Source organism: Candidatus Neomarinimicrobiota bacterium (assembly GCA_022567655.1).
Classification (GTDB): Bacteria; Fidelibacterota; SORT01; order SORT01; family SORT01; genus JADFGO01.
In genome coordinates, this window is sequence record JADFGO010000007.1 from 1 (window position 1) to 44489 (window position 44489).

Below are 44489 nucleotides of genomic sequence, written 5' to 3' on the forward strand. Positions count from 1 at the left end.
GCCTTAGGATAGGGTGGAGGTTCGGTCCACCCCTGAGACATAGCAAGGTAGAGCAGGGCCTGAGAAAAAGTTGAGTCAATTTCGACAGCGCGGGTTAAAAATAGTTCCGATTCTCCGAAATTGTTTTCACGGTAAGCAGCCAGACCTTCAACATAGAGCTTATACGCTTCGGGCGACGTCGTCGTCATTTCTCCCACATCTTCATTTACTTCTTCCTTAGCCGCAAATACGCCGAGATCGCTGCGGATTTCATGACTCAATTTATCAATGACGTCGAAAATTTCAGTTCCGTCAGCCCTTTGAGCGTCGAGGACCTTGCCGTCTTTGACGTTTTCGATCTGTGTGGTCAGAATTATCTTATCGCCGAGTAGTGTCAGCCTGCCTGTAAGCATCCATTGAGCGCGCGCTTCTTTTGCGATCCGGCTGGCGTTATCCCGGTTTATCAGTGTTTTCCCCGTGCTGCCGATTTTCTTCGCAATATCGTAAAGCCTCTGGCTTCCCACCACACGCAGTGTCTTTGATTGAGAAAGGTCGGTGATCAGAAGCTCTTTAACCATCTCGGCAAGTTTCTGAGAATCGTCCGGGTCTGTCAGGTTTTCTATTACGAGTACGGCGAGGGAATTTTCATCTGCCGTTAACTCTTTCACTCCGGAATCGTCAAATACTTGAAAGATAAACCAGATGAGCGCGACGGCAGCAACAGCTCCGACAGCTGAAAAGAGACTCCTTTTTGATTTAGGAACTTCCTGTCCGGTAGTTCCCGCGGTCGGGGAGGGGGCGGAGGATGATTGGATATCTTTAGTTTCGGGTACCACAAGACCCTTGCCTGTGAGCGCAAATACCTCTAACGGATGGTCAACGTTTTTAAGATACTGTTCTCCGATTGATTCAAACGTGATTCCCGCCTGATTACGAACGCTCGATGCTACTTCTCCCGTGATGCAGACTCCTCCGGGAGGAGCAAGCGGTTCTAACCGGGATGCGACGTTTACGCCGTCTCCGTAAATCTCGTCCCCATCCTTAACTACGTCGCCTATATGAATCCCGATGCGAAGGTTAATGTCCTTATCCGATGTGAGTGACCGCTGAATTTCAGTCGCCGCATTGACTGCTTCTATGGCGCTGTTGAACATACAAAATGTGCCGTCGCCAACGTATTGCAGGATAGTTCCGTCGTGCTTTTCGACGATGGGTGTCAGGAGGTTTCGTTGTCTTTGAACAAGTGTGCGAGCCTGTTCTTCATCTTCCTGCATGAGAGATGTATAACCGACCATGTCGGTGAACATGATGGCAACGAGTTTACGTTTTGGTGTTTTTTCGGTCACTCTGAATTTATCTTAATTTTAATTCCGTATTATATCGAGGAAATATATAGGTATAACGGAGAAAGTGCAAATAATATTCGTAGACGGTAACAGGAGAACTACTGATATAACTTAAAAGTCTCTTCAGCTGTTTTCGCGTCAATACCAAATCCGGTCTGAAGTTGGTCTATCACTTTTCTTTCCTTCTCATTTAAACCGTCTAAATACGCAATCTTGACTGCCAAATTAAATAAGTCAGAATATAGATCCGGACTGATCACGTTCTTTGCAGATTGCACGAAATCATCTATTCCTTCGTGTGTAAAGGAAGTCCCGTCGTTTTGGAGGCAATCGAAAATTTTGGTATTCACAGCTCCCATTCGTTGAGAAAATTGTATCGGATCGTATTCCCGGAAAATATCCATTTCGTGCAGCTTGTTGTAAAGAAAATCCCTTTCTTCGGGCGTACCTTTTCCATCAGCGCACATAATTATCCAGGAGAGTGCCGCAAATACTTCTTCATCGCTGTCAAACGTTATTGACATCAATACTCGTTATAGGTCAGCCGCTCGAAACACTTTCTGTTATTTCCATCATTTTGCGTATAGAAATGTTTGCCCGTTTTGCGACATCTTCATCGAGAAGAACCTCGTATTCCGACATATCTTCATCTCTGTCGAGCGCTAAAAGGACGTCATAGATGCCCTTTAGAGTTACTTTCGCCATGTGCTGACACCGGACGTAACAGGCAGTCCAGAAGTTAACTGTGGGAAACTCCTGCATGAGATTGGAAGTCAGTTCGCACTCCGAAGCGATGAACGCTTTTTTCAGCGTTCCTGCTTCAACTCTCGCGGCTATGTCCTTTCTGATCTGTGTCGTACTCCCGAAAAAGTCCGCCTCTGCGAGGACTTCCGGTTTGCACTCCCAGTGTACGTAGATCATGCTGCTTTCGTCATCATTTTGTATATCGAAAGATTTTCTGACAGTGTTGATATCATCGAGCGTGAACATCTCATGCACTTCGCAAATTGAACCCCTAACGCCGTTTCCGTTGGGGTATATGACGTTCTTTTTGTCGCCGATCTCCTTTGCGAGGTTTTGAGCAAAGTATATGTCAGGGACGAAGATAATGCTGTCTCCCGGCATGTTCATGGCGATAGTTTCGGCATTGGCTGAAGTACAGCAGACATCGCACTCGGCTTTGACGTCGGCATAAGTATTGATGTACGTCATCACCGGAATTCCCGGATATTTCTCCCTGAGCAATTTGACGTCTTCAGCAGAAAAGTTATCGGCGAGGGAGCATCCCGCACTTTTGTCAGCGACAAATACTCTTTTCTCCATGCTGAGCATTTTCGCTGTCTCCGCCATAAACGGCACTCCGTTAAAAATGATGTAGGGGGAGTCCGTTTTCGCGGCTGTCTGACTCAATCCGAGCGAATCGCCCTGCTCCTCTTCATCGGATAATCCGAACACCAACGGCTCCATATAGTTATGACCGAGCATTAGCACGTTATGCTTTTTTTTGAGCGCAAGGATATCCCGTATCAGCTCGGCGTTTACGTCAATGTCGATTTCAGTGAGTACGGGGGATTTCCTTTTGTACAGCTCGGTTTTTATCGCAGCTACGTCGGGAGAATCTATTTCCATGTCATATTTCTTTCTTGTTCATTGTTCAGGCTCTTATAATATACTGTTTCAAACGTTATTTTCAAGAATGTTCTTATTGAAAAACCACCCCCTGCCCCCTCCTTGCTGCCTGGCAAGAAGTCGGACAGGAGAAAGGAGGGGGTCTATCCCATCAAAGATGGGATTAAAATCCCCTCTCAAGAGGGGAATTTTTCTCCCCTCCTTACCAAGGAGGGGAACACAAGGGGTGGTTTTCTTTTAATTAGCCCAGCCATTTATGGCTGGGTAATATGATCAATAATTATTATTCCCAGGGCGTTCACGCCCTTCGGTGAGTCCTTGGTGACCGTCGGAATAAGCCCTGACCGCTGCGTAATCATAACGACACAATTATCTCACAGACAAATTTTTGTAATAACGGCAAAACCTTTTCAAGTTGCACCGGTCGCATAACGGCTTCCTCGCTTTGCACGTCTGCCTGCCGTGAGTGATAATGTTTATGTGGAACGAAAAACCTTTTCCCTTCGGGAAGATTTCCGACATCAGTTTATATGTTTTTTCCGGGGGAGTCCCTTCGGGAACGAATCCGAGCCGTGCGCAAATTCTGTTGATGTGCGTATCGACCGGGAACCTGTCCGCCTCGCAGGCAAAGGAGAGAACGACGTTTATAGTCTTGATCCCGATTCCCCTGACCTGAGTGAACGTACTTTCAACCCAATCGGGGTCCTTGTCGCATATCCAATCGATATCGAGGCTTCCCCAGTTTTCGGTGATGAAGTTCAGCGTTTCCTTGATATATCCTGACTTGGCGGGAGCGAGTCCCGCGACTCGAATTGCGTTTTCTATTTTTTCTCTTGGTGTCGATTGTACTTTTTCCCATGTCGGATACCGCCTTCTCAGCTCCGCGTATCCCTTGTCTCTGTTCACGTCGTTGGTGTTATGGGAGAGGAGCGTGAGTATGAGCTCATCAAGAACGTTGACCTTTCGATCGACTTTCGGAACTCCGTAAGTCTCTTCTAATAGCAGTGCGATCTTCTCCGCTCTCTGGCGTTGCTGCCTGCTCATTTTTGTATTTTCGTAATACCGGACTCTGTTACTACTATGTCGATCTTAAAGTCGTGTTCCACTGAAGGAAGCTCGTCTATGAATTGAAAATCGAAGGTGAGCGCTACTTTGACGGCATCGACTGTCGATAGGAATTTATCATAGAACCCGCTGCCCATTCCAAGTCTGTTTCCGTTCCTGTCAACGGCAAGACAGGGGACTACGATAAGCTCTGCGTCACCTGCTTTTGCATCCGTTATTTTATTCTCAGCCGGTTCTAAAAGTCCGAATGCCGTTTGTTCGAGATCATCAAGATCATGCAATTCGGTGTGGGAGGGAGCCGCATCATTTCCCTTATAAATAGGCACTATGATCCTCTTCCCCTCTGAAAGCGACCGGTTTATCAGCTCATGAGTAAGAACTTCTCCCGGTAAATTGCCGATGAAACTGTGAATAGAATTGGAGTTTTTGTATTGCTCGAGTGCGAAGAAATGTTCCAATATTTCGCTGCTTTTCAGCTCGAGAGTTTGCCGGTCCATCCTTGTGCGATTTTCGGCGAACAGCTTCCTTAGATCATTCTTTTCTGCGTGTAAATCATTCATAGTTCATAATTAAAACAGTTAAGGCCCACCAAACGGTGAGCCTTAAAAGGTAAGAAACTTCTAACTAATAATCAGTTATAAAACCGAATTCAGTCTTTCCTTCATGTAGTCCTTGGGTCTTGCGCCTATGACCGTTTCCTGTACTTCGCCGTCCTTGAAGAGCAGAAAACTCGGAATACTTCTTATAGAGTAGCGCGATGAGACGTTCGGATTTGCATAAACGTCAACCTTTCCGATTTTAATCGTATCTTTATATTCATTGGCAAGCTCTTCGAGTACGGGAGCCATAGCGACACAAGGTCCGCATCCCTCTCCCCAGAAATCAACGAGTACGGGAATTTCGGAGCTTAGAACTTCCTCCTGGAAGTTTTCGTCTGTAAAATGGATTGCCATAAACACTGCCTCCTTAAAACAAATTTATCTACTATCTCTTATTTTCATCTATATGTTGTATATACTAATTAACAAATACTATATATGCAACATCCTTCAATCGTCCTTACTTCTTATTATCGCCGGTTCTCACTGAATCCTTAAAGCCGTCTTACCGGCGTGTTTAGATCGGTAAAGGTAATAAAATTACCCTCCGTTTTCAACCGTTATTTGCTCTATTTTTTTCGTTTAATTCACTCTCTATCTTTTCAATCACGCCCTGAATATGCCTGTTTCTCTATAGAAATGCAGTAATCCGGCTTACCATATAGTTTTGTCAGTGTGATAATGAGAATTGAAGCGGATTTTAGAAATTATTCCCGGCTTTCAATAAGGCTTATAAAAATCCTGCCGATTTCATCAATGTTGAGTATTCCGCCGAACCGGTCTGATCCGGGACCGACAGCCAGAATGGGAACTAAATCACCGGTGTGCCCGTGAGTTGACCATTCGGGTTTAAATCCGGAGTTTCGCCTTTCGCCTTCGAGGAGTGTGAGACCTCCGGTTTCGTGATCGGCGGTGACAACGATCAAAAGATCGTCGATTATACTCGCATAATCGAGAGCAACTCCGAGTGCGTCGTTGAAATCACTCAGCTGGAAGAGCATTTTATCATACTCGTTGTCATGCGCTTCCCAGTCGATTTGAGAACCCTCCACCATCAGAAAGAAACCGTTATCGTTCTTTTTCAGCAGTTTGATCGCCGCTTCTGTCATATCCGCTAAGTTCTGTTCCGGGTGTTTTTCTTTGTCTATCTCCTCGAACATCAAGAGAGCGATAAGCTTGTCGACCTTCTCGATGTCGAGTGAGACCAGATCATTCATATCGGTAATAACTCTGAAACCGCGATCCTTCATCTCCATTAGAAGGTTCCTGTCGTCCTTTCGTTCGCCGTCTTCAGATTCGGGGAGGAAATATTTCATTCCGCCTCCGATTATAACGTCCACCTGAGATTCCGATAGTTGTCTGGCGATTTCAAGTTCTTTATATCTTGAATCGACGTGAGTCGCAAACGAAGCCGGCGTTGCGTGTGTAACGCTCGATGTGGCGACGAGTCCTGTGGACATACCCTTTTCTTCGGCATATTCGAACACGCTTTTTAACGGCGTTTTGTTATCATCCACACCGATAGCCCTGTTATATGTTCTCTTCCCCGCAGCCATTGCCGTAGCGCTCGAAGCGGAGTCGGTTATCCATGAATCGGATGAACGTGTCAGCACGAGCCCGCCGCGAGGGAAGCGCAGAAAATTGTCTCCGACGCCGTTCATGACGGCAGCCGTAACCTGAGCGACTCCCATCCCGTCACCGATAAAAAGGATAATTGATTTCGGTTTTACAGACGATCGAGAATTTATACTTGCCGCCGATAGAAGAGGAAGGCTCAGGATTAAGAATAAAAGAGATTTTGATTTCATTGAGTTATTATTACTCCGTTATATGCGGTTAAACAGGTTAGGGGGTCAATCGACTATGATCTTCAGGAATCTTCTTTTACCGGCTTTGAGTATCAGCTCCTTACCTCTGTTCACGGCATAATCTATGTCTGTCAGCTTTTCGTTGTTTATACGTACCGCTCCCTGAGAGATAAGCCGACGGGCTTCACTCTTTGACGTGGTAATATTATTATCGGACATGATATCGACGACTGATACTCCCGAACTTACTCTGACTTCGGGAATATCGTCGGGAATATTCCTCTTACTGAAGATATCACTGAACTCCGCTTCGGCGGATTTGCCCGCTTCACTTCCGTGATAAAGGGTGACGATTTCCCTCGCAAGTCTCTTTTTAAGATCCATAGGGTTTGTATCTGAGGAATTTAACTGCTCTTTTATTAGCGAAAGGTCTTCGAGGCTGGCGTCTGTAACGAGTTCAAAATAGGAGTAGATCAGATCGTCCGGGATTGACATCGTCTTTCCGTAAATCTCCTTTGGCGGTTCATCGATCCCGATGTAATTACCCGCGGATTTGCTCATTCTGATAGTGCCGTCCGTGCCGGGCAGTACCGGCATCGTCAGGATACACTGAGGCTTTACGCCGTATTCTTCCTGTATCTTCCTTGCTATCAGAAGATTGAATTTTTGTTCCGTTGCGCCTATTTCAACGTCGGCTTTTATTACTACGGAATCGTATCCCTGCATCAACGGATAGAAGAACTCGTGTATGCTGATCGCCTTTTCATTCTTGTAGCGCTTACTGAAGTCATCCCGCTCGAGCATACGCGCCACAGTAAATTTTGATGCGAGATTCATCATTTCAGAAAATTCAAACTCCTTAAACCATTTACCGTTATAGTGCACCTCGGTTTTCTCGCGGTCCAACACTTTGAAAAACTGTTCTTCGTAGGTTTTCGCGTTAGCCATAACTTCCTCGTGAGTCAGCCTCGGTCTCGTTTCGCTTTTATCCGATGGGTCTCCTACCATTCCGGTATAATCACCTATAATAAGGACAACCTGATGTCCCAATTCCTGAAACTGTTTCAACTTCCTGAGGCAAACCGTATGACCGAGGTGAATGTCCGGCGCTGTAGGGTCGAATCCCTGTTTGACCCTGAGCGGTTTATTTTCCTTGAGGCTCATTTTTAAGAGTGAGTCAAAATCCTTGATAGGAAGTATTTCTTCGGCGCCCCTCTCGATTATTTCTTTTTGATGTTGAAAATCTTTTTCCATTAATTCAATATCTTCTAATCAGATCCTGTTTTTTGAGGAACGGGCGATCTCTCTTTTGGCTTCCCGATCGGCGATAGCTCTTCTTTTGTCATACTTGGCTTTACCTTTTGCAGATCCTATGAGCACCTTCGCTTTGCCGTTCTTGAAATAAATTTTTAGCGGAATGATTGTAATTCCCTTCTGATCCACTTTTCTTTTTAGTTTCCTTATTTCACTTTTGTGGAGCAGAAGCTTCCGTTTTCTTTCCGGATCGTGAGGTTTAGTAGTACCGTGAGAGTACGGACTTATATGGACGCCTATCAAAAAAATTTCTTCAGCTTCAATCGTGGCATAAGAATCTTTAAGGTTCACTCTACCGTCGCGAAGCGATTTGACCTCAGTGCCCATAAGGGCAATCCCAGCTTCAATAGTATCGGATATATGATAATCAAAACGCGCCTTCTTGTTGGTAGCGACGACTTTTTCTCCCATAACGCTAAATAATAAAGCCGCAAAGACCGAAATGCAAGAGGTGAAGATAATACTTTCCCTAATTGATTTTATCTTGTAAGTTTTCTCGACGAGCCGTAATATGAATTCCCTGTTATATCAGATAATTAACGTCAACTTGGAGGACTTTGATGCACATTAAGGAGAAGATCGAAGGAGATGTCGCGATTCTATCCCTTTCGGGTAAAATGATGGGCGGCCCTGAAACACAGGAGCTTCAAACACACGTAAAGGGACTTCTAAACGATAAATTAACGAAGGTTGTAGTCGATTTAGCAAAGGTTAAATGGATGAACAGTTCAGGTCTCGGAGCCCTGATGGGTTCTCTGACTTCGATGCGGAACGCTGATGGGGATTTGAGAATTGCGAATGTCACTGAGAAAGTCAAAAGTCTTTTAATGATCACCCAATTGATAACGATATTCAAGACGTATGAATCTGTTGATAGGGCAGTAGCAAGTTACATAAAGGAATAGACGGGGGATGGAGATAGATAAAGTCTCCAATCGTGCCGAGTCGTTTTTCAACGAAATAGCTGAGGAGTACTACCTCTCTTCGTCAGGACTCAAGGAAGAAAGCAATCTTTCGGATATCTATGAAAAGTACAAAGATCTCTCTTCGAAGGAGCTCATAGATAATCTGCTCAGCCTGAAATCAGGCGAAACCTTCGACAGGAGGCAAGCACAGCTCTTGGAATTTCTCTTTTCCCTTTATCAGGGGTACATAACGCGCAAAATAAGTGATAAGCTCCTTTCCTTGGAAGCCTCATCCACCATAACTATAGCAAGCGAAAAAGTCCCTTACAGGCGAGCTACGGTCTTGATAAAGAACAGCCCTGACCGCGAAAAGCGCAAGATAATTCAGGAGGAGGTCGATAAGATAGTTGAGAGAGATAATCCTCTCAGGGTCGAGTCTATTGAATCCGTGCATAATGTTGCCGCTGAATTCGGTTACGAAAACTATTCAAGCATGATAAGCGACACGTCCGGAATTGATCTTGATGCCTTTCATGTTTCCTGCGAAAAGCTCTTGAGCACAACGGAAGAAATGTTCGTGGACGTTTCTTCATGGGCTTTTAAGAAATATTTGAACCTCGATCTCGAAAAGGCTCAGACTTATGACTCTTTATATCTTTTCCGGATGAACGAATATGACGAATTCTTTCCGGCGAACGAACTGCTTGAGAAGGTTCGGAAATGCATCTCGTCGATGAACCTCGACATGGAAGCGGGCGGCAATATTAAAATAGACACAGAAAACCGGCCCGCCAAATCTCCGAGAGCGTTTTGCGCCCCGATATCGGTTCCCGATAAAATAATGCTCGTAATAATGCCGCAGGGCGGACTTTTGGATTATCAGTCGTTTCTCCATGAACTGGGACATGCAATGCACTACGCACATGTGGACCCTTCAATGCCGATGGAACACAGGTATCTCGGCGATAACTCGGTAACGGAAGGTTTTGCGATGCTATTTGATCATTTGACTCTGAACACTAAATGGCTCAAGAAAGTGGCGGGTATGGAAGATCAGCATAACTACCTGATCATGTCCAATTTATTGGATTTATATATGCTCAGACGCTATTCCGCAAAATTTATCTATGAGAGGGAACTCCACGGAGGCTCATTGTTATCGGATATGCCGGACGCCTATGCCTCCATGCTCACGGAGGCAACCAAGATCGCCTATCAACCACTGAATTATCTGAACGATGTTGACGGAGAGTTCTATTGTGCACGATACCTGCGGGCGTGGATGCTCCAATCTCTCATAAACATGTATCTGACAGAAGAGTGCGGCGACGACTGGTTCCTGAATCCGGAAAGCGGGGATAAGCTTCGCGAACTCTGGAAATACGGACAGAAACTGAATGCCGAAGAAATTTGTAAGCTCATCTCGGTAGCAGATATGAATTTTGATAATCTCACAAAATCAATCGAAGATGTCTTCAATGGATAATAAAAGTGAGCCGGAACGCAAGACGTTTGACGTAACGTTTTCCGATACAGGATTCATATATTCTGATAAATATCTTGAACATCTGACAGGTGATTCCCATCCTGAGAGACCTGACAGGCTTGTTACAATGATATCGCATCTGAAACATGAAGGTCTCTGGGATAAACTGACTCATTTCGAACCTGAGATAGTCTCTCAGGAACTTTTGGGTTCGGTACATACCGATGAATATATCGCACGGGTCAAAAAAGCATGTGAGACAGGAAAAACTTATGTGGATTCTCTTGATTGTGCTATTAACGAAAAAACTTATGACGTTGCATTGCTGGCTGCCGGAGGCGTTGCCACCGCCGTTGACATGATAACGGAAGAAAAGATATCTAACGCCTTTTGTGCGGTACGTCCTCCGGGGCATCATGCCGAACGAGACCGCTCGATGGGATTCTGTTTTTTTAATAACGTGGCGATAGGCGTCATGCACGCCCGGAAATATGAGCTTGTGAGAGCTGCAATAATCGATTGGGACGTTCATCACGGCAACGGTTCCCAGCATATTTTTCAGAGCGATCCGAACGTACTGTACGCAAGTCTGCATCAGTTCCCCCACTATCCGGGTACCGGAGCGATGAACGAAAAGGGGGAGGGAGAAGGTTACGGCTCAACACTCAATTTCCCCATGGAAAAAGGCGCCGGCAACAAGGAATATCTGGATATATTCAAAAACAGAATTGAGCCCGAGATAAGAAAATTCGAGCCGGACATAATATTCATATCGGCGGGGTTTGACGCTCATAGAGATGATCCGCTGTCGAATATCGATCTTACTCATGACGCATTCAGGGAGATGACGCTCATCGTTCGGGGATGGGCGGAGGAGTATTCAGCGGGAAGGATCGTCTCCGTATTGGAAGGGGGGTATAATCTCGGGTCACTCAGGAGAAGCGTAAAGGAACACCTGCTTGCGCTGATGGAATAAATGAATCGCTGCGGTCCTTCAAGACAAGAAGACAATCACTCGGTTGAAGAGTGCTACCGCTCTCTCAGAAAAGAGATGATAGCAAAACAGATTATTGCGCGCGGAATAAACAATCGGAGACTTAATTCAGCTTTACTGAACGTCCCCCGGCATCTATTTGTAGATGAACGATACAGATCCCGCGCATATTTTGATGAACCGGTTCCGATAGAATCGCGGCAGACCATGAGCCAGCCATATGTAACCTCACTGATGATCGATCTCGCTGAATTGAACAGGGATTCAAAGCTGCTTGAAATCGGTACAGGCTCAGGTTACTGCACGGCGCTGCTCGCAAATATTGTTTCGGAAGTATATACGATCGAGATAAGAGAGGATCTCTATCGGTCGGCAAAGTTGATTTTGAAGCAGATGGGCTTTGAGAATATAAATTTAAAGGTTGGAGATGGAAGATACGGATGGAAGGAGAATGCCCCGTATGATGCCATAATAGTGACGGCTGCGCCGAAGGTCATCCCTTCCGAACTGAAGGAACAGCTGAAGGTTGGCGGCAGGCTGATCATACCTGTCGGCGGCGGCGACCAGAAATTGTGCCGGTTTACCAAACATGAGAACGGAGTCGAAGAAGAGCTGCACGGAGCGGTCCGGTTCGTTCCCCTGGTCGGGGGAGAATCTGTCTGAAACAATTTCATTACCTTCACGTAGTTTAAGCAGGTTAATGAGTAAGCATTATTTCATCTTAAGGAATTGAATATGGCTGGGAAGAAAAAGAACAAAAAGAAAGACGAGACTGTGAGCGATCAGTCGGGGATCGTTAAAAAGCTGTATAAATCGCAGCGTGACAGGATGATCGGGGGCGTCTGCGGGGGAATCTCGGAGTATCTGAAGGTGGATTCTACTTTTATCAGACTCATATTTGTTCTGATGGGTTTGTTCGGGGGGAGCGGGATAATAATATATATCGCGGGGCTTATAATAATTCCCGAGGGAACAGCTGCAGAACTATCAGACATAAAAATAAAGAGCAAAAGCAATACAGCTTTTTGGGGAGTTTTGTTGATCATACTCGGAATCTTCTTTTTGGTACCCGATTTCGGCGTCTTTGGAATGCATAATATGTGGATGTGGCACGGGCTCTGGCGTATGATTTTACCTCTTATGATAATCGCATTGGGGGCATGGTTATTACTCAGACCATCTGACAGTCGCCTCACATCTTCAAAATCTGTCAGTGAAAAGAGCGGGAAGGAGGAAGAGGGCATAGACAGGATCAGGTTGACGCGCTCTATCTCGGACAGAAAGATAAGCGGTGTATGCGGTGGATTAGGAAACTACTTTAATATAGATTCTACCATAATTAGGATAATATGGGTCGTAGCGACTATAGGATCATTCGGGTTTGGCATTCTTGCTTATATAATAATGTTGATCGCCCTTCCCGAAGAAGAGAGCGGGGTCACTTCCGATTCCTGAAAGAATGAAAAGCAAACAAACAACTTCAAGGATGTTCGGACTGCTGCTCGTCATCATCGGATCCTTGTGGATGCTGAATGAATTGGGGTACGGTTATTTACTGCACCATGGCGCCGGGATGTGGGTACTTCTGATTTTTGGAACTGCCATCCTGATAAACGGATATAACCAGAAGCGCCGCGGACCGGTATTTTGGGGTATGATGATGTTATTGATCGCCGCCGTTAACTTGATGCAGGAATTCAGGATCATTCATCCCTATCTGACCGATGTCTGGCCGCTTTACATCGCTATGGTAGGAGTATCGTTTTATGCCGCCGTTCCGGTAATTCCCAACGACTACGCATCGCTGATACCGGGAACTATATTTCTCCTGACCGGTACGTTTTTGTTTCTTGAAGTAAACGGTTACATGCCTTACGGAGCATTTTACGGTGGAAACAGACTGCTGGCGATCCTGCTCATTCTGATCGGTGCGATACTTCTCTGGGGAAAATCAGGCTTCAGGAGAACTAAGATCGAAAAGAGTGGAGCTACGGAAGATGAGAAAACCACATCAGGTAAGGCTAATATATAAATCATTTAATCTTTTACTTTACATCGAATTTCCCACCTTGACAGCACGATAAACGAATCCTCCCTTGACGGGAGGTGCCCGGCTAAGGATGGAAATCCAAATCGTCAGAACTGTCACTATGGATTTTCATGACATTTTGGGGGAAGTCCGGAGACTATAACGCTTGACTCTCGCAGGTTACGAGAGTAAATTACGTCTGCTGTTTACACTGAAAACCTGTTGGTATATTGATTTAAACCCATGCAGAAAGTTATCCTGATAATATTGGACGGCTACGGACTTCGCGATGAAGAAGAGTTCAATGCGGTCAAAGCCGCGAATACACCCACGCTCGACGCTTTATTCAGAAAATATCCGAATACTGAATTGAACTGTTCGGGACTTGATGTCGGACTGCCGGAGGGGATGATGGGTAACTCGGAAGTCGGGCATCTCAATATCGGTGCGGGACGGGTAGTTAAACAGATGCTCGTGGAAATTGACAGAGCTATCGCAGACGGAACGTTCTATTCAAAATCCGTATTTAATAACGTCATGAACATTGTTAAGGAAAGGGGTTCATCGCTGCATCTAATCGGTTTGATATCCGACGGCGGAGTTCACAGCCGACTGAATCATTTATATGCATTACTCAAGATGGCAAAAGAGCATTCTCTGAGGAAGGTTTATATCCACGCTTTTACTGACGGTAGGGATACTCCTCCTAACTCCGGGGAGCGCTATCTGCGCGAAATTATTGAGAAGACTGATGAAATAGGTATCGGCGAGATATCCACTGTTATCGGAAGATACTATTCGATGGACAGGGACAACCGGTGGGACAGAACCGATGAGGCGTTCAGGGCGATGGTGCATGGCGAGGGTGAAAAATTTTCCTCTGCGGAAGAGGTTATAGAACACAATTATGGCGAAGCGGTTACGGACGAGTTCATCAAGCCCTCTTCCATATTCGACGGAGGAAAACCCACCGGCATGGTGCGGGACGGAGATGGTGTTATATCTTTTAACTTTCGAGCGGACCGTATGAGACAATTAACTGCTGCATTTACCGACAGTGAATTCAGCGGATTCGACAAGATCGGTCTGAAGGTGGAGTTCGCTTCCATGACGATGTATTCCGATAAGTTTTATCTGCCCTTCGCTTTCGAACCGGAGCCGCTGGCGAATATTTTCGGGGATGCGGTATCCCGTGCAGGGTTGAGTCAGCTGCGGGTCGCCGAAACGGAAAAATACGCTCATGTCACTTATTTCTTTAACGGAGGGAATGAGACGCCGTTCGAAGGCGAAGACAGGGTATTGATAAATTCACCGAAAGTCGCCACCTATGATCTTAAACCTGAAATGAGTGCGGAAAACGTTACGGATACGACCCGTTACGCCATCGAAGATGAAACTTATGACCTTATCGTGCTGAACTACGCTAACTGTGACATGGTAGGCCATACAGGTTCTTATGAAGCGGCGGTTATAGCGGTTGAGACGGTTGATGATGGCTTGTCGAAATTAGTGCCGGCGATGCTGGAGAGCGGAGGGGTTTGTTTGATAACTGCCGATCATGGAAACGCCGAACTGATGTTCGATGAGAAAACAAAGACCCCTCATACCACTCATACGACCAATCCGGTTCCGGTTATCCTTGCGGGAGCGAAAGGCAAATTGAAGTTGAGGGAGGGGGGAAGACTCGCTGACATCGCCCCTACGATTCTTGAGCTGCTGAACGTCGATAAGCCTGATGAAATGACCGGACACTCATTGATATCAAAAGAAACTATCGGAGTTAATCTGAAAGATGAGGAAAAAGTTTTAGATGGAGTATGATAAGGACAGACTTTTAGAGATACTGAATCTCGCCAAGAATAAGCGGATCGCCGTGATAGGCGACATTATGCTCGACAGGTACAGGTGGGGGAATCATGTGAGAATGTCTCCCGAGGCGCCGGTGCCGGTCGTGGAGATAGATTCCACCTCCGAAAGCCTCGGAGGAGCGGCGAACGTGTTCAACAACTTATATTTTCTCGGAGCGAAGCCGATTCTTATCGGCGTGGTGGGCGGCGATGAAGCGGGAAACACTATCAAAAAGAAAGTGCAGACGGAAAACCTTCCGGTCGACGGCATATTCACCGATTCTACAAGAATTACGTCAGTCAAGGAGCGGGTGATCTCCAACGGCCAGCATGTTGTCCGGCTGGATTTGGAAGGGCGGGTGAAGATTAGTGATGAAATGCAGCGAAAGATAATCGATTATCTTAACAGCATTATTCGTGATTTGGACGCTGTTATAATTCAGGATTACAATAAAGGTGTTATAGGCCAGGATTTGATAGACAAGATAATCGCAAAGTGCATTGCCAATGAAAAGATTCTCGCAGTCGATCCGAAGGTTGAAAATTTTTTCAACTATAAGAAAAGCACTTTGTTCAAACCGAACCTTCTCGAAACAGAAAAAGCATTGAATATGACTATTAAAACTCAAAGCGACGTCCGTAAAGCGGGAAGAGAACTCATTGACATCATGGAGTGCGGCTGCGTTCTCATCACGCAGGGTAGAGACGGTATGACACTATTCCAGAAAAACGGGTCGGTTCAGCAGATACAGTCTCAGGTGAGAAAAGTATCCGATGTTTCGGGAGCAGGGGATACAGTGATAGCGTCATTCACTCTTGCTCTTGCATCGGGAGCAAACTACGTCGAGGCATCCCATATAGCCACGATAGCCGCGGGAATTGTTTGCGAGGAAGTAGGTGTGGTACCGGTTGAAATCAGGAAACTCAGAGATTATTTGGAGAGCGAAGGCGAATAGAGGTAAATCAACCTTAATCGCCGGGCTACGAAGACTTACCGGGTCGGCGCTATTTTTTTATCTTCTAATTTTCAATCCACTTGCTGCTCAAAACCTAAATTCGATCTACAACCAGGGTGATTGGGTAACTTACCTGAATACAAGATTTATAACAGGTATAAGCGAAGGAAATAATTACGTATATTTTGGTACCACAAACGGTATCATACGATATCATAAGTTCAATGGCTATTGGGGCGAACCGATAAATAAAAGCAACGGTCTCAGCGACGACATGATTACCGCGATTGCGGTAGATAAGAAGTTTAGCACTATCTGGGTTGCAACTCTCAGCGGTATCTCCAAGATCGATGAAAGATTCGGAACAGTGACAAACATTTCATTTGATCAGCTGGCAGTGCCGATCGGCGCTGTCATCACTTCAATAGGAATCGGAGAAAACGGTATTTGGATCGATTCCGGTTCGGGGATTATTGAGATCGATAGGATTGCAGGATATTTTAAAAGAAAAGCTTTATTGATTCCTTCGGCTGTTGAATGGTCGGGAAAACGCTCTGCGCTTCGCAAGACAAACCACCCGTTTTTCATGAGCGACGGATTCGAATACTACAATTCCGGTGCCACTCCGACTATAGTGGACTTCAGGTTAAGAGAGTTTGATGTTACAGATGATTTGATAGACGACCTGGGCAATTATTACAGCGGGACATGCGGTTCAGGTGCGTTCATCGGAAACGCAAGAGTACAAACTCTCAACGTTTCAAACTTCGGAATATTGAATAACAGGGTCACGAGCATTGAAATCGACGACGAGTCCAATATTTGGATCGGAGGGACACTCTCGTTTAATACCAGGGAACAGTACATTTTCTCCGGCTACACAAAGTGCCATGAAGAGTACGGATTAGCTCTGTGGAACAGGGATGAAAATCTGTGGAGTTACGTCGAGACACTTCCGGAGAGTAATTTCATGTCTCCTGAAATTAATGTGATAATTGCAAACGGAGATGAAGTTTGGTTTGGAACTAATTCCGGTGTTGTGTATCATAATCGAGAAGAATCGGTATGGCATTCTATCTCGGCTTTTGACGGATTAAGAGACGAGAACATCACGGATATGGCACTGTTCGACTCGATGATTTGGGTCGGTACAAATTCGGGAATACAGGTAATCGACGCTGTGACGAGAAAAGTATCTGAACCTGCGCTGCTTGGAAATTTGAGAGCAAAAGTGTTTGACATTGAGGCAGACAGAAATAACTTATGGATAGGAACGTCAAGCGGAGCTTACAGGATTGACTCTGAAAATAAAATCATCACACATTATAACGGATTCGGCAAGGTGATTGAACCTATTCCTAATACGGGGGGTAACGTTACCTCATTCGCGGTTGTCGATGATGTAATATGGCTTTCTGATGATACCGGTATCAGTCTGCTTGACAAAAAAACGGGGAAAGCTGACCGGCTTCCGGGTCATCCGGCGCTCTTCAGTAATAGCGTGAGAAGTATGGCAGCGGATGGTAAATATCTATGGGTAGCAACGTCTATGGGATTATTAAGGTATGACAGGATTGACCATTCGTGGAGAAAATATACCACGGAAGATGGTCTTTCAAGCAACTCTGTGAACACTTTATACGTAGAAGAAGAATACATATGGATTGGAACGGATTACGGTTTAACCCGGTTTCTATGGAATGACCCGGACCGCGCTGATAATTAAATTTGTTGTAAATAGAGGTGGCAGGGAATTAGGATGAAGATACATAACTATTTTCACATAGTGTCTATGGTTTCGATGATTACGGCCGCTAATGCAATCGCACAGGTGGAATTACCATTGCTCACCACTCCCGAAGTACCGAATTTTCATTATGAAGCGGTCACCAGTTATGCAGGTAATGAAAATGAGACACTCCTCGACGTCTATATAAAAATCTCCTACGATGAACTGCAATTCGTAAAGATCAAAGAGTCGTACAGGGCAAGTTATGAAATATCAGTGGTTATATTCGACGCTTCAGGGGACCAGCAGGACGGTAAGATTGAAAAAGAGATGATCGAAGTGGAAGATTTTCGACTGACCAATTCGCTAGAAAAATTCGGCGTCTCGAAACTGAGTTTTTTGCTGACCGAAGACAGTTACAGAATAAATATCGGGGTCATGGATCTTGACACACGGAAGAGCGGATATCGAAGATTTACCATTTCAGTCCCCGATTACACTAAAGAAGCTTCAATAAGCGATATTCTTTTTCTCGATTCCGTAACTGAATCTGACTCCGGAACGGTTGAAATGCATCCCGCCATCTCCAGTGATTTTATCTCCGAATCGTCCGAATTCAAGGCATACTATGAAATTTACGGTGTAAAAAGTAAAGCGGTAATCGTAAACAAAGTAACCGATCTCAACGGCAACAGCATTTATTCGGATAAATTTACGAGAAAACCGACTGACGGAGTGATCAGGGAAATCGTAACGATCAGGAAAGAAAAACTAAAATTTAACAAGTACAATTTTGTTGTTGAGATAACTCTGGGGGAAAAAACTATCTCGAAGAGTAAGACGTTTCAGGTAAGATGGTTCGGTATGTCGGAATCTATTACCGATTTTCATAAAGCTGTGAATTATCTCCGTTACATAACGGACAAAGATGAATTTGAAGGCATGAAGAATGCTGATGAGAAATTGAAGCGACTGAAATTCATCGAGTTCTGGAAAAAACGCGACCCTTCCCCCGAAACGGAAACAAACGAACTTATGATCGAATATTACCGCCGGATACGCTATAGCAATGAACATTTCTCAACCTTTCAGGAGGGATGGAAAGCCGATATGGGAATGATATTTATTTTGTTCGGGCATCCCAACGATATAGAAAGGCATCCGTTTGATATTGACTCCAAGCCGTACGAAGTCTGGTATTATTATGATATTAACAGAAATTTTGTGTTTCAGGATTTCTCCGGGTTTGGTGAATATAGATTGGTTACGCCCCTGTACGACCTCAGGCGCAGCGATTTCTGAGTAATCGGAATAAATCGCTGATGGGTAGTTTGAATGGGGGAATATACACTCCGCTCGTTACTCCTTTCGATAATGACGAAATAGATTTCTCGGCTCTCGCCGGAAACGTCGTTAAACTAAACAGCGAAAACCTTCAGGGCTACGTGATACTCGGTTCCACGGGTGAGGCAAAACTGTTGGACCGTCAAGAACATTTCAGGGTTATAGAAACAGTCGCTGCCGCAGCTGACAGGCATGACAAAAAGATCATCATAGGAGTAATGGAAGAATCGGCGAAACACGCTGTTTCATTTATGAAAAAGGCAGCGGAATTTGAACCGGATGCTTTCCTGGTATTACCGCCGAACTACTATAAACCGTTTATCGACGGAAAATTGCTCTACCGGTTTTACGCCGATTTGAAAGAAGCGATCGATCGTCCGATTCTCTATTATAACATACCCATGTTCTCCTCCATATCAATCGGAACAGCAGATATTCTCTCTCTATCGAATGATGGTTTGATAGCCGGCTGGAAGGACTCTTCTGGTGAAATTGAAAGGTTCGGGGAAGTGTCGAGCAGATCGACAGATGAGTTTATTAAATTCACCGGAAACGCGAAACTGCTTTTGACTGCGTTACAAAAATCTGCGGACGGTGCGATCTTGGCTGTTTCAAACGCCCTGCCCGGTCTCTGCTGCGAGATATATAAACACTACTCGGAAGGGGAGGAGACAAAAGCGAAAAGAGCCCAGTCCAAACTCGATGACATTATCGATAAAGTCATTCAACCGTTCGGGATAGCAGGTCTGAAAACGATGATGAACTTACTCGGATATGCAGGGGGTGATATGAGAAATCCGTTTTCAGGTCTCACTGACGCACAAACAGGACAAGTAAGGCAATTTCTTGATTCTAATGGATTTATATCATAAAATACTATAGTTACGAAGCTTAAAACGATATTAACGGAGATTTGTCAGTGCCGAAAATAGCTGTGATACCCGGCGACGGAATAGGAATTGACGTCACCAGAGAAGCCGTAAAGGTATTGAAAACGATGAGTGATGTGTTCAGCCTCAATCTTGAACTGAATCATTTTGACTACGGGGCGGAACGATATCTCAAAGACGGAACCACCCTTCCCGAATCCGGATTCATTGAGCTGAGGGATAACTACGATGCTATATTTCTTGGCGCTCTGGGAGACCCGCGGGTTCCGGATATGAGTCATGCTAAAGACATTCTTCTTGGACTTCGTTTCCGTCTTGACCTCTACGTCAATCACAGACCTATAAAATTGATTCACGAAAAGCTCTGCCCTCTAAAAGACAAGGGACCGAAAGATGTAAACTTTGTGGTTTTCAGAGAGAATACCGAAGGATTTTACGTAGGTTCCGGAGGAAATTTTAAGAAAGACAGTGCGGACGAAATTGCCATTCAGGAATCGATCAATACTCGAAAGGGTGTAGAACGGATAATCGAATTTGCTTTTAACTACGCCGAGGATAATGGACTTAAATCTCTTACTATGGCGGATAAGAGCAACGCCTTGCAGTTTGAAGGCGGATTATGGCAGCGAACATTCGCAGATGTTAGAAAAAGGCATACAACTGTTGAAGCTAATCATTTGTACATCGACGCGCTGACAATGCAGATGGTAAAGAAGCCCGAGCAATTCGAAGTCATAGTGACCAACAACATGTTCGGAGATATAATAACCGATTTAGGCGCTCAGCTGCAGGGAGGCTTGGGGTTAGGCGCTTCCGGAAACATCAATCCTGAAACTAAAAAAGGATTGTTCGAACCGATACACGGTTCAGCTCCGAAATACCATGGTAAAAACATCGCAAATCCGATGGGAGCGATCCTCTCCGCCCAGATGCTGCTCGACTTCCTCGGATTAGAAGCTCAGGCGTCAATCATTACCGACGCAATCACGGACGCCATTGAGCACGACTGGACTCCAAGAGACCTTGGAGGTTCGCTCGGCACAGTGGAAGTCGGTGACCATATCGTCAGATATATTGAGGAAAACTCGGGTAGCGTAGATAATCCCGGTTAAAAATCCGCAAGCAGCTTAGCTGCTGCAACTATCTGTTCCACACTGACCAAAAACTCATCCTCGAGAGGAGGACTATATGGCACAGGTGTGTCGAGAGCGCCGAGTACCCTGACAGGAGCGTCGAGATACTCAAATATTTCTTCGGCAATAATCGAGGCAACAGACTGCCCGATACTTCCCTTTTTGCTGTCCTCTGTGACTATCAGAACCTTTCCGGTTCTGAGAACCGTTGAGAGTACGGCGTTCGTGTCGAGAGGAACAAGAGATCGGAGGTCAAGCAGGTTTACCGAAATCCCGTGTTCGTCCTCAAGTATTTGTATTGCCGATAGGCAGCGGTGTACGAACGCACCGTAGGTTATGATCGTTAAATCGTTTCCGCGGTGTTTTAAATGAGCAGTTCCGATCGGGATGGTAAAATCCTCCTCCTCGGAGGGTAAGTCTTGTTTGATCCCGGATGCACGGTAGAGGGCAATATGCTCGTAGAAGAGTACCGGATTATCATCTCTTATAGCTGATTTCAATAATCCTTTTGCTTCCCTGGGGGTGGATGGGCAAACTATTTTCAAGCCGGGAGTACGATAAAACCACGGCTCTGTGTTCTGGGAGTGGTAAGGACCTGCCTGACGCAACCCTCCCCACGGCATTCTGATAGTGAGGGGTACAGGTTTTTTCCATCTGTAATATATTTTTGCGGCGTTGTTCACCAGTTGATTGAATCCGCTTGCAACAAAATCGTTGAACTGTATTTCGGCTATCGGGCGTTTGCCTAATAACGCCGCGCCGACCGAAGCGCCGATGATCAAGGATTCCGAAAGCGGAGTGTTTATCATTCTGTCGCCGAATTTCTCAAGCAGAGGTTTTAAGATCACAAAGGCGTTCCCGTATTTTCCACCTATGTCCTCCCCGAGAAGAAAAATCTCTTCCGATCTGCTCAATTCTTCCGCAAGCGCTTCTACGATTGCCTCCCAGAACGTTTTACCTTCATGGTTTGAAGTGAATCCAACATCTTTTTCATCGTACCAATTATGATCTATGTCTGAAATCGATCTATCTTCCAACTGCTCCTTGTGAGTTTCTCTTCTGCCGGTATGAAACGGTGAGTCGCCCGCTTCTTCGGGAGAGGGCCAGGGTGCGTCAATAACCTTCTCCGCTGCGACTTCTATCTCTGAGGTGACCTCCTCAATTATCTGACTGTTCTTCGTGTCATCGAGCAACCCCTCGGAATAAAGGTTCTTTTTATACATGCTAATCGGGTCTTTTCCCCGCCAGTAATCGTATTTATCTTTTTCGATATAACCGGATTCACTAATTTCGGGGTACTCTAAGAATTGATCGGGTTCTGATCCAAAAAAGAGCATATCATCGTGGTGAGCGTGGCCTGCAAATCTCATGCAAATAAGTTCCACTATTCGGGGACCTTCGCCGATCCTGCAGGCGTCCGCCGCTTCTGTTACCGATGCGAAGACAGATTCGGGGTCCGTGCCGTCAATCGTGATCGATCTGATTCCGTATCCCTGCGCCTTGTCGCCTATCGAGTGAGCGGCAAACTGCTCGTTTACGGGTGTCGAAAGAGCCGTCTGATTGTTTTGAACTACAAAGACTATCGGCAGGTTTTTGACGGCAGCGAAATTTATCGCTTCATGCCATTCACCGGAAGATGTCGCTCCCTCACCACTACAATTTACGATGACCCTGCCGCTGCCGGAGAGAGCCAGTCCGATTCCTGCGGAGGTAACCGAGCTGATAGCGACAGGAGCAGAAGGAGGAAGAATTCCTGATTTGAAATCCCCGATATGAAAGTCCTTCCCGTTCATCGGCTTACCCTGCTTGCCCATTTGAGCCGCAAGTACGTCATAGGGTTTCTGACCCATACACAGCGCAAGACCGAGGTCTCGTATCATAGGTGCAATGAAGTCGCCTGAATATATAGAGTGATCATCGCTCGACGCGTGAGCAGGTGAGAGAGAACGCCTTAGCCGGATACCGGCAGCGTAGATCGCTTCCTGTCCCATCGATCTGAACCCTTTTCCCTGAAACTGAGCACCGTCGGGAGTGGTTATCTCACCGGACACAAAAAACTTCTTTAATCGTGCATCGAGATAGCGAGTCAAAACCATGCCGCGATAGATTTCAATTTTTTCATTATCGGTGAGTGAAAATCGAAGCTGTATTCTCTTAAACGCCGATATTATTGAGAGTTGCAGACTATTACTAAAGTTATCCTGTAAAACTTTAATTGATGTGGTCGGATACGCTTCTTTCTCCCTGTCGATATATTCATTTTCAGAAAAGAGCGGACCGATAAGTTCGAGATATTCGTTTTTCAGTTTTTCGATATTTTCCGTTGTGACAGGAACACGATAGGCGTCGAGGAGATGATCGAGTTTCTCCATCAAGGGATTCAGGTGAAGTGGGGATAATTGGGCGATAGAAGTTTCTATTTCCGCTCGTATCAATGCAATATTTTGTGTGTCAGTCATAGTAGGCAGGAAGTTCTTCGTTATTTACCGCGTAGGAAACTGTACATACGCAAGCCTCAAGTTTAGTCACTGTTGAAATCCGGTTCGCTTCTTCATAATAATAAGAACCCCGATTTAAATATTCAATTGTCCATTCTGTTCTGATGATTTCTTCGATAATTAAGAATTTAGCTCCGAACCGGAATTCTGGGCTTCTCTTCTCCTAATACGTCTTGACATTATTGAAGGGTGAGCGTAATTTTACGTTATAAATTATCATTAAAATGAAACCGACCGAAATAGAAATACTTGAAGCTTTAAAGGCTAATGTAAAAGCTACTGACATGGTCAGTGCTCTCCCCGCTATCAACGACACTTCGCTGAGGGATTTTTTTGATAACCTATCCGGATTATTAAATCCTCCCGGTAAGGTAGAAATCTACATCGACGGAGCAAGTGACGGCGATAGAAATGGTGGGATTGGAGTACGAATACTGAATAATGGGGCGGAAAAGAATATATCGCGTTCGATAGGGAAAGCGACAAACAACGAAGCGGAATACTCTGCGTTACTCGAAGGAGCAAAAGTAGCATTAAAGAATAACTTTAAAAATATTGCCATATACTCTGATAGTGAATTACTTGTGAAACAAATCAACGGCGAGTATAAAGTGAAGGCGAAAAATTTAATTCCGTTGAAAGAGCAAGTAGATTCAGCTCTCGCTAAAGTAGAGAATTATTCGCTTGAGTGGATACCCCGCGAGCAAAATAGAGCCGCGGATAGTCTTGCTAAGAACGGAACCAAATTATAGTTCTACAATTTCTTTAACTAACGATTATAAGGCAATAATATATAGGTAGTTATGACACAGGGAAAAGCACATAAATACGGTGATGACAATATAGATACCGATCGCATAATTCCGGCGAGGCATTGTATCACGGTGGACCCTATGAAGCTTGCGGAACACTGTCTTGAAGATTTAGACCCGGAATTCTCGTCGGTAGTCAAAAAGGGAGACATACTGGTCGCTGGAGAGAATTTCGGATGCGGCAGCAGCCGGGAAAACGCTCCTCTTGCTATTAAAGGTACAGGTGTTTCGGCGGTTATTGCCAAGAGTTTCGCCAGAATATTTTACAGAAATGCGATCAACATAGGGCTTCCGATTTTCGAGTCGCCCGAGGCGGTTGACCGGATAAAGTCCGGAGATATGGTAAATATCGATTATGAAAGCGGAAAAGTTACGGTTGATGGCATAGATAAAGAATTTTCTTCCGCCCCATTTCCGGAGGTCATGCGGAATATAATAGAAGCAGGCGGGATGGTTAATTACATTAAAAATAAGACATAAAGGTTGACAAATAACAATATAGAGCGTTCAGATGTAGTGTTACTTGAAGGGGTGCGGACACCTTTCGGTTCATTTGGCGGCAGTCTTTCCGGTTTCAGTGCAACAGAGTTGGGAATCATAGCTGCGAAAGGAGCGATCAGTAAGTCGGGCTTACCCGCAGGAGATGTGGATTATGTTATTTTCGGAAATGCTATGCAGACCTCGGCTGACGCTATCTACCTTGCCCGTCACGTAGGTTTGGGGGCAGGTGTTCCACAATCGGCACCTGCTGTGACAATTAACCGGTTGTGCGGTTCCGGTTTTGAATCTATTATTCAAGCAGCCCGCACACTTATGCTCGGTGAATCGAACTTTGTTCTTGCCGGAGGCGCAGAATCGATGAGCATGGCTCCTCATTCATCGTGGGGTATGCGTTGGGGTACGCGATTAAAGGACGATAAGATGGTCGATCTTCTTTGGGCAGCGCTTTATGATCCTGTCGCAAAGCTTTCGATGGCGGAAACCGCTGAAAAACTTGCAGATGTCAAGAATATCAGTCGGAAAGAAGTAGACGAATACGCTCTTTTAAGTCAGGAGCGAACAGCCGAGGCGCAAAAAGAAGGCAGATTCAAGGAAGAGATAATCACAGTAAGAGACGAAAATGAAGATGAAATATTATCGGTTGATGAGCATCCACGCTCTGAAACAACCATTGATGCACTATCTAACTTAAAGCCTTACTTTAAAGAAAACGGTACGGTCACTGCTGGAAATGCATCCGGAATATCCGATGGAGCTGCCGCTCTGATAGTAACTACAGCAGACAACGCTGAAAAACGCGATCTTAAGCCTTTCGGGAAGCTTATCAGCTGGGGAATTGCCGGCTGTGATCCGACGATAATGGGAATCGGTCCTGTCCCCGCTTCGGAATTAGCGTTGAAGCGGGCTGAACTTACGCTTGATGATATCGATCTTGTTGAGATTAACGAAGCATTTTCGCCTCAATATCTTGCGGTAGAAAAAGAACTGGGATTGAAGAGGGAATTGACAAACGTTAACGGCGGAGCAATCGCGCTCGGTCATCCGCTCGCCGCGACCGGCACCCGGTTAACTATGACGATCTTGTACGAACTGCGAAGAAGAGGACTCAAGAGAGGATTGGCTTCCGCCTGTATAGGCGGCGGGCAGGGTGCGGCAGTGATAGTGGAAGCAGTCTGATAAAGTTTTTCGATTTTTTGATTTTGTGATGGAGAATGAATATGGCGATTAAAAATGTGGGTGTCGTAGGCTGCGGGTTGATGGGATCGGGAATAGCACAGATATCCGCACAATCCGGGTACGACGTGGTAGTCAGGGAAGTGAACCGGGAATTACTTGATAAGGGATTGGAGAAGATTAAAAAATTTCTCGAAAAAGGCGTCGAGAAAAAGAAATTAACAGAATCCGAGATGGAAGAAACATATTCAAGAATCACCGGTACAACGGAGATGAGTGATTTGAATGAATGCGATATAGTGATAGAAGCCGTAATAGAAAATATGGAATTGAAATCGGAGGTGTACAGGGAACTCAGCGAAATCTGTAAACCGGAAACCATTTTTGCGAGTAACACTTCTTCACTTTCAATTACCGAAATGGCATCATATACAGACCGGCCGGATAAGATGGTGGGGCTGCACTTTTTCAATCCGGTACCGCTCATGAAGCTGGTCGAGGTCGCCAGATGCATAACGACGAGCAGCGATAGTTTCGACAGAGTATATGAATTCGCCGAATCTCTTGGTAAAACTCCCGTCAAATGCAGAGATACGACAGGTTTTATAGTAAACCGTCTACTCGTTCCGTACATGCTGGAGGCCGTTCGTCAGCTAGAGAACAGGTTAGCCACAGTAGAAGATATAGACAACGCCATGAAACTCGGCACGGGACATCCGATGGGTCCGTTCACCCTTTTGGACTTCGTAGGTATTGACACGACGCTTTATATTGCTGACATTATGTTCGGAGAATTTAAAGAGCATCAATATTCAGCACCTCCACTGATGAGACGCATGGTACACGCCGGTTATTATGGAAAAAAGACAGGCAAGGGATTTTATGATTATTCAGAAAAGGAGATAAAAGTAACCGATTTGGGGTTATAATATAATTATGAATTTTAAAGCAGTGCTGACCACCGGTGGGCGTGGAACGAGACTTCGTCCGTTGACCCATACTAAAAATAAGCACCTTATTCCTATAGCGAATAAACCGATAATACATTATGCGCTTGAGTATTTAGCAGAAGCCGGAATCACTGAAGTCGGAATTGTTACAAAGGGTGAAGGTATTGAGATGAAGGATGCCCTTGGTACAGGAGAGAAATGGGGATTAAATTTAACGTATATTCCTCAGGAATCCCCGAAAGGTTTAGCCCATGTCGTAAAAATATCCGAAAGTTTTATTGGAGATAGCCCGTTCGTGTTCTATCTCGGGGATAACATCGTGGTGGGAGGGATAAAGAGATTCTTAGATGAATTCACGGAATCCGAATCGAACTGTCATCTTGTTTTATCCGAAGTCAAAGACCCGCAACGGTTCGGCGTCCCTGAGATTGAGAAAGACAGAATAATCGGCGTAGAAGAGAAACCGGCAAAACCAAAAAGTAATTTTGCCGTTACAGGGATATACTTTTACGACTCGAATATTTTTCAGGCCGTAAACAGCATAAAGCCGTCGAAACGGGGTGAACTTGAGATTTCCGACGCTCATCAGTTTCTATTGGATAAGGGACTTAAGATCACTTTTTCAGAAATAACCGGATGGTGGAAAGACACGGGAAAACCTGAAGATCTTCTCGAAGCAAACCGGCTTGTACTCGACAAGATGTCCGAGAGCAACATTATCGGAGATGTGGATTCCGCTTCGGAAGTAGTGGGAAATGTTGTGATAGGCAAAGGGAGTGTAATTAAAAACAGCCGTATTCGCGGTCCTGCCGTTATCGGTGAAGGGTGTACTATCGAAAATTCATTTGTAGGACCGTATACGTCAATTCATGACGGAACTAATATTTACGACAGCGCTGTAGAGTTCAGCATCATCCTTCGGAACTGCGTCATTAGAGGGATGGAACAGCGAATGGACGGTAGTATAATCGGAGACGAAGTCGAGATAGTCAGGCGCCTTGAAAGACCGTTGACGAATCGGTTCATGATGGCTGATCACAGCAGGATGGAGATAGTCTCTTAGAGAGGATGGCAGATCCGAAGGAAAAGGATCATACGTACTTTGTAGGAGTTGCCGGAAATATAGGCGCAGGGAAAACCACCCTTACGGATATAATCGCCGAACGGTTTAATTGGAAACCGTATTATGAAATGGTTGTAGATAATCCTTACCTCTCCGATTTCTATGGTGATATGCGGCGATGGTCGTTCAACCTTCAAGTATTCTTTTTGTCAAACCGGTTCAAAACTCACAAGGAGATGGAAGATTCAGGCTTTTCTTGTGTGCAGGACAGAACTATTTACGAGGACGTAGAGATTTTTGCCTTTAACCTGCGGGAGATGGGCAACATGTCGCAGCGGGATTATGATAACTATCGTGAACTCTTCTCGATAATGACGTCTTATCTGAAAAAACCTGACCTGATCGTTTATCTCAAGGCGTCAACTGATACTCTGCTGTCGAGAATTCGGAAGCGCGGGAGAGAATTCGAAAAGACCATCAGCCCCGAGTATTTGCACATGCTGAACATCGCTTATGAGCATTGGATCGAAAGAGCTCAGAAAGAACAAAATATTTATGTCATAGAATCTGATAATATCAACGTTTTAACAGACCACGATAAGGTTCAACATATACTTGATACAATAAGGGAGTATTGCCCTGAATAATAATAAGATAGAGTCGTATAAGGTTTGAATATCAAATTAATACTTATTATACTTAACGGTTGTACCTTGTACCAATACGCTATTTATCCTGCGTGCGCATGAGAAACATGAGAATAGCGATATTTGCTTCAGGAAACGGCTCAAACGCAGAATCGGTAATGCGTGCCTCGCGGGAAGGTCGGCTCGAGGCGGATGTTGAACTGGTACTGAGTAATAACCCGAAGGCAGGAGTTCTGGAGAAAGCGCAGGCATACGAGGTTAAACACTCGGTCATAGAGAGTAGTGATTTTAACAGTGATGCAGAATATGTTAAAACAGTTTGTGAACTACTCGATGCCGAAAAGATAAATTTCATAGCGCTTGCAGGTTTTTTGAAAATGATACAACCGGAATTGATAGAGAGATATAACAACAGAATTACGAATATTCACCCCGCGCTTCTTCCATCATTCGGAGGAAGGGGATTCTATGGGAAGCGGGTTCACGAAGCTGTGCTCGCAGCGGGCTGTAAAGTCAGCGGAGTGACCGTTCACCTTGTTGACAAGGAATACGACCGCGGACCGATAGTAGCCCAAACGTGCGTTCCTGTGCTTGATGATGACACTCCGGACACGCTTGCTGAGAGGGTGTTGATCGAAGAACACAAGATATATCCGGATGCGCTACAGCTTTTTGCGGAGAACAGGGTGGTTGTAAATGGTAGAAAAGTAACTATCACAGGAAAAGCATGAGCGGGGAGATACAGATAAAAAGAGCGCTATTCAGCCTTTGGGATAAGGAGGGCTCTGAGGAGCTGGCATCGGTTCTTGTGAACAACGGGGCGAAAATTGTTGCGAGCGGAGGGACCGCCGAATACCTGAACTCTAAGGGCATAGAAGTAGAGGAGGTTTCTGATATTACCGGATACGGCTCGATGCTTAACGGAAGAGTTAAAACTTTACACCCAAAAATATTTGCGGGAATCCTGGCTGATAAAAACAACGAAGAGCATATTCAGAGCATTTCTGATGCCGGCATTGATGCTATTGATTTGATAGCGGTCAATTTCTACCCGTTCGAAAACTATATCTCCGAAGCGAATAGAGACTTCTCTGATGCGATCGAAATGATAGATATTGGAGGACCCTCGATGCTGAGGGCATCGGCAAAGAATTACGCCTCCGTGGTCCCGGTATGTGACCCCGGACAATTCAGATGGTTAAGCAAAGAGATAGATTCCTCGGGGGGAAGAGTGAGCCCGGAGAGCAGGATCAAACTCGCAAGAGAAGCGTTCGGTTACACTTCAAGGTATGAAGCGGCTATCAATAATTATTTTCAGCGGAACGGAGAACTGTTTGAAGAGACCAGCGCATTGACCATGACGAAGCTGTCAGATCTAAGGTACGGGGAAAACCCGCACCAGAACGCGGTGTTTTATAGCTCACCGCAATTGTCCAGCATAAATATTCATCTGCTCCACGGGAAACCGCTTTCGTATAACAACCTTCTTGACATAGACTCAGCCCTCGGAGTTTTAACCGACCTGGAAGACCGGGGAGTTGTGATACTAAAACACGGGAATCCATGCGGCTGTGCGGAGATGACCACTCTTCAAGATTCTTTCAAGCGCGCATTGAAAACTGATCCCGTGAGCTCGTTTGGAGGTGTTGTCGGCTTGAAGGGGGAAGTAGACGCGGAGACCGCAAAGGCAGTAAACGAAATATTCATTGAATGTGTCGTAGCTGCTGCAATTAAACCGGATGCGCTGGATATATTGAAAAAAAAGAAGAACCTCAGGATTCTGCTTTATGAGAATTTGGATGAACCCGATTTTGAGATTCGATCACTGAGGCTCGGAATATTAAAACAGGAGAGAGATAAAAAGGGGTTGAAACTGTCTGAAGCCGACAGCGTGACAGATAGGAAACCGACCGAAAAGGAACTTAAAGCCCTTTCTCTCGCCTGGCGAATAGCTAAGCACGTTAAATCGAATGCTATAGTTTATTGCGATGAAGAAGGGACGCTTGGCATTGGAGCCGGTCAGATGTCCCGTGTCGATTCGTCCAAGATAGCCGCGATGAAGGCGAACGACGCGAAGCTCTCCTTGAAAGGCTCGGTTGCGGCATCCGACGCCTTCTTTCCGTTTCGTGACGGACTGGACGTAATCGCCGAAAAGGGTGTGACTGCGATCGTGCAGCCGGGTGGTTCAATCAGGGATAACGAAGTTATTGATGCAGCTAACGAGCACAACATAGCGATGCTCTTCACAGGTTTTAGACACTTCAGACATTAGGGAGAAATAGAAGAATAATGGGAATTTCATTTTGGAATTATTTATCCGGTGACATGGCGATAGACCTCGGCACGGCGAACACACTTATCTATCTTAAGGGACAGGATATTGTCATAAACGAGCCTTCTATAGTTGCCCGCAACAGACATAACGGTAAAATAATTGCTGTTGGGAATGACGCAAAAGAAATGCTCGGTAAGACCCACCAGGATATCGAGGTTATCCGCCCTTTAAAAGACGGAGTGATTGCCAACTTCGAAGTAACGGAAGGGATGCTTCAGGGATTTATCAAGAAAGTGAAGATAAGCAGGGTCGCCAGGCCAAGGATGGTCATTGGAGTTCCAACGGGTATTACCGAAGTTGAGAAGAGAGCGGTCAAAGACTCAGCCGAAAGAGCAAATGCAAGGGAAGTTTTCCTAATCGGAGAGCCGGTTGCCGCAGCTATAGGCATAGGACTTGAAATAAGTAAACCGATAGGTAACATGGTCGTGGACATCGGCGGCGGTACGACAGAAATTGCCGTAATTGCGCTCAACGGTATTGTTACGCACGAATCCGTACGAATCGGCGGCGACGAAATGGACGAGGCGATAATTCAATATTTCAAGCGTGAGCATAATCTGCTTGTAGGCGAACGTACGGCCGAAAATATAAAGTGCGAAATCGGATCGGCGACTGCCGTAGAAGAGCGTACGATGGCGGTTAAGGGTCGAAACCTTATTGCGGGAATTCCTAAAACAATTGAAGTGACATCATCGGAAATCCGGGAAGCTTTGAGAGATACTGTAGATCAAATTCTTCAAAGCGTTACCGAATCGTTGGAGAGAACACCTCCCGAACTATCAAGCGATATACTTGACCGCGGTATAATACTTACGGGAGGAGGCGCTTTGCTCAAAGGTCTTGATCAGAGGATCAGAGATGAGACTGAACTGCCCGTGAACGTAGCGGAAGACCCATTGCTCACTGTCGCATACGGCACGGGAAAGGTTCTCGAAAACATAGAAAATTACCTAAGCGTATTGACTTAGCCGAAATTTGCGTGATTTTATAAGATGCAGTCCTTTATTTCCTTTGTATATAATTCAAAAGAATACCTTGTACTGATTGCCGCACTACTCGTCTCTCTTATCCTCATATCGAGTAATAACAATCAGCAGGTAAGGGCAATGAGAGGCGGAGTTCTTGATATTTATAGGATCGTACAAAAACCCATTTATGTGCTGACTGATTTTATCGACGTAAGAAAAGAGAATAAAAGGATCAGGCAAAAGAACATTGACCTTTCTATTAGAGTAAGCCGGCTTAGCGAATCCAAATTGGAGAATGAAAGATTAAGAGACCTTCTCAATTTTAAGAACCGGTCAAGCGAATATGAATATGTAACATCTGAGGTCATAGGAATTCACAGAGGATCGTATTCGAGTTCGATCATCTTAGATACCGGAGAAGAAAATGGTATCGTAAAAAATACTCCTGTGGTCAATTCGGAGGGAGTCGTGGGAAAGGTCGTAGAAACAGGAATGAACTCTTCCATCGCACAGCTTCTCAATGACGATAATTTCAGAATATCGGTTACTATTAACCCCGGGAACGCAAACGGAATTATACATGGGGATAGGGGGTTATTGGATTTAAGAGAAGTTCCTAAAGGGTTGTTGGTTACATTGGGGGATACCGTCGTGACTTCGGGATACAGCGATATCTTCCCTTCGGGTTTAATGGTAGGAACCATAAAATCGGTTATTGAAAAACCGGGGTATTTTTTTAAGGAAATCAAGGTGGAGCCCGCCGCCTCTATGTCAAAATTGAATGAGGTCTTTTTATTGCTTAATTCCGTCGGAAAGGCGGGAGACAGCCTTTAAGGGAAGGAATGGTTTGGCTTAAATATGGCGGATCGTTCCTTCTTGCTATTATAATAGAATCAAATTTCTCGAGGTTTTATGCAATCGGCAGCCATACTCCCGACCTGTTCATCATATTGGTAATATACATTTCCCTTCATGAGGGAAAAATCAAAGGTACCACCTCCGGTTTCAGTATCGGATTGATACAGGATCTGATTATATCGGTAGGTTTTCTGGGATTATCGGCGTTTACAAAAAGTTTGTCGGGATTCCTTATCGGATATTTCACAGATTCAAGAAGGTCGCGTAAATTTCCGGGAATTTTAGTTCCTGTTGGAATCGGTATATTGATAAGCACTCTGTTTGAAAATATTTTTCGTTCTGCAGGTTCTTCTGAAGGGATTTTATCTTTTATTGCTACCAAAGGATTTCCGTCGGCTATTTATACGTTTATATTAGCGTTTATTATCTTTATAATATTGAGACCGCGTGAGGACCTGAATTAGATGTACAGAGTACAAACTCCATTGTCCGATTCCCGTAAGAATGTTGCGTACCTGACGATCGTTATCGCAATAGGAATATTGCTGTGGAGCTTTTATGATTTACAAGTCAAAAGCTATGAATCTTATTTGGCGAGGTCGGAACGTAACAGGGTTCGGCAGGTAACGGTAGAACCCCCGAGGGGATTAATTTATGACCGCAATGGTATCTTACTCGTGGAAAACCGTCCGTCATATGCGGTATCGGTAATTCCCTGGGAAGCAAACAGGTCTCCGCGAGTTTACGAATTGTTGTCGGGATATCTCGGATACGATAAGGAATACCTGTTGTCGAGGGTGAAGAAAAATTCAATCGGACAATTTCAACCTGCAAAGGTCAAACGTTCGATCAACCTTATCACACTGTCAATCCTCGAAGAGCATTCTATAGAACTGCCCGGGGTCGTATATGGACTTTTCCCCGAGCGGTTTTATCCCACGAAGGCGGGAATGAGTCACATGCTCGGATATATACGTGAAATCAGTGATGCTGATCTGGAAAGATTTAAAACCAGGGGTTATAAAAAAGGAGACCTTATCGGCTCAATTGGCTTGGAAAGGTCGTATGAGGAAATTCTAAGAGGTGAGAAAGGTTATGAATATATCCAGGTAGACGCACTTGGCCGCAGGATCAGCAAAATAGAAACGGCTGAATCCAAATCTCCGATTCCGGGTAATGATCTTCATCTCACGATAGATTTAGGTATGCAACTCGAGGCGGAGAACATTATGCGGGATAAGAGGGGAGCAATTATATTCCTCGATCCCTCGAACGGAGAAATAATCAGTTTTGTCAGCGCGCCATTTTATTCTCTTGCCACGTTTGCGGGAGCCATAACACCCGAAGTCTGGAATGCTTTACAAAATGATGAATCTGATCCCTTATTTAACCGCGCAACAATGAGTAAATATCCGCCCGGATCGACGTTCAAATTGATTGCGGCAGCCGCGGCGATTGATAACGGCATTATAGATAGAAACTGGACAGTCAATTGTCCCGGATACTATAAACTCGGCAGAAGAATCTTTAAGTGCAATAAGTTCTCCGGTCATGGAAAAATCAGTGTGGTCGAAGCTATTGGACAATCATGTAACGTCTTTTTTTACAATCTGATGTTTGAAATTGGTCTGGAAAAATGGTATGAACAAAGTAAGATATTTCAATTCGACAGTAAAACCCATATTGACATCACGGAAGAAAATAGTGGGATGATTCCCGACAAATCACTCCTTGACAATAAATACGGGGAGGGTAAATGGCAGGAGGGTCACTTGCTCAACCTTGTTCTTGGGCAGGGCGACCTTCTGGTGACTCCAATACAGATGGTAAACCTGATGTCCATTATAAGGAACGAGGGGAAATACTATAATCCTCATTTTGCAAAAAAATATTATAGCGCTAATCAGGAAATTCGTTCCTTTTTTGATATTGAATATCATGAAAAAGTGATAAGCGCGGATATTTCAAGTGAAACCTGGAAGATATTGAAGGAAGGAATGAACTATGTAATGCAAGGGGAGAGAGGTACGGGCAGGTTCTCCAATCTGCCGGAGTTGGACATATATGCAAAGACCGGTACTGCTCAAAATCCTCATGGCGATGATCACGCCTGGTTTGTGGGCTTTGTTGAAGATGATCGAAATCCCTTGGCATTTGCGATTATCGTTGAAAACGGCGGATCCGGAGGCGCGACAGCAGCGCCCATAGGGAAGAAATTGATAAAAAAATATTATGATTCATTCGCGTCTAATTTCGCACTCGAATCGCATACGGAAGAATGATAATGACCGCCGGTCAATACATAATCTCAAAACTCATTTCTCTCGATTGGTTGATATTAAGCGTGATTGTTATTCTAATATTTCTGGGCATACTTGCCATAAACAGCGCGACGGTAGAAACTACTACGGAGTCGTTTCAAAATAACTTCCAGCGACAGATAATTTGGAGTATCATAGGAATTTTCCTGTTATTTTCGGTGAGTATGCTGAATTTCAGGTGGATATATGCTGTAGCATACTTACTTCTCCTTGGAGGTGTATTATTCCTGCTGTTGACATACGTACCTGCCATATCCGGGAGCTCCAGAAGATGGATTTGGTTAGGAGGAATAACCGTTCAGCCATCGGAGTTCATGAAAATATTCTTAATTATCGGTCTGGCTCGACTGTTAACCGATAACATTAAAAATTTGAAAAAGGCAAAGGGTTTGATATTGCCGTTTTTTATTACCGCGTTTGTTACCCTGGTCGTTCTCCGTCAGCCCGATCTCGGAACGGCAATGGTGTTTCCGGCTATCCTTTTTCCGATGTTGTACTGGGCAGGGGTTCCCACTATGACATTGTTCGTAATCATTGCTCCCCTAATAAGCCTTATAAGCGCCTTCAACCTGATTTCATTTGTTCTCTGGATAGGTGCTTTACTTTTACTGCTCTGGTTTTCGAGAAAATCTCTCAGGTTCATTGTTATAATGTTCGTTATAAATGTTTCGGTCGGTTTAGTTACTCCGCTAACGTGGAATAATTTAAAACCTTACCAACAGCAGAGAATTTTGACCTACGTAAACAGACAGCTCGACCCGAGAGGATCAGGGTATCAGGTACTTCAGTCAAAAGTCGCTATCGGTTCCGGAGGGATTTACGGGAAGGGTCTCGGAGACGGCACTCAAACTCAACTGAAATTTTTACCGGAACAGCATACTGATTTCATTATCTCACTTATCGGTGAGGAACTTGGATTTATTGGAGTTTCAGTGATACTCGTCCTTTTCATGTTGTTATTGTTCAGAATGATAAATATTGCATCCAATACAAAAAATCTTTTTGAAAGTCTCATCCTTTTGGGAGGAGCGGCGATGTTGCTGTTTCAGGTATTTATAAATATTGGGATGACAACAGGGATAGTACCGGTGACAGGATTGCCTTTGCCCTTTATCAGCTACGGTGGTTCTTCATTGATCGCTCTGATGTTATTGATGGGAATGGTCCAGATAGGAAATTTTGAGACGTGAGAAAATCAGTATTTTTTTATCCAATCACTCCAACTCGACGGAAAATCTATCTGAACATAGAAGTTGCATAAGTTGTGCCGATTTTTTAAATTATAACTTCATGATAGATATCCGAAGAGTGAGAATGAAAATATACTTGATACCTATAGCCATTTGTCTGACGATATTCAGCGCCTGCGGAGGAGGGCAAGCTGCAAGGACACCCGGCTCAACCGGTCAATCGAGCGGACCAAACAACGACAGTGAGATAAGTTCACTGAAGCGGGCAGTTCATTCGATAGATTCTACTCTTACGAGCGAAGCCGGAAAGATCAAAAACCTGAATACTGCTGTAACGGACATAGGAAACAAAATTGAGGAATTCGATTTAAGACTTCTTAGGATGGAATCTATGATGGCTGTGGGGAATATGATGAACAGCGTAAACCCGAGAGTACCTTTGAACGCGGTAGATTATTTAAACGAGTACCAGAAAGCTATGGAATTCTTTAACTACGCCAATTACAGCGAGGCACTGGATATCTTCGAGAAACTTCTTGGATCGAATCCGCACAGCGAGCTTGCCGATAACTCCCAGTATTGGATAGGCGAATGTTATTACGGAAATAAGGAATATGAGAGAGCGATACTCGAATTTGAAAAAGTCTTCACGTTCCCTAACAACAACAAAATGGAGGCAGCGCAGCTGAAATTGGGAATCTGCTATCTCAGATTAAACGATAAAAAAAGGGCGCAGGAAGAGTTTTCGCGGCTGGTGAATTTATATCCGGGAAGCGAATATCTTCCCATTGCCAGTAAACTTCTTAATAGGTTATAAGGCTTTATCAGTAGATCATTTTGAAAGTATTTTTAATTTCTCCTGAAATAACACCGTTCGCCGAGACCGGTATCACCGGGCAATTCTCGAGGAATTATCCCGTTCAGCTTCAAGAAGCGAAGCATGACATAAGATTGATAATGCCTAAATATCCTTTCATCAGCGACAGAAAATACACGCTGAGGGAGGTTATTCGCCTGAGAGAAATCCCTGTCGAATGGAATTCAGATTCCAGAATCGCGAGTATTAAATCGGGATTCGTTCCTGATTCTAAGGTACAGGTATATTTCCTTGGTGAGGAGAATTTTTTCGTTTCTGTGGACGAAAGGATTTATAAAGCGAAAGGATCGCGGAAAGCTTTAGAAGATACTGACATCAGGTTTGCATTCTTCAGTAAGGCGTCGCTTGAAAGTCTGAAATTTCTGCACTGGCAGCCTGATATAATTCACTGCTGCGGATGGTCAACCGCTTTCGTTCCTATAATGCTGAAAACCATATTCAAAGACGACCCCTTTTACAAGGATATTAAGGTGGTCTTTAACTTATTTTCATCGAAGGAAGTTTCCTTATTCTCTGAAAACTCCCTTAATCTTGCAAAAATTGAAACCGGAACTGAAGATGATAATTTGTTAGTATTTGATAAAAAGAGGAATTTCAGTCCAATACTTGCCGGTTTGAGCTACTCTGATTACGTGATTACCCTGTCTTCAGGGGGTTCGGATCCTGCCAAGGAGCTCAAATCCAACCCTATCTTCGCTAAAGCTATCAAAGATAAGAAAGATAAGTATAAGACTATTACGATGCGGTCTGATTCTGTCGAAGCATATGAAAAAATCACCGCGTCTATCCTTGATGTTTACAATAGCCTTGTCTGAAAATATACGTTTATTCGCACTGAAATCTCATTGAAATCCATTTTGTCAAACCGGAACAGGCGGTCGTACAACGTAAAAGTATTTGTAAAGTTTGTGCTAATTAACCTCATCTTTATATCGTGTGACACCACGGATTACGTTAATGATCTTGGAAGTGTCATATCCCCCGTAGATCAAGCGAAATACCAAAATATATTGCACTCATCCATATCGGACACTGCCGTAAGAGTTCAATCCGAATGGGGTAGTTCCCAAAGGTTATTAGCGGGCACTTTTGATGATTACGAAACATTGTCGGTGCTCAAATTCAACGACTTCAGTGATTTACCGGATACAGTCAGAGACAATATATCGGCTATCTTATTGGAGTTAACTCTATCGAACACAATTGGAGATTCGTCCACCGGAACTATCGACCTGTTTTTATACGAAAACAACATGGATTGGGAGGAAGATAATCTGAAATTAAAATCGTTTAATGATTTCATCTCTTCATCGGTTGACTCAATTAGCAGCGCGACCGTTGCATGGGGATCGTTCGATTTAGTTTCTAATAAGATCACATTTGATATCCCGATTGAACTCGCTGAAAGTTGGATGGATAGCTCTGCCACCAACGGAGTCATTCTCACTGCCTCCGCATCCGGATTTATTCCTTCGTTTCACTCGAGGTATAGCACTGATATTTCCTTACTGCCCGCATTACAGGTAACCCACATGGAAGAAGGAGATACCTCCAGCACTACCACTCGAATTATTGCATCGGCGGACGGATACGTGTTGAACATGCTATCGGATTTACCTGATTCAGAACCTGATAAGATATTAATAGGGGGAGGCGCCGCATATAGAAGTATGGTGATGATCGATTCAAGCATGATAAATTCTATTCCGGTTAATGCTTCAATAGTAGAAGCGAATTTAACTTTGACTATTGACCGCCAAAGTTCACTGCTGCCTTTTTCAAATAGTGCGGTTAATGGAATCGGTATCAGTTTATTGTTTAGTTTTGTTGATTCGACGGGAGGAACGGATTCCCTGTTCGTCATCGATAAAACTAACTTCGACCTGGTCGCTCTACCAATCGACGGAGATGAAATGACACTTGACCTGACCGGTATAATACAGCAGTGGGTGGCTGGAACCAGAGAAAATCTTGGTATTGCTTTAGGGAGTAATTCCGAGAGCAGTCAGATATTCAGGATTTCTTTGTATGGCCAGAACAGCAGCGTGAGCGAGAGTATGAAACCCAATATTGACATTTATTATGTGAACTCTCCGGAGGATTCTGATTGAAAATTAAACCGTCCCTGCTATTATTGTTCGTAATACTTCTTGCAGACTCGAACGTCGAGGCTGGAAGCTTATACGGCAAATTTGGTGTCGGGGAGAGACAGTACATCAGTTCAGCCCGTTCCATCGGTATGGGTGGAATAAACCTCTCGATAAAAGACCGACATACGATGAGCAGGTGGAATCCTGCTCTTTGGGCATTCGTTTCACCGGTCAGGATAAATTTGCTGAGTACGACAAATTATAATGCTGTGGACGGCGGGAATTCAGGCACTTTTACCGATTTTTCCGGATTCGGTATGGTACTGCCGATGGGATCAAAAATTAGTGTAGGGGGAGGGGTATATCCCATTTCAAACTCGAATTATGAATTAGTTCGAGCTGGAATAGTCAATGATGAGCCATGGGAGTTGACCATTAAAGGAAGAGGCGGCATAAACGGCTTCGGTCTTGGTTTTGGATATAAGTTCAATGATGACTTTTCGATAGGGCTTAAAAACGATTGGGTATTCGGTAACAAAACAGAAGAATGGAAAACAATATTTGAAAATACTTCATTCAATGACGCCGAATTCACGAGGTTGACTTCTTTTGACGGTACTCTATGGACTCTTGGAATTTTTAACTCCCGTGGGAAGTTTAATTTTGCTGCCTCAGCGTCAATCCCTTTCGAATTTGATATTAAGAAGGAGATCGAATTAGCTCATTCTGAAAATTCGAAAGACCCTGCAAAGAATATCGACTTTCCCGCCGAGTGGAGGTTCGGCATTAGCTATGATCCCGGTGAAAATTACGTTGCGGGAATTGATTATCAGTTTAGCGATTGGAAATCATTAGAGAATGATTTTGATGGTAATTTTGGGAGAGCGTATGATATATTCGGTGGAATTGAACGCAAATCAAGCCCAGCAGCGGAATCATTTCTGAAACGAATCGCTTTAAGGGCGGGGCTTGGATATCGTCAGCTCTATGTCAGGAGCTTGAGCGGCAGTAGGATAGTTGAGACTTCAGGTTCCACAGGTTTTGGGATACCGATGCACGGTGGTAAAGAATTTATCGATATTGGAGTCTCTTTTGTTCTCAGAAAGACTGGAGCGGCAAGTGATTTAAAGGAGAACAGCGTATCGATAGTATTGGGATATTCAGCCGGTGAACTCTGGTTTGTACGCAGAAAGAGATAATTTATTAAATAACAATAAGGAGTAATTAATGACACTTTTGGTTAACCTCGTTAAACGTTACGGCATCATGGGATTATTAGGCATTACTTTTTCATATATGGTAATCTCCGGCTGTGCTTCTCAATCAGGCTCAACGAGCGATGAGCTGTCAGCGGCGGAAAAGGCGAGGCTCGATTCTCTTGCCAGGGTCGCCGACAGGCAGTGCAAAATTTATCTTTCGACCGCATTCGAATATTTTAAAAACAAAGATTATGAAGGCTCGCTAAGAAATTACACTAAGATGGTGAACAGCGGATGTACAGAAAAGTACGGTGACAGGGTTTGGGTTTTCCTCGGAAACTCATATAGAGAAATGGATAAGCCCGACAGCGCAATGTGGGCATTTGACAAAGGACTTTCGGAGGATCCCGACAACATTTCTCTGCATGAAAACGTAGCTTTTATGTTTCAACTTTCCGGTGATAACGATAAGGTCATCGCGGAATATGAAACGATTGCCGCTTTGGATTCGTCAAACATTGCTCGCTGGAGAAAGCTGCATGATCTCTATTTCAGAGTTGCGGAGTATGAAAAGGATCTCGGCGTATTAAAAAAGATAATCAAGATGGACCCGGAAGATATCATAGCAAAAAATGACCTCGTCACGGTTATGAAATTCTTGGGGGAGGATCCGACGGAGCTGCTGGAAGAGAGACATCTGAACAATCCTGACAACCCGGAGTTTTTGCTTGAATATGCAAATACGATTTATCAAGCGGCGGATTATGAAAAAGCTATTCCGCTTTATGAAAAACTGCTCTCTCTTGAACCTGATCATTTTTTGGCTCTTGACCGGATAGCGACGAGCTATAAAAACCTCGATAACACGGATAAGGCGCTCTCTTCTCTAAAGAGACTGCTGAAGTTAAGACCCAATGATAAAACGGTGGTATATGATATTACGGATCTGTACAAGCAAGCCGGTGAGCTCAAAACCGCATATTCCTGGGCAAATAAGACCATAAATACAAAACCTAAGGATGGACGCGGGTTTTACATACGAGGTTTGGTTCTTGAAGCGGCTGCCAATAATTGTCAGAATGAACGCGGAGCTAAAGTACCGTCTATATATGATAAGCTTGTCTTCGAAGTAGCTCTCGACGACGTTAAAGAAAGTGTCGCGCTTGGATATACTGCGGCGCGCAGCAGGATTCAGTTTTTAGAACAACAGGCTCCGTCAAAAGGCGACATTTTTATGCACCCTGAAAAATTTCAGCCTGAAGGTGATTGTTATAAATGGATAAAGAGGAAAGTAAAAAGAAAATAGCGCTCGGCGCTGACCACGCCGGTTATGAGCTAAAAGAGAAAATCGCCGATTATCTTAAGAAAAAAGGTTACGAGGTCATAGATTTCGGAACCTACTCAAACGAGTCCACTGATTATCCTGATTTAGCGTTGAAGACCGCGAAATCGGTTTCTGAGAAAGAATCCGATGAAGGAATTCTCGTCTGTGGTACCGGGATCGGGATGAGCATCGTGGCGAATAAGCTGCCGGGTGTACGTGCGGCTCTTTGTAACTCAACAGAAACGGCGAAACTCGCCAGGGAGCATAATCACGCAAATCTTCTTTGTCTTGGTGCTCGTGTAGAGAGGTCGGAATCTGTTGAAGACATAATAGATGCGTGGTTGTCAGCTGAGTTCGTGCATGGAAGACACGATCGGCGGGTTCAGAAGATTCATACGCTTACCGGAATATAAATTTGTTATCGACATTAAAAGCAGAAGATCCCGAGCTTTATGAATCCGTGCGGGGTGAAGTAGCCCGCCAGCGCCAGACCCTTGAGTTGATTGCTTCCGAAAATTTCGTTAGCCGTAAAGTATTGGAAGCTGCCGGTTCTGTATTAACGAATAAATATGCCGAAGGGTATCCGGGTAAACGATATTACGGCGGGTGCGCTCATGTGGATATTGCGGAAAATCTCGCCCGAGACAGAGCAAAAAAACTCTTCGGAGCCGAATATGTGAACGTTCAACCTCACTCCGGTTCACAGGCGAACATGGGTGTCTATTTTACGTTTTTAAAACCGGGTGATACTCTGATGGGGATGAGCCTCTCGATGGGCGGTCATCTCACTCACGGCTCACCTGTTAACTTCTCGGGAAAAATTTATAACGTCGTATCTTACGGAGTGACAAAAGAAAAAGAGCTGATCGATTTCGATCAGGTAGCAAAAGTTGCGCGAGAAGAGAAACCCAAAATGATCGTCGCCGGCGGAAGCGCTTATCCGAGAGATATTGATTTCGCGAAATTTCGTGAAATTGCCGACGAAGTGGGTGCGTATCTGATGGCTGACATAGCGCATCCTGCCGGATTGGTTGCCGTAGGGCTGCACAACGACCCTCTGCCTGTTTGCCACGTAGTTACCACTACTACCCATAAAACTCTCCGGGGACCACGGGGCGGGATGATCATGATAGGAAAGGATTATGAAAATCCGTTCGGCATAGTCGCTCCTAAATCCGGAAGGACAAAGATGATGTCGGAACTTCTTGACAGTATGATCATGCCGGGAATACAGGGAGGACCGCTGATGCACGTGATAGCCGCAAAAGCGGCGGCGTTTGGTGAAGACCTTGAACCGGAGTACAAAACTTACATCGAACAGGTGGTGGCAAATGCCAAAGCCCTCGCAGACGCCCTGCTCGAACACGATTTTAAAGTTGTTTCGGGCGGTACTGACGTGCATCTTGTACTGTTGAACCTTGTAAATAAAAACACTACGGGCAAAGCGGCGGAAGAATCACTTGAAGCGGCGGGCATCACTACCAATAAAAACATGGTGCCGTTTGACGAGCGCAGTCCATTTGTAACGAGTGGATTACGGATAGGAACCCCGGCGCTGACTACAAGAGGTATGAAGGAAGAACAAATGAAGCTGATAGCAGACTTGATGGACAAAGTTATTTCTAATCCCGATGACAAAGCTGTCAGGAAGGAAGTCAGAATATCAGTCGGAGAACTTTGTGAGGAATTTCCACTATACGATTACCTCGTCTAAAGCTGGGAGGATAAGAATATGAGATGTGTCTATTGTGATTCGGCGGATACTAAAGTCGTTGATTCACGGGCGGTTCAAAGCGATAACGCCATCCGGCGCAGACGCGAATGCGAATCGTGTTCAAAGCGCTTTACAACTTATGAATATATAGAGAACACTCCCGTAATGGTCGTTAAAAACGACGGCAGGAGGGAGACGTATGCGCGGCAAAAGGTGGAAAAAGCAATACAGATAGCGTGCAATAAACGTCCCGTGTCTCTCGAACAGATATTTTCCATAATAAATGACGTTGAACTTGAACTCGGCAATCTCGGCAGAAGGGAAGTACCGGTTAAAGTGATAGGCGAAACTATCATGAAGAAACTCAAATCTATTGATGAAATCGCTTTTGTCAGATTCGCCAGTGTTTATAAGAAGTACAAAGACACGCAGGAGTTCATCTCCGAAATCCACAGGATGAATTGATAAACTCTTGACTTCTGATCGAAAGCCGGGTATAATATATCTGATATTTTAATGGGGCCGTAGCTCAGCTGGGAGAGCGCCTGAATGGCATTCAGGAGGTCGTCGGTTCGATCCCGATCGGCTCCACTAATATTACCAACGGTTACAGAGAATTAAATTAATTACAAAATTTAGATACGCCTGAATGGCATTCAGGAGGTCGTCGGTTCTTCCGCAGGAACTCCTCTGGAGGATCCCGATCGGCTCCACTAATTATTACCAATGGTTACAGAGAATTTAATGAATTACAAAATTTAGATACGCCTGAATGGCGTTCAGGAGGTCGTCGGTTCTTCCGCAGGAACTCCTACGGAGGATCCCGATCGGCTCCATTAATATCCCCTACATAATTAAAATCCGTACATTAATGTATATTTAATCTGTTTGTGTTAAATTTGCGCAAATGGATATC

The 44489-nt window shown here is 44.6% G+C and carries 43 protein-coding genes, 1 tRNA gene and 1 pseudogene; 35 read left to right on the forward strand and 10 right to left on the reverse strand.

Annotation, left to right across the window (positions count from 1 at the left end; all coding sequences use genetic code 11):
* The 9 genes from IID12_01350 to smpB form a co-directional block, all read right to left on the reverse strand.
* On the reverse strand, positions 1 to 1325 hold a 1325-nt coding region (locus IID12_01350), incomplete at its 3' end, for a hypothetical protein (GenBank protein MCH8287738.1).
* A 98-nt stretch (positions 1326 to 1423) separates the two neighbouring features.
* Positions 1424 to 1849 (reverse strand): tellurite resistance TerB family protein, encoded by a 426-nt coding sequence (locus tag IID12_01355; GenBank protein ID MCH8287739.1) that lies wholly within the window; start codon positions 1847 to 1849, stop codon positions 1424 to 1426.
* A gap of 16 nt (positions 1850 to 1865) precedes the next feature.
* Positions 1866 to 2954, reverse strand: a complete 1089-nt coding sequence (locus IID12_01360; GenBank protein MCH8287740.1) for a quinolinate synthase NadA — start codon at positions 2952 to 2954, stop codon at positions 1866 to 1868.
* A 369-nt stretch (positions 2955 to 3323) separates the two neighbouring features.
* On the reverse strand, positions 3324 to 3998 hold the full coding sequence (locus tag IID12_01365) for an endonuclease III (protein MCH8287741.1): 675 nt from the start codon (positions 3996 to 3998) through the stop codon (positions 3324 to 3326).
* Positions 3995 to 4579, reverse strand: a complete 585-nt coding sequence (locus IID12_01370) for a 5-formyltetrahydrofolate cyclo-ligase (protein MCH8287742.1) — start codon at positions 4577 to 4579, stop codon at positions 3995 to 3997. Before IID12_01370 ends, IID12_01365 begins: the two co-directional genes overlap by 4 nt.
* A 75-nt stretch (positions 4580 to 4654) precedes the next feature.
* Positions 4655 to 4972, reverse strand: coding sequence for a thioredoxin (gene trxA, locus IID12_01375; protein ID MCH8287743.1), 318 nt, complete (start codon positions 4970 to 4972; stop codon positions 4655 to 4657).
* 353 nt (positions 4973 to 5325) lie between these two features.
* Positions 5326 to 6426: an alkaline phosphatase gene (locus IID12_01380; GenBank protein MCH8287744.1), complete on the reverse strand. Its 1101-nt coding sequence runs from the start codon at positions 6424 to 6426 to the stop codon at positions 5326 to 5328.
* Positions 6427 to 6471: 45 nt separating this feature from the next.
* Positions 6472 to 7680 (reverse strand): tyrosine--tRNA ligase, encoded by a 1209-nt coding sequence (locus IID12_01385; protein ID MCH8287745.1) that lies wholly within the window; start codon positions 7678 to 7680, stop codon positions 6472 to 6474.
* Positions 7681 to 7698: 18 nt separating this feature from the next.
* The gene (gene smpB / locus IID12_01390) at positions 7699 to 8151 is read right to left on the reverse strand and encodes an SsrA-binding protein SmpB (protein MCH8287746.1); all 453 of its coding nucleotides are present in this window, start codon (positions 8149 to 8151) and stop codon (positions 7699 to 7701) included.
* A gap of 149 nt (positions 8152 to 8300) precedes the next feature.
* Here smpB and IID12_01395 point away from each other — a divergent pair, with 149 nt between their 5' ends.
* The 13 genes and pseudogenes from IID12_01395 to IID12_01455 all read left to right on the forward strand — a co-directional run bounded on the left by IID12_01395 (position 8301) and on the right by IID12_01455 (position 21032).
* Positions 8301 to 8645 (forward strand): STAS domain-containing protein, encoded by a 345-nt coding sequence (locus tag IID12_01395; protein MCH8287747.1) that lies wholly within the window; start codon positions 8301 to 8303, stop codon positions 8643 to 8645.
* A gap of 7 nt (positions 8646 to 8652) precedes the next feature.
* Positions 8653 to 10131, forward strand: coding sequence for a hypothetical protein (locus IID12_01400; protein ID MCH8287748.1), 1479 nt, complete (start codon positions 8653 to 8655; stop codon positions 10129 to 10131).
* Complete coding sequence (locus tag IID12_01405; GenBank protein MCH8287749.1) at positions 10124 to 11107, forward strand: histone deacetylase; 984 nt, start codon at positions 10124 to 10126, stop codon at positions 11105 to 11107. Before IID12_01400 ends, IID12_01405 begins: the two co-directional genes overlap by 8 nt.
* Positions 11108 to 11788 (forward strand): protein-L-isoaspartate(D-aspartate) O-methyltransferase, encoded by a 681-nt coding sequence (locus IID12_01410; protein ID MCH8287750.1) that lies wholly within the window; start codon positions 11108 to 11110, stop codon positions 11786 to 11788. It abuts the gene before it with no gap.
* Positions 11789 to 11860: 72 nt separating this feature from the next.
* Positions 11861 to 12094, forward strand: a pseudogene (locus tag IID12_01415) (PspC domain-containing protein).
* 171 nt (positions 12095 to 12265) lie between these two features.
* On the forward strand, positions 12266 to 12580 hold the full coding sequence (locus tag IID12_01420) for a PspC domain-containing protein (protein ID MCH8287751.1): 315 nt from the start codon (positions 12266 to 12268) through the stop codon (positions 12578 to 12580).
* 4 nt (positions 12581 to 12584) lie between these two features.
* Positions 12585 to 13157, forward strand: a complete 573-nt coding sequence (locus IID12_01425) for a hypothetical protein (GenBank protein MCH8287752.1) — start codon at positions 12585 to 12587, stop codon at positions 13155 to 13157.
* 240 nt (positions 13158 to 13397) lie between these two features.
* Positions 13398 to 14975 carry a 2,3-bisphosphoglycerate-independent phosphoglycerate mutase gene (locus IID12_01430; GenBank protein MCH8287753.1) on the forward strand — a complete coding sequence of 526 codons (1578 nt, stop codon included), beginning with the start codon at positions 13398 to 13400 and terminating at the stop codon, positions 14973 to 14975.
* Positions 14965 to 15957, forward strand: a complete 993-nt coding sequence (locus IID12_01435; GenBank protein ID MCH8287754.1) for a bifunctional hydroxymethylpyrimidine kinase/phosphomethylpyrimidine kinase — start codon at positions 14965 to 14967, stop codon at positions 15955 to 15957. The genes IID12_01430 and IID12_01435 overlap by 11 nt, the downstream gene beginning before the upstream one ends.
* Positions 15911 to 17683, forward strand: a complete 1773-nt coding sequence (locus IID12_01440; GenBank protein MCH8287755.1) for a hypothetical protein — start codon at positions 15911 to 15913, stop codon at positions 17681 to 17683. Before IID12_01435 ends, IID12_01440 begins: the two co-directional genes overlap by 47 nt.
* A 33-nt stretch (positions 17684 to 17716) precedes the next feature.
* On the forward strand, positions 17717 to 18988 hold the full coding sequence (locus tag IID12_01445; GenBank protein MCH8287756.1) for a GWxTD domain-containing protein: 1272 nt from the start codon (positions 17717 to 17719) through the stop codon (positions 18986 to 18988).
* A gap of 20 nt (positions 18989 to 19008) precedes the next feature.
* The gene (locus IID12_01450; GenBank protein MCH8287757.1) at positions 19009 to 19902 is read left to right on the forward strand and encodes a dihydrodipicolinate synthase family protein; all 894 of its coding nucleotides are present in this window, start codon (positions 19009 to 19011) and stop codon (positions 19900 to 19902) included.
* Positions 19903 to 19949: 47 nt separating this feature from the next.
* The gene (locus IID12_01455; GenBank protein ID MCH8287758.1) at positions 19950 to 21032 is read left to right on the forward strand and encodes a 3-isopropylmalate dehydrogenase; all 1083 of its coding nucleotides are present in this window, start codon (positions 19950 to 19952) and stop codon (positions 21030 to 21032) included.
* On the opposite strand, the gene IID12_01460 is transcribed toward IID12_01455, so the two are convergent.
* The gene (locus IID12_01460; protein MCH8287759.1) at positions 21029 to 23512 is read right to left on the reverse strand and encodes a hypothetical protein; all 2484 of its coding nucleotides are present in this window, start codon (positions 23510 to 23512) and stop codon (positions 21029 to 21031) included. The genes IID12_01455 and IID12_01460 overlap by 4 nt on opposite strands.
* Before the next feature lie 263 nt (positions 23513 to 23775).
* Between IID12_01460 and IID12_01465 the strand changes: the two genes are divergently transcribed.
* The 22 genes from IID12_01465 to IID12_01570 all read left to right on the forward strand — a co-directional run bounded on the left by IID12_01465 (position 23776) and on the right by IID12_01570 (position 44164).
* The gene (locus tag IID12_01465; protein MCH8287760.1) at positions 23776 to 24303 is read left to right on the forward strand and encodes a ribonuclease HI family protein; all 528 of its coding nucleotides are present in this window, start codon (positions 23776 to 23778) and stop codon (positions 24301 to 24303) included.
* A gap of 51 nt (positions 24304 to 24354) precedes the next feature.
* Positions 24355 to 24843: a 3-isopropylmalate dehydratase small subunit gene (locus IID12_01470; GenBank protein ID MCH8287761.1), complete on the forward strand. Its 489-nt coding sequence runs from the start codon at positions 24355 to 24357 to the stop codon at positions 24841 to 24843.
* A gap of 36 nt (positions 24844 to 24879) precedes the next feature.
* Entirely contained in the window at positions 24880 to 26040 is a 1161-nt protein-coding gene (locus tag IID12_01475; protein ID MCH8287762.1) for a thiolase family protein, read from the forward strand.
* Positions 26041 to 26087: 47 nt separating this feature from the next.
* Positions 26088 to 26966: a 3-hydroxyacyl-CoA dehydrogenase family protein gene (locus IID12_01480; protein MCH8287763.1), complete on the forward strand. Its 879-nt coding sequence runs from the start codon at positions 26088 to 26090 to the stop codon at positions 26964 to 26966.
* Between the two features lie 7 nt (positions 26967 to 26973).
* Entirely contained in the window at positions 26974 to 28050 is a 1077-nt protein-coding gene (locus IID12_01485) for a glucose-1-phosphate thymidylyltransferase (protein MCH8287764.1), read from the forward strand.
* Between the two features lie 5 nt (positions 28051 to 28055).
* A complete protein-coding gene (locus IID12_01490; protein MCH8287765.1) occupies positions 28056 to 28697 on the forward strand; it encodes a deoxynucleoside kinase in 642 nt (213 codons plus the stop codon).
* Positions 28698 to 28795: 98 nt separating this feature from the next.
* A complete protein-coding gene (locus IID12_01495) occupies positions 28796 to 29428 on the forward strand; it encodes a phosphoribosylglycinamide formyltransferase (GenBank protein MCH8287766.1) in 633 nt (210 codons plus the stop codon).
* Positions 29425 to 30969 (forward strand): bifunctional phosphoribosylaminoimidazolecarboxamide formyltransferase/IMP cyclohydrolase, encoded by a 1545-nt coding sequence (purH, locus tag IID12_01500; GenBank protein MCH8287767.1) that lies wholly within the window; start codon positions 29425 to 29427, stop codon positions 30967 to 30969. The genes IID12_01495 and purH overlap by 4 nt, the downstream gene beginning before the upstream one ends.
* Before the next feature lie 17 nt (positions 30970 to 30986).
* On the forward strand, positions 30987 to 32000 hold the full coding sequence (locus IID12_01505; protein MCH8287768.1) for a rod shape-determining protein: 1014 nt from the start codon (positions 30987 to 30989) through the stop codon (positions 31998 to 32000).
* A gap of 24 nt (positions 32001 to 32024) precedes the next feature.
* Positions 32025 to 32834, forward strand: coding sequence for a rod shape-determining protein MreC (gene mreC / locus IID12_01510; protein MCH8287769.1), 810 nt, complete (start codon positions 32025 to 32027; stop codon positions 32832 to 32834).
* Between the two features lie 8 nt (positions 32835 to 32842).
* Positions 32843 to 33322 carry a rod shape-determining protein MreD gene (gene mreD / locus IID12_01515; protein MCH8287770.1) on the forward strand — a complete coding sequence of 160 codons (480 nt, stop codon included), beginning with the start codon at positions 32843 to 32845 and terminating at the stop codon, positions 33320 to 33322.
* Positions 33323 to 35140, forward strand: coding sequence for a penicillin-binding protein 2 (gene mrdA / locus IID12_01520; protein MCH8287771.1), 1818 nt, complete (start codon positions 33323 to 33325; stop codon positions 35138 to 35140).
* A 2-nt stretch (positions 35141 to 35142) separates the two neighbouring features.
* Positions 35143 to 36369 (forward strand): rod shape-determining protein RodA, encoded by a 1227-nt coding sequence (rodA, locus tag IID12_01525; protein MCH8287772.1) that lies wholly within the window; start codon positions 35143 to 35145, stop codon positions 36367 to 36369.
* 124 nt (positions 36370 to 36493) lie between these two features.
* On the forward strand, positions 36494 to 37186 hold the full coding sequence (locus tag IID12_01530) for a tetratricopeptide repeat protein (GenBank protein ID MCH8287773.1): 693 nt from the start codon (positions 36494 to 36496) through the stop codon (positions 37184 to 37186).
* A gap of 20 nt (positions 37187 to 37206) precedes the next feature.
* Positions 37207 to 38061 (forward strand): glycogen/starch synthase, encoded by an 855-nt coding sequence (locus tag IID12_01535; GenBank protein ID MCH8287774.1) that lies wholly within the window; start codon positions 37207 to 37209, stop codon positions 38059 to 38061.
* 30 nt (positions 38062 to 38091) lie between these two features.
* Positions 38092 to 39357 carry a hypothetical protein gene (locus IID12_01540; protein MCH8287775.1) on the forward strand — a complete coding sequence of 422 codons (1266 nt, stop codon included), beginning with the start codon at positions 38092 to 38094 and terminating at the stop codon, positions 39355 to 39357.
* Positions 39354 to 40535, forward strand: coding sequence for a hypothetical protein (locus IID12_01545; GenBank protein ID MCH8287776.1), 1182 nt, complete (start codon positions 39354 to 39356; stop codon positions 40533 to 40535). The genes IID12_01540 and IID12_01545 overlap by 4 nt, the downstream gene beginning before the upstream one ends.
* 28 nt (positions 40536 to 40563) lie before the next feature.
* Positions 40564 to 41841, forward strand: coding sequence for a tetratricopeptide repeat protein (locus IID12_01550; protein ID MCH8287777.1), 1278 nt, complete (start codon positions 40564 to 40566; stop codon positions 41839 to 41841).
* A complete protein-coding gene (gene rpiB, locus IID12_01555) occupies positions 41811 to 42272 on the forward strand; it encodes a ribose 5-phosphate isomerase B (protein MCH8287778.1) in 462 nt (153 codons plus the stop codon). The genes IID12_01550 and rpiB overlap by 31 nt, the downstream gene beginning before the upstream one ends.
* Positions 42273 to 42274: 2 nt before the next feature.
* The gene (locus IID12_01560; protein MCH8287779.1) at positions 42275 to 43573 is read left to right on the forward strand and encodes a serine hydroxymethyltransferase; all 1299 of its coding nucleotides are present in this window, start codon (positions 42275 to 42277) and stop codon (positions 43571 to 43573) included.
* An 18-nt stretch (positions 43574 to 43591) separates the two neighbouring features.
* A complete protein-coding gene (gene nrdR / locus IID12_01565) occupies positions 43592 to 44038 on the forward strand; it encodes a transcriptional repressor NrdR (protein ID MCH8287780.1) in 447 nt (148 codons plus the stop codon).
* A gap of 53 nt (positions 44039 to 44091) precedes the next feature.
* A tRNA-Ala gene (locus tag IID12_01570) sits at positions 44092 to 44164 on the forward strand.
* Positions 44165 to 44489 lie beyond the last annotated feature (325 nt).

What these genes read in the sequence shown, in the direction of transcription:
- IID12_01355 (MCH8287739.1), bottom strand. Translation starts at nt 1,849, where the DNA reads ATGTCAATAACGTTTGACAGCGATGAAGAAGTATTTGCGGCACTCTCC.
- IID12_01360 (MCH8287740.1), bottom strand. Translation starts at nt 2,954, where the DNA reads ATGGAAATAGATTCTCCCGACGTAGCTGCGATAAAAACCGAGCTGTAC.
- IID12_01365 (MCH8287741.1), bottom strand. Translation starts at nt 3,998, where the DNA reads ATGAGCAGGCAGCAACGCCAGAGAGCGGAGAAGATCGCACTGCTATTA.
- IID12_01370 (MCH8287742.1), bottom strand. Translation starts at nt 4,579, where the DNA reads ATGAATGATTTACACGCAGAAAAGAATGATCTAAGGAAGCTGTTCGCC.
- trxA (MCH8287743.1), bottom strand. Translation starts at nt 4,972, where the DNA reads ATGGCAATCCATTTTACAGACGAAAACTTCCAGGAGGAAGTTCTAAGC.
- IID12_01380 (MCH8287744.1), bottom strand. Translation starts at nt 6,426, where the DNA reads ATGAAATCAAAATCTCTTTTATTCTTAATCCTGAGCCTTCCTCTTCTA.
- IID12_01385 (MCH8287745.1), bottom strand. Translation starts at nt 7,680, where the DNA reads ATGGAAAAAGATTTTCAACATCAAAAAGAAATAATCGAGAGGGGCGCC.
- smpB (MCH8287746.1), bottom strand. Translation starts at nt 8,151, where the DNA reads ATGGGAGAAAAAGTCGTCGCTACCAACAAGAAGGCGCGTTTTGATTAT.
- IID12_01395 (MCH8287747.1), top strand. Translation starts at nt 8,301, where the DNA reads ATGCACATTAAGGAGAAGATCGAAGGAGATGTCGCGATTCTATCCCTT.
- IID12_01400 (MCH8287748.1), top strand. Translation starts at nt 8,653, where the DNA reads ATGGAGATAGATAAAGTCTCCAATCGTGCCGAGTCGTTTTTCAACGAA.
- IID12_01405 (MCH8287749.1), top strand. Translation starts at nt 10,124, where the DNA reads ATGGATAATAAAAGTGAGCCGGAACGCAAGACGTTTGACGTAACGTTT.
- IID12_01410 (MCH8287750.1), top strand. Translation starts at nt 11,108, where the DNA reads ATGAATCGCTGCGGTCCTTCAAGACAAGAAGACAATCACTCGGTTGAA.
- IID12_01420 (MCH8287751.1), top strand. Translation starts at nt 12,266, where the DNA reads ATGATAATCGCATTGGGGGCATGGTTATTACTCAGACCATCTGACAGT.
- IID12_01425 (MCH8287752.1), top strand. Translation starts at nt 12,585, where the DNA reads ATGAAAAGCAAACAAACAACTTCAAGGATGTTCGGACTGCTGCTCGTC.
- IID12_01430 (MCH8287753.1), top strand. Translation starts at nt 13,398, where the DNA reads ATGCAGAAAGTTATCCTGATAATATTGGACGGCTACGGACTTCGCGAT.
- IID12_01435 (MCH8287754.1), top strand. Translation starts at nt 14,965, where the DNA reads ATGGAGTATGATAAGGACAGACTTTTAGAGATACTGAATCTCGCCAAG.
- IID12_01445 (MCH8287756.1), top strand. Translation starts at nt 17,717, where the DNA reads ATGAAGATACATAACTATTTTCACATAGTGTCTATGGTTTCGATGATT.
- IID12_01450 (MCH8287757.1), top strand. Translation starts at nt 19,009, where the DNA reads ATGGGTAGTTTGAATGGGGGAATATACACTCCGCTCGTTACTCCTTTC.
- IID12_01460 (MCH8287759.1), bottom strand. Translation starts at nt 23,512, where the DNA reads ATGACTGACACACAAAATATTGCATTGATACGAGCGGAAATAGAAACT.
- IID12_01465 (MCH8287760.1), top strand. Translation starts at nt 23,776, where the DNA reads ATGAAACCGACCGAAATAGAAATACTTGAAGCTTTAAAGGCTAATGTA.
- IID12_01470 (MCH8287761.1), top strand. Translation starts at nt 24,355, where the DNA reads ATGACACAGGGAAAAGCACATAAATACGGTGATGACAATATAGATACC.
- IID12_01485 (MCH8287764.1), top strand. Translation starts at nt 26,974, where the DNA reads ATGAATTTTAAAGCAGTGCTGACCACCGGTGGGCGTGGAACGAGACTT.
- IID12_01490 (MCH8287765.1), top strand. Translation starts at nt 28,056, where the DNA reads ATGGCAGATCCGAAGGAAAAGGATCATACGTACTTTGTAGGAGTTGCC.
- IID12_01495 (MCH8287766.1), top strand. Translation starts at nt 28,796, where the DNA reads ATGAGAAACATGAGAATAGCGATATTTGCTTCAGGAAACGGCTCAAAC.
- purH (MCH8287767.1), top strand. Translation starts at nt 29,425, where the DNA reads ATGAGCGGGGAGATACAGATAAAAAGAGCGCTATTCAGCCTTTGGGAT.
- IID12_01505 (MCH8287768.1), top strand. Translation starts at nt 30,987, where the DNA reads ATGGGAATTTCATTTTGGAATTATTTATCCGGTGACATGGCGATAGAC.
- mreC (MCH8287769.1), top strand. Translation starts at nt 32,025, where the DNA reads ATGCAGTCCTTTATTTCCTTTGTATATAATTCAAAAGAATACCTTGTA.
- mreD (MCH8287770.1), top strand. Translation starts at nt 32,843, where the DNA reads ATGGTTTGGCTTAAATATGGCGGATCGTTCCTTCTTGCTATTATAATA.
- mrdA (MCH8287771.1), top strand. Translation starts at nt 33,323, where the DNA reads ATGTACAGAGTACAAACTCCATTGTCCGATTCCCGTAAGAATGTTGCG.
- rodA (MCH8287772.1), top strand. Translation starts at nt 35,143, where the DNA reads ATGACCGCCGGTCAATACATAATCTCAAAACTCATTTCTCTCGATTGG.
- IID12_01530 (MCH8287773.1), top strand. Translation starts at nt 36,494, where the DNA reads ATGAAAATATACTTGATACCTATAGCCATTTGTCTGACGATATTCAGC.
- IID12_01550 (MCH8287777.1), top strand. Translation starts at nt 40,564, where the DNA reads ATGACACTTTTGGTTAACCTCGTTAAACGTTACGGCATCATGGGATTA.
- rpiB (MCH8287778.1), top strand. Translation starts at nt 41,811, where the DNA reads ATGGATAAAGAGGAAAGTAAAAAGAAAATAGCGCTCGGCGCTGACCAC.
- nrdR (MCH8287780.1), top strand. Translation starts at nt 43,592, where the DNA reads ATGAGATGTGTCTATTGTGATTCGGCGGATACTAAAGTCGTTGATTCA.